At 43.3% G+C, this 57,671-nt stretch carries 46 protein-coding genes and 1 pseudogene (2 of these 47 running past the window's edge); 24 read left to right on the top strand and 23 right to left on the bottom strand.

The window, feature by feature from the left end:
* The 5 genes from OCV11_RS24855 to OCV11_RS24835 all read left to right on the top strand — a co-directional run.
* Positions 1–700, top strand: the 3' end of a protein-coding gene (locus OCV11_RS24855) for a LysM peptidoglycan-binding domain-containing protein (protein ID WP_261897128.1). The gene continues 3,221 nt to the left of window position 1, outside the view; only the last 700 of its 3,921 coding nucleotides appear in the window; its start codon lies off the left edge, out of view; its stop codon occupies positions 698–700.
* Complete coding sequence (locus OCV11_RS24850; protein WP_261897127.1) at positions 688–1,797, top strand: SEL1-like repeat protein; 1,110 nt, start codon at positions 688–690, stop codon at positions 1,795–1,797. The genes OCV11_RS24855 and OCV11_RS24850 overlap by 13 nt, the downstream gene beginning before the upstream one ends.
* Before the next feature lie 507 nt (positions 1,798–2,304).
* On the top strand, positions 2,305–3,387 hold the full coding sequence (locus OCV11_RS24845) for a hypothetical protein (RefSeq protein WP_261897126.1): 1,083 nt from the start codon (positions 2,305–2,307) through the stop codon (positions 3,385–3,387).
* A gap of 288 nt (positions 3,388–3,675) precedes the next feature.
* The gene (nhaC, locus tag OCV11_RS24840) at positions 3,676–5,190 is read left to right on the top strand and encodes a Na+/H+ antiporter NhaC (RefSeq protein WP_261897125.1); all 1,515 of its coding nucleotides are present in this window, start codon (positions 3,676–3,678) and stop codon (positions 5,188–5,190) included.
* Between the two features lie 270 nt (positions 5,191–5,460).
* Entirely contained in the window at positions 5,461–7,473 is a 2,013-nt protein-coding gene (locus OCV11_RS24835; protein WP_261897124.1) for a PAS domain-containing protein, read from the top strand.
* 50 nt (positions 7,474–7,523) lie between these two features.
* Here the strand turns inward: OCV11_RS24835 and OCV11_RS24830 are convergent, their stop codons facing one another.
* Together OCV11_RS24830 and OCV11_RS24825 are read right to left on the bottom strand one after the other, a co-directional pair.
* Positions 7,524–8,906, bottom strand: a complete 1,383-nt coding sequence (locus tag OCV11_RS24830) for an amino acid permease (RefSeq protein WP_261897123.1) — start codon at positions 8,904–8,906, stop codon at positions 7,524–7,526.
* Between the two features lie 454 nt (positions 8,907–9,360).
* The gene (locus OCV11_RS24825) at positions 9,361–10,317 is read right to left on the bottom strand and encodes an AEC family transporter (protein WP_261897122.1); all 957 of its coding nucleotides are present in this window, start codon (positions 10,315–10,317) and stop codon (positions 9,361–9,363) included.
* Between the two features lie 545 nt (positions 10,318–10,862).
* On the opposite strand from OCV11_RS24825, the gene OCV11_RS24820 reads away from it, so the two are divergent.
* Positions 10,863–12,248 carry an SLC13 family permease gene (locus tag OCV11_RS24820; protein ID WP_261897121.1) on the top strand — a complete coding sequence of 462 codons (1,386 nt, stop codon included), beginning with the start codon at positions 10,863–10,865 and terminating at the stop codon, positions 12,246–12,248.
* A 71-nt stretch (positions 12,249–12,319) separates the two neighbouring features.
* Here OCV11_RS24820 and OCV11_RS24815 read toward each other — a convergent pair whose 3' ends face one another.
* Complete coding sequence (locus OCV11_RS24815) at positions 12,320–12,964, bottom strand: DUF2057 family protein (protein WP_261897120.1); 645 nt, start codon at positions 12,962–12,964, stop codon at positions 12,320–12,322.
* 345 nt (positions 12,965–13,309) lie between these two features.
* Here OCV11_RS24815 and OCV11_RS24810 point away from each other — a divergent pair, with 345 nt between their 5' ends.
* The 4 genes from OCV11_RS24810 (at position 13,310) to OCV11_RS24795 (ending at position 18,144) form a co-directional block, all read left to right on the top strand.
* A complete protein-coding gene (locus tag OCV11_RS24810; RefSeq protein WP_261897119.1) occupies positions 13,310–14,131 on the top strand; it encodes a hypothetical protein in 822 nt (273 codons plus the stop codon).
* A gap of 256 nt (positions 14,132–14,387) precedes the next feature.
* Entirely contained in the window at positions 14,388–16,274 is a 1,887-nt protein-coding gene (locus tag OCV11_RS24805; RefSeq protein WP_261897118.1) for a methyl-accepting chemotaxis protein, read from the top strand.
* A 277-nt stretch (positions 16,275–16,551) separates the two neighbouring features.
* Positions 16,552–17,286, top strand: coding sequence for an IclR family transcriptional regulator (locus tag OCV11_RS24800; RefSeq protein WP_261897117.1), 735 nt, complete (start codon positions 16,552–16,554; stop codon positions 17,284–17,286).
* 21 nt (positions 17,287–17,307) lie between these two features.
* Positions 17,308–18,144 (top strand): arginase, encoded by an 837-nt coding sequence (locus tag OCV11_RS24795; protein WP_261897116.1) that lies wholly within the window; start codon positions 17,308–17,310, stop codon positions 18,142–18,144.
* A gap of 120 nt (positions 18,145–18,264) precedes the next feature.
* Here OCV11_RS24795 and OCV11_RS24790 read toward each other — a convergent pair whose 3' ends face one another.
* The gene (locus OCV11_RS24790) at positions 18,265–19,095 is read right to left on the bottom strand and encodes an HDOD domain-containing protein (RefSeq protein ID WP_261897115.1); all 831 of its coding nucleotides are present in this window, start codon (positions 19,093–19,095) and stop codon (positions 18,265–18,267) included.
* A 435-nt stretch (positions 19,096–19,530) separates the two neighbouring features.
* Here OCV11_RS24790 and OCV11_RS24785 point away from each other — a divergent pair, with 435 nt between their 5' ends.
* Entirely contained in the window at positions 19,531–20,151 is a 621-nt protein-coding gene (locus tag OCV11_RS24785; RefSeq protein WP_261897114.1) for a phosphatase PAP2 family protein, read from the top strand.
* 145 nt (positions 20,152–20,296) lie between these two features.
* Here OCV11_RS24785 and OCV11_RS24780 read toward each other — a convergent pair whose 3' ends face one another.
* Positions 20,297–20,998, bottom strand: a complete 702-nt coding sequence (locus OCV11_RS24780) for a DUF445 domain-containing protein (RefSeq protein WP_261897113.1) — start codon at positions 20,996–20,998, stop codon at positions 20,297–20,299.
* A 240-nt stretch (positions 20,999–21,238) separates the two neighbouring features.
* Positions 21,239–22,024, bottom strand: a complete 786-nt coding sequence (locus OCV11_RS24775) for a DUF5718 family protein (protein WP_261897112.1) — start codon at positions 22,022–22,024, stop codon at positions 21,239–21,241.
* 924 nt (positions 22,025–22,948) lie between these two features.
* Between OCV11_RS24775 and OCV11_RS24770 the strand changes: the two genes are divergently transcribed.
* From OCV11_RS24770 to OCV11_RS24760, 3 genes are all read left to right on the top strand, one after another.
* The gene (locus OCV11_RS24770; protein ID WP_261897111.1) at positions 22,949–24,580 is read left to right on the top strand and encodes a sodium/sugar symporter; all 1,632 of its coding nucleotides are present in this window, start codon (positions 22,949–22,951) and stop codon (positions 24,578–24,580) included.
* A gap of 75 nt (positions 24,581–24,655) precedes the next feature.
* On the top strand, positions 24,656–26,512 hold the full coding sequence (locus OCV11_RS24765; RefSeq protein WP_261897110.1) for a putative nucleotidyltransferase substrate binding domain-containing protein: 1,857 nt from the start codon (positions 24,656–24,658) through the stop codon (positions 26,510–26,512).
* Positions 26,513–26,517: 5 nt separating this feature from the next.
* Positions 26,518–27,219 (top strand): 3'-5' exonuclease, encoded by a 702-nt coding sequence (locus tag OCV11_RS24760; RefSeq protein ID WP_261897109.1) that lies wholly within the window; start codon positions 26,518–26,520, stop codon positions 27,217–27,219.
* 77 nt (positions 27,220–27,296) lie between these two features.
* On the opposite strand, the gene OCV11_RS24755 is transcribed toward OCV11_RS24760, so the two are convergent.
* From OCV11_RS24755 to glgX, 4 genes and pseudogenes are all read right to left on the bottom strand, one after another.
* Entirely contained in the window at positions 27,297–28,652 is a 1,356-nt protein-coding gene (locus tag OCV11_RS24755) for a GtrA family protein (protein WP_261897108.1), read from the bottom strand.
* A 54-nt stretch (positions 28,653–28,706) separates the two neighbouring features.
* Positions 28,707–29,030: pseudogene (locus OCV11_RS25110) on the bottom strand (GtrA family protein); the annotation flags it as partial.
* A gap of 31 nt (positions 29,031–29,061) precedes the next feature.
* Positions 29,062–30,024 (bottom strand): glycosyltransferase family 2 protein, encoded by a 963-nt coding sequence (locus OCV11_RS24750; protein WP_261897107.1) that lies wholly within the window; start codon positions 30,022–30,024, stop codon positions 29,062–29,064.
* A 448-nt stretch (positions 30,025–30,472) separates the two neighbouring features.
* Positions 30,473–32,467 carry a glycogen debranching protein GlgX gene (gene glgX / locus OCV11_RS24745; RefSeq protein ID WP_261897106.1) on the bottom strand — a complete coding sequence of 665 codons (1,995 nt, stop codon included), beginning with the start codon at positions 32,465–32,467 and terminating at the stop codon, positions 30,473–30,475.
* 703 nt (positions 32,468–33,170) lie between these two features.
* Between glgX and OCV11_RS24740 the strand changes: the two genes are divergently transcribed.
* Complete coding sequence (locus OCV11_RS24740; protein WP_315972757.1) at positions 33,171–34,376, top strand: tetratricopeptide repeat protein; 1,206 nt, start codon at positions 33,171–33,173, stop codon at positions 34,374–34,376.
* A gap of 76 nt (positions 34,377–34,452) precedes the next feature.
* Here the strand turns inward: OCV11_RS24740 and sstT are convergent, their stop codons facing one another.
* The 4 genes from sstT to OCV11_RS24720 form a co-directional block, all read right to left on the bottom strand.
* On the bottom strand, positions 34,453–35,685 hold the full coding sequence (gene sstT / locus OCV11_RS24735) for a serine/threonine transporter SstT (RefSeq protein ID WP_261897105.1): 1,233 nt from the start codon (positions 35,683–35,685) through the stop codon (positions 34,453–34,455).
* A 284-nt stretch (positions 35,686–35,969) separates the two neighbouring features.
* Complete coding sequence (locus tag OCV11_RS24730; protein ID WP_261897104.1) at positions 35,970–36,437, bottom strand: copper chaperone PCu(A)C; 468 nt, start codon at positions 36,435–36,437, stop codon at positions 35,970–35,972.
* A 125-nt stretch (positions 36,438–36,562) separates the two neighbouring features.
* Positions 36,563–37,483, bottom strand: coding sequence for a DUF368 domain-containing protein (locus OCV11_RS24725; protein ID WP_261897103.1), 921 nt, complete (start codon positions 37,481–37,483; stop codon positions 36,563–36,565).
* Between the two features lie 376 nt (positions 37,484–37,859).
* Entirely contained in the window at positions 37,860–38,585 is a 726-nt protein-coding gene (locus OCV11_RS24720; protein WP_261897102.1) for a flagellar brake protein, read from the bottom strand.
* 171 nt (positions 38,586–38,756) lie between these two features.
* Here OCV11_RS24720 and OCV11_RS24715 point away from each other — a divergent pair, with 171 nt between their 5' ends.
* Positions 38,757–39,035 (top strand): GNAT family N-acetyltransferase, encoded by a 279-nt coding sequence (locus OCV11_RS24715; RefSeq protein WP_261897101.1) that lies wholly within the window; start codon positions 38,757–38,759, stop codon positions 39,033–39,035.
* Here OCV11_RS24715 and OCV11_RS24710 read toward each other — a convergent pair.
* The 7 genes from OCV11_RS24710 to OCV11_RS24680 form a co-directional block, all read right to left on the bottom strand.
* Entirely contained in the window at positions 39,024–39,203 is a 180-nt protein-coding gene (locus OCV11_RS24710; RefSeq protein ID WP_261897100.1) for a hypothetical protein, read from the bottom strand. The two genes, OCV11_RS24715 and OCV11_RS24710, sit on opposite strands and share 12 nt — an antisense overlap.
* A 131-nt stretch (positions 39,204–39,334) precedes the next feature.
* Positions 39,335–40,309: an endonuclease/exonuclease/phosphatase family protein gene (locus OCV11_RS24705; RefSeq protein ID WP_261897099.1), complete on the bottom strand. Its 975-nt coding sequence runs from the start codon at positions 40,307–40,309 to the stop codon at positions 39,335–39,337.
* A 119-nt stretch (positions 40,310–40,428) separates the two neighbouring features.
* Positions 40,429–41,274 (bottom strand): energy-coupling factor transporter transmembrane component T family protein, encoded by an 846-nt coding sequence (locus OCV11_RS24700; RefSeq protein WP_261897098.1) that lies wholly within the window; start codon positions 41,272–41,274, stop codon positions 40,429–40,431.
* Positions 41,271–42,965, bottom strand: a complete 1,695-nt coding sequence (locus tag OCV11_RS24695) for an ABC transporter ATP-binding protein (RefSeq protein WP_261897097.1) — start codon at positions 42,963–42,965, stop codon at positions 41,271–41,273. The genes OCV11_RS24700 and OCV11_RS24695 overlap by 4 nt, the downstream gene beginning before the upstream one ends.
* Before the next feature lie 6 nt (positions 42,966–42,971).
* On the bottom strand, positions 42,972–43,520 hold the full coding sequence (locus tag OCV11_RS24690; RefSeq protein WP_261897096.1) for an ECF-type riboflavin transporter substrate-binding protein: 549 nt from the start codon (positions 43,518–43,520) through the stop codon (positions 42,972–42,974).
* Positions 43,521–43,773: 253 nt separating this feature from the next.
* Complete coding sequence (locus tag OCV11_RS24685) at positions 43,774–45,366, bottom strand: GGDEF domain-containing protein (RefSeq protein WP_261897095.1); 1,593 nt, start codon at positions 45,364–45,366, stop codon at positions 43,774–43,776.
* Positions 45,366–46,844: a tetratricopeptide repeat protein gene (locus tag OCV11_RS24680; RefSeq protein ID WP_261897094.1), complete on the bottom strand. Its 1,479-nt coding sequence runs from the start codon at positions 46,842–46,844 to the stop codon at positions 45,366–45,368. The genes OCV11_RS24685 and OCV11_RS24680 overlap by 1 nt, the downstream gene beginning before the upstream one ends.
* 482 nt (positions 46,845–47,326) lie before the next feature.
* Between OCV11_RS24680 and OCV11_RS24675 the strand changes: the two genes are divergently transcribed.
* The 4 genes from OCV11_RS24675 (at position 47,327) to OCV11_RS24660 (ending at position 51,462) form a co-directional block, all read left to right on the top strand.
* A complete protein-coding gene (locus tag OCV11_RS24675; RefSeq protein WP_261897093.1) occupies positions 47,327–48,280 on the top strand; it encodes a YbgA family protein in 954 nt (317 codons plus the stop codon).
* Positions 48,270–49,070, top strand: a complete 801-nt coding sequence (locus OCV11_RS24670; RefSeq protein ID WP_261897092.1) for a MerR family transcriptional regulator — start codon at positions 48,270–48,272, stop codon at positions 49,068–49,070. Before OCV11_RS24675 ends, OCV11_RS24670 begins: the two co-directional genes overlap by 11 nt.
* A 3-nt stretch (positions 49,071–49,073) precedes the next feature.
* The gene (gene phrB, locus OCV11_RS24665) at positions 49,074–50,489 is read left to right on the top strand and encodes a deoxyribodipyrimidine photo-lyase (protein WP_261897091.1); all 1,416 of its coding nucleotides are present in this window, start codon (positions 49,074–49,076) and stop codon (positions 50,487–50,489) included.
* 61 nt (positions 50,490–50,550) lie between these two features.
* The gene (locus OCV11_RS24660; RefSeq protein ID WP_261897090.1) at positions 50,551–51,462 is read left to right on the top strand and encodes a L,D-transpeptidase family protein; all 912 of its coding nucleotides are present in this window, start codon (positions 50,551–50,553) and stop codon (positions 51,460–51,462) included.
* Positions 51,463–51,537: 75 nt separating this feature from the next.
* Here OCV11_RS24660 and OCV11_RS24655 read toward each other — a convergent pair whose 3' ends face one another.
* A complete protein-coding gene (locus OCV11_RS24655; protein WP_261897089.1) occupies positions 51,538–51,807 on the bottom strand; it encodes an Lpp/OprI family alanine-zipper lipoprotein in 270 nt (89 codons plus the stop codon).
* A gap of 341 nt (positions 51,808–52,148) precedes the next feature.
* Between OCV11_RS24655 and OCV11_RS24650 the strand changes: the two genes are divergently transcribed.
* Positions 52,149–53,477, top strand: coding sequence for a DEAD/DEAH box helicase (locus OCV11_RS24650; protein ID WP_261897088.1), 1,329 nt, complete (start codon positions 52,149–52,151; stop codon positions 53,475–53,477).
* 104 nt (positions 53,478–53,581) lie between these two features.
* On the opposite strand, the gene OCV11_RS24645 is transcribed toward OCV11_RS24650, so the two are convergent.
* Positions 53,582–55,222, bottom strand: a complete 1,641-nt coding sequence (locus OCV11_RS24645) for a methyl-accepting chemotaxis protein (protein WP_261897087.1) — start codon at positions 55,220–55,222, stop codon at positions 53,582–53,584.
* Positions 55,223–55,615: 393 nt separating this feature from the next.
* Here OCV11_RS24645 and OCV11_RS24640 point away from each other — a divergent pair, with 393 nt between their 5' ends.
* The 3 genes from OCV11_RS24640 to pstA all read left to right on the top strand — a co-directional run.
* Positions 55,616–56,437: a phosphate ABC transporter substrate-binding protein gene (locus OCV11_RS24640; RefSeq protein WP_261897086.1), complete on the top strand. Its 822-nt coding sequence runs from the start codon at positions 55,616–55,618 to the stop codon at positions 56,435–56,437.
* Between the two features lie 79 nt (positions 56,438–56,516).
* Entirely contained in the window at positions 56,517–57,449 is a 933-nt protein-coding gene (pstC, locus tag OCV11_RS24635) for a phosphate ABC transporter permease subunit PstC (RefSeq protein WP_261897085.1), read from the top strand.
* Between the two features lie 5 nt (positions 57,450–57,454).
* On the top strand, positions 57,455–57,671 hold the beginning of the coding sequence (gene pstA / locus OCV11_RS24630) for a phosphate ABC transporter permease PstA (RefSeq protein WP_261897996.1). 647 nt of this gene lie beyond the right edge of the window; 217 of the gene's 864 nt are visible here — the first part of the coding sequence; its start codon is at positions 57,455–57,457; its stop codon lies off the right edge, out of view.

The following is a 57,671-nucleotide window of genomic DNA, read 5'->3' as shown; positions in this document are numbered from 1 at the left end:
CATCGATAAAGAGAATCAAAAAAGTACGCAAATGTGGGTGCAGCAGCTATCACCAGAGGTGTTAGCTAAGTTATTGGATTGTTTGTCTGATGTGGATGGTCTTTCTGCATTAACCATTGAAAATGCGAAACGATTAGTTGAGAAGCTCGACGCAATAGTGAAAGTATTAGGATGGATCAAAGATAAATCAGGACAAGATGAAATAAACACCTATCAGCAGTATGAAATCACGATGAGTCTGATTGGTGGGGATGGTAACCTTAGTAATATTACTTATGTAAGATGGTATAATATATACAAAGGCTGGATAAAAATATCTAGAGTTGTAGCTATGTTAAATAAAATTGAAAAATATGCCATTGATTATCTGAAATCTTCCATTATTATTAATCCTGCTTTAAAGAAAAACATGTTGGATATTCGAGATTATCTTGCAGGTGATCTTAGAGATTTGCGTTTAAAATATAATACAGTATGTGGTACTCTTTCTAAAAATATAGACTTATATTATAAAGGCGATTGTAATTTTATTGATTTCATTTTTAGTGGATATAACCTAGAGAGTAAAATAAATTACAATGAAGTGATAGTAATTGGCAAGGAATCTTCTAGAGATACTGATGAAGACAAGTTATCTAGGTGTGAACTATTAGATAAAATTAAAAATGAAAAATGGATAAATAAAAAATGGCTTATTTAAATAGAAAAAAAAGATGGTTCGTTCTCATCATAACAATAACATGTACCATGATATCTTTGGCTGGTTGTAAAAGTGAAAAGAAAAAAGAACCTTTTAAAAGTGACGAAAGCGTAATACTTAATTTTATCGATAATAATAAAAACAAGACAGTCGATTATTATGCTTCTAGTTCCTATAAGCCAAGTGATGTTTTGTATGAGCCAGTTTTAGCGATACAGAGAAAGCGTTGGGATATCGCAATCCCATTATTAGAGAAATTAGTGAAAGAAAAAAATCCGGATGCTATGTATTGGTTGGCTTCTATTTCTGGCGGAAGTGTATTTTCAGGATCTAAAATGGCGAAGCTGTTTAAAGAATCGGCTCTCCTTGGGAATCCTTATGCTGCTCTTAGATTAGATGTTAGTTCACAGGATTGTGACTCATATCTTCATGGCTATTGTAACGAAAAATGGGGTAAGTACGCGCGGACTATTTTGGAAAAAAGAGCTAAGGAGGGGGATGTTAAAGCCGAGTATCATCTAGCCATATTAAATGGGGCTCGTTATATAGATACATTAGACTTGGCATTGAGAAATGCAGATGATAGTTATTTCTACCCTTTATATAAATATATTTCCTATAATACAAGTTTGACGTTAGATATACGAAAATCATTGTATGATCTTATGATAAGAAATTATTATCCTCCAGTGGCTAGATTAATGAATGCTAATCTTGAGTTTGACATGTTAGATTATTCTTTCTATCGTTCTAGTTTAGAGTATTTAAATGTATCTGGTGGTGTTTGGATATCTATGCTTAGTATAAATGATAAGTTGTATGAAAATAATCAAGAAAGAAAGTACATTAAGAATATTATTTTATCTGACTGTGTTCGTGAAATTATTAAAAATTCCAAATCACTTCAAGGACCATTTTATGTGACTGATATTGGCGATATCGATGATTCCGTTGATTATTATAATTCAATGTTAGAAGGAAATAGTTTAGCTAAGATATCAAGTGAGGAAGAGTCTAGTATAAAGAATGAAGCAGTAAAGCTAGCTAACGAAATGAAACCAATAATTTATATTGATGAGTTTTATTATGAGCCATAATTAAAAATATAGATAAGAGTTTATTAAATAGTTATCAGGTTAGCAGGAAATTAAGGGGGTATTCCTGCACTTTTCCTGTCTACTAATTATGGGCTATTTGCATCTCAAGCACAGAAATTGGCGTAGGTAGGGAAAAACTAGTCGATCATTGAAAATAGATTATGCTGTGCCTTGTATAACGTCATCTATATAGGCAATGCCCGTGATTTATATGAAGTAGTTCTCGGGCGTTTAGCTCATTCATTCCTAATATGCCGAAATTAAAACGTTTTATCTAATAGAAAACCTCGGATAACAATCTAACAAAAAGAATACACGGCTACTTAATATTAATAGATTTTATACTCTTAAATGTAATCTAAGGCATGAGAAGCGTATCATTAGTTTGTGCGTGACGGTGTGGAAAAATGCTATTTATAAGTTAGATAAAGATGATAAACAATCAGTTGACTTACGAATAATGAGAAACTTTTTAAACGAGTTAATTATTGGTAATAAGGATTAAAAATGACTAACACATTGTTTTTCGCAGGACAGAAAAAGAACAAATATGTTAAGGGTAGCCTATTTTTAAGTCCTATACCTGTAAAAACTAATGTCCCACTTTATAGTAATGAAGATGTTATTTTGAATAAGGATGATGTTACTCTTGAGATTGGAGGAACATCAGGTATTATATTCCATACTCAATTGAATTATTTTCTTTTTATTTTTGCCGCTCTTGTTTGCTGTTTACTCCCTCTTTACTTAATCGGCGGATTGTCGGGTATGATTGATTCCTCAATGCATACTGAATTTATTAATGGGGATTATGAGAGAAAATTTAGTCTATACGACTTTATTGGGGCTATTCTAATCTGTTTTGGCCCATTTACAGTCTTTACATCAATCAGCCTCTACAACATATTTAGTTTTCACATCATGTCTAGAAGGATCTTACCAATTCGTTTTAATCGACAACGTCGAGAAGTGATATTTAGCATTTGGAATAAAGAGACTAAGTCGACGGAGTATCGTTTTTTCCCTTGGGAGCGGGTGTGTGCATTAGTGGGCGGGCAGACTTTTCTATCGACAGCAGGCGTGGCGACATCATCTGGCCTCTTAATTGGTGTAAGTGATGAGGAAAACGAAGAGCAAATGTGGTCGGGGATGAGCTTTAGTGCGATTAGTGAGCTTCATGCTGCGGGTATGTGGGAAATGATCCGTTGCTTTATGGAAGAACCTAACGGTTATAAAAAAATCGGTAATCCAAGGCCTTATACTCTCGATGGTTTGATTGAGGAATATTGTCAAAGCAAAAACATTGATAAAAAGGACTTTCCTCTCAGTACCAAGGTATGGTGGATTCTAAACGGCACTTATCTCGGCGTGCTTCGCATCAAGTGGGAACAAAAATCCATGATGAATCGAGCGGTCAAATATCCCGAAATTGCCGAATGGAGCAAACCTCTCCCCGAAAGTGAATGGGCCAAACCCAGCGAAGAGTTGTGCTACTACAACCGCATGCTTGAGCAAAATGATTACGCGATGGGAGATACCATCTTCAATGTCGGCGACATTCGTGAAAAATACCGTTACAAACCAAAGTAGACACTGTTTCTGATTCTTCGATGAACATATTCTCTTTTAAACCCGATCAATTATGGTGATTGATCGGGTTTTTTATTGCTAGCGCATTTAGATGATGGATCTTTTCTCTCGAATCATCTTGTCGTCATGAGGACATTACATAGCGTTTTGAGAAACAAGATGCTTTCCCGCGAGGCGTAGGCTAACTCTGATGACGTTGCATAGTGATGACGTAAGTCATGACCGATAAATTCCTGTGGCGGGATTTGGGCAGCGTTGCGTATCAGATGCTTAATGCAAGGAGGCTGCATGTCTGCACACGTTCAAGGTCAAATAGCTAGGCCAAGATTATTCTTAGCTATATTGCCGATCGCATTAACGATCGGAATGCTTAGTATACAACTCTTTTATTTTGATGACTTTACGCCGCACACACCACTAGCCATCGGTATTGTGGTGACTTGTGTTATCGCTTGGTGTCGAGGTTATCGCTGGAAATCGATGGAAAAAGGTTTATTCCATGTGATTCAAGTGGCGACATCGGCCATCCTTATCATGTTAATTATAGGCATGATCATCGGCAGTTGGATTGCCAGTGGCACCGTTCCTATGATGATTTATTATGGATTTCAGATACTCACACCACAAACCTTCCTCGCGGCGGCAATGCTGCTGTGCTCGATCATTTCCGTCTCTTTAGGGACATCATGGACCACAACGGCAACTGTAGGGTTGGCATTGATGGGCGTGGGGGACGGTTTTGGTATTCCGATGTACTGGACTGCTGGAGCGGTTGTCTCTGGCGCTTTTTTCGGTGATAAAATGTCACCCCTTTCGGATACGACCAATCTTGCTCCCGCGGTCACAGGGACACATCTTTTCGCGCATATTCGCAATATGTTGCCCACGACCGTTCCTGCACTATTTATTGCCTTTTTAGTTTATGTTTTTGTCGGTTTTACCATGATCGACGCGACACAAGTGGATCCGATTAAAATTCAAGCCATGAGCGATGCGCTGCAGCAACACTTTACGTTCAACTGGGTTGTCTTGATGCCTGCTGTTGTGGTGTTTGCGTTAGCAATACTCAAGATGCCAGCTATTCCTAGTTTGATGGTCAGCGTGTTGTGTAGTTCTGCTATTGCCATGTACGTTCAAGGTGTCTCGATTCATGAGGCGCTTGGTTACTTACAAAGTGGATTTAGTATTGAAACAGGCAATAGTAACGCGGATGCCTTGCTTAATCGTGGCGGCATTCAATCTATGGCGTGGATCTTAACTTTGGTGCTGATTGCTCTCGCGCTCGGAGGTGTACTTGAGCAAACACGCTGCTTAGAAACGATCGTACTGAGTATTATGAGCCGAGTCCGCACTATTTTTGGTTTGCAAGTCGCTTCGACGTTAACCGCTGCTGGTACGAATTTGGTGGCGGGCGATCCCTACTTGTCGATTGCGTTGCCGGGCAGAATGTACAGCCAAGCATATCGAGGCATGGGGTATTCCACCTTGTGCTTATCTCGCTCTGTAGAAGAGGGGGGAACATTGTTATCGCCGCTTATTCCTTGGAACGCAGGTGGTGCCTTAGTGATTCAGTCTTTAGGTCTGGGGATCGCACAGGGACATACTGAGAACCTACTTTATATTGTTTGTGCGATTGCCTGTTGGATGTCGCCACTACTGGGCATTATCTATGCGTATTTTGGTAAGTTTTGCCCTAAAGCGACAGAAGAGGAGAAGTTACAGTGGCATACGAATAACGAACTGATAATGACGCTCCCACAGAGCCAAACCTCTCACTTGGCTAACTCTATCAGTCATGCATGATGATGTGTTGGACGTAATGCATTTTATATCGGTGATGTGCGTGAAACATATCGACTTGCCATCGCGTAAATAGTGTTCTTGAACACATCAACCTTTCTAGCCCCGCTCTAAGTTTTAGAGCGGGGCTGCATTTTTATTAAGCCGTAACTTCTCGTTGTTCTGGCACTTTCCTGCGCATTTGCTAGTTTTGGTAATAGGGAATGTTACCCCTTATGCCATTTATCCCTTAACTATGACGTCGAAAACATCATGTAAATAGGTCCTAGCAGCATGAATGATATGTTTGCCCATGAGAATGGTTTTGAAACGGTTTTTAGAGATTCAAAAGATGGTCTTGCGATTCTTAAAGATGATATGTTCGTCGACTGTAATCAGTCGATGCTCGATATTGTTGGAGCATCGACGCGAGAGCAGTTCGTCGGTTTTACCCCATTCGATTTTTCTCCAGAGTTACAGCCTGATGGTAGACGATCTGATGAAAAAGGGATGGAAATGATCAAACAGTGCCTAGATACAGGCAGTGTACGGTTTGAGTGGGTGCATAAAAAACTGAACGGTAATGAGTTTTGGGCTGAAGTGATTATCACGAAAATGGTGCTTAACAATGAAGTGGTTTTACACACTAATTGGCGAGATATCACCGAGAAGAAAACGCTTGAACTGGAAACTCAAGTGCAAAAAGAGACATTTGAAACGTTATTTAATGAATCAGAAGATGGTTTATGTTTGCTGACCACTGAGCGCTATTTTGACTGTAATAAAGCGTTTGTTAGCCTGTTTGGAGCGAGTCGTAAAACAGAGATTGTTGGTATCACTCCTATTGATTTATCGCCCAAATATCAGCCTGACGGACGCCTCTCGGCTGAAAAAGCCGTTGAGATCATCAATACAGCTTTTACCCAAGGGACGATTCGTTTTGAATGGGTACATAAAAAGTTCGATGGCACTGAGTTTTGGTGTGAGATCATCTTGTTCAAAATCACGATTAAAGACACGGAAGTGTTGTATGCCATTACCCGAGATATTTCCGAGAAAAAAGCATTACAGCTTGAAATCGCTGAGCAAAAATCGACTCTTGAAACCCTATTTAACAAGTCAAAAGATGGCTTAAGTATCATTGCTGATGGTGTTTTTTCTGATTGTAATGACTCTTTTTTAACGCTGTTTGGCTTTTCGAAAAAAGAAGAGGTGATTGGTCTAAACCCTTTAGAAGTGTCATCTGAGTTTCAAGGTGAGGGGGGGGAGCCTTCTGTGACGGCGGCGGAAAAGCGCATGTCAGACGCTTTTATCCAAGGCTCAACACGATTTGAATGGCTACATCGGAGGCAAGATGGTACGGATTTTTGGGGAGAAGTGATTCTTACTAAAGTGACGATCAAAGATTCTGATGTGCTCTATGGAATAACACGAGACATCTCTGAGAAGCGCAAATTGGAAATTGAGGTTTTTGAAAGGAATATTGAGTTGAAAGCCTCTAACGACAACTTGGAAAAAAGCATTGATAATTTAAAAGAGACACAGGCAAAGTTAGTCGAGTCGGAGAAAATGGCGAGTCTTGGTTCTTTGGTCGCAGGGGTTGCACATGAGATTAACACCCCCGTGGGAATTGGTTTGACAGGCGTCACTCAATGGATCGATCAGTGCAATGTTCTCAATAAACGTTATCAAGATGGCAGTTTAACGGAAGCCGATTTTGAAGAGTTTATTAACGATGCGCGAGAAATCTCGAATATTGTTCATAAGAACTTAGAGCGTACCGCGCATCTTGTGAGAAGCTTTAAGCAAGTGGCTGTGGACCAAACCAGTGAAGAAGATCGCCAAGTGAATCTCAAACATTATTTCGAGGAAGTGGTGTTTAGCCTTGCGTCGGTCCTGCGTAAATCCAATGCGCAAGTCACGATTGAATGCCCTGACGATTTTATTATCTTGACGAACCCGGGTCTGTTGTCTCAAGTGTTGACAAATTTAATCGTCAATTCTGTTACTCATGGATTTTCTGACCGTCAATCTGGTCAGATTAAGATGGTGATTACAGAGGTAACTAAGACAGAGTTTCGTATTGATTATCAGGATGATGGAAAGGGAATTAGTAAAGAACATGTGCCTAAGATCTTTGATCCCTTCTTTACGACCAAACGGGGAACGGGCGGTACGGGATTAGGTTTGAACATTGTTTACAATATTATTACTAATGTGCTCGGTGGCTCCATTGTTTGCCACAGTACTGAGGGGCAAGGCGCTCAATTCATCATTCAATTTAGTGTTTCTGACCGGATCAATTAAACATGGGCCAAGTGATTGGCCCATTTGCAGTTGGTTGTTTAGTGATAGGGTTACAGCTGCTCTGCTAATACCGCCTCAGCTTCTTTCTGACGTTTGGTTTTCGCAGTGTAAGCGATTGCCATTGCACATACCCAAACTGGCAGCAGATACACTGATAGGCGCATGCCTGGGATCATAAACATGATTACTAGGATGCCAGCTAGGAAGAACAAACAAATCCAGTTAGTGATTGGGTAGCCCCATGATGGATATTGTGTTTTCTCACGAGCTTTGATTTTGGCTAGTTTGAACTTCATGTGAGTAATGGTGATCACAATCCAGTTAAGAACCAGAGCGGATACTACCAGCGCCATTAGGAAGCCAAAGGCTTCACCCGGCATAAAGTAGTTAATCAATACGCAGAAGCCAGTAGAAATGGCGGATACTAACAGCGCTGCCAGCGGCACACCGCGACGGTTCACTTTTAGCATGGCTTTGGGGGCGTTACCTTGTTTCGCAAGGCCATACATCATGCGGCTGTTACTATATACACAGCTGTTGTATACCGATAGCGCTGCGGTCAGGATGATCACGTTCAGCACGTTAGCCACCCAATCGCTGTTTAGCGCGTGGAAAATCATCACGAATGGGCTGCCACCTTCTGCCACTTTTTGCCAAGGGTAAAGAGACAAAAGCACGACCAATGAACCGATATAAAACAGCAGAATACGGTAAATCACTTGATTGGTTGCTCGAGGAATACTTTTCTCTGGGTGCTCTGCTTCTGCAGCGGTAATACCAATTAGCTCCAGACCACCAAATGAGAACATGATGGCCGCCATCGCCATCGTCAAACCGCTCACTCCGTGAGGGAAGAAGCCGCCGTTTTGCCATAGGTTCGCGATGGTTGATGTATCGCTATCGGCAAACACAAGAATGTATGCGCCGTAGGCAATCATGCCAACAATGGCGAGCACTTTAATGATGGAAAACCAGAATTCAAGCTCGCCAAACATTTTTACGTTGGTGAGGTTGATAGCGTTAATCACGACAAAAAACACCAATGCCGAAACCCAAGTTGGAATGTCTGGCCACCAGTATTGAACGTAAATACCGATTGCTGTGAGCTCGGCCATACCGACAAGAATATAAAGTACCCAGTAGTTCCAGCCAGATAGGAAACCTGCGAAATCATGCCAATATTTGCCCGCAAAATGGCTAAAAGTGCCTGCAACAGGCTCTTCAACGACCATTTCGCCGAGCTGACGCATGATAAAGAAAGCAATTAAACCAGCGACGGCGTATCCAAGAAGTACAGAAGGGCCAGCTGATTGAATGGTTTGGGCTATACCCAAAAATAAGCCAGTACCAATTGCACCGCCTAGGGCGATCAATTGGATATGACGGTTTTTTAAGCCCCGTTTTAGTGGAGCATGAGAGTCACTTCCCTGCATTTCTACGATCCTGTTAAAAAGTGAATTCCCCTCAATATTGTTATTGGGTTTCTTGAGGGAGCAATATAACGAACAATCTCTATGCGAATCATTCTGTTATCAAAATGGGTTAGCAAGTCATATGCCATCGTGCTCACTTGCTCTATTTTTGATGAAAATTCGGCAATTTTGCAGAGTTTGGCGACTAACCAGAAGGGATTATGCGAAATATCTTAGATGGAGGGAAGAATGAAAAAACAACATTCTGCACTAAAATGGTGTTATCTTGGATCTATTTGGTGCGTAAATTGCTCTAATGATACATTGCTAATGTATATTAAGAGTAATGCATGCATATTGTGGTTGGGATATTGGAGTTTGGTGCGAAATGTATGCTTGAGGATTATTTGATGACGAGTAGGTTTAAATGCTGAAAATATCGCCATTACTGGCGTATATTTTCAGCGCACGCGCATTAGAACAGATTTAGACTCGAAAGTACAAAGATACCTATCGTACATGTCAGCAAGGAAAATACTGTGGTCACCGCAATAATATTGGCGGCGAGGGTATAGTTACCACCCATAGCTCGCGCCATCACATAGCTGGCAGCGGCTGCAGGAGCGGAACTCATCAAGAAGATGATTCCCAACTCTTGTCCTTTGAATCCGCAAAGAACGCCACCAAGAGTAATAAAGATCGGTGCAAAGATAAGCTTATTCATGCTTGAGAACCAAGTAGGGCCTTTATCTTTGTTCATTGCTTTAAGATCCAGTGACCCCCCAGTACAAAGCAGTGCCAATGGCAGTGTCATATTGGCGAAATAATGCCCGGCATCAGAGATGACTTTGGGGATTGGGATAGAAAGAGCATAAAAGATAAGCCCTGCCACAATGGAAATGATCAGTGGGTTCTTGCGTAGCGTATTAAGCATGACTTTAAATAGTTGAGAGCCACTGTTGTTCCCTTTAGGAGTTAAAGTGATAACGGCTTGAATGTTATACAGCATCGTTGTTGCAGCGACATAAATCGCAGCAAGAGCAACTCCTGAATTACCGTAAGCATTGGCAACATACGCTAAGCCAACAATCGCGGAATTTGAACGAAATCCCCCTTGAATGATGACCCCTTGATCTGCTGCGTTTTTGAAAAACTTCTTGGTGGTAAATGTCGAAAAGAGAAAGAAAATAATGTTAGCGACAACACCAAAAATAACAAAAGACATGCTGTTCGAAAAGTCGTGATTGGCTTGCACAATGCTCAAGAAAAGTAGAGCGGGTAAGGTTACTTGAAACACGACTTTTGACGCGACATCAATGAAGTTTTCATTGATGAGTTCTATACGCTTAAAAAAGACGCCTAGTGCAAGCATAAGGCAGGTTGGACCGGTGATCGAGACTGAAAAAGCCAATTGGTCTAAAAACGATGGCATGGAGAATCCTTTCAACAAAGACGAACAAGCCCAGTGACGTGATTAAATGGTGTTGTAACAAACAGAAAACGTTACTGGGATAAGAGCTAACAAGATGATGCGTCAATTTTTGCATAGAAGCGAAATCTTTAACATAGCTAAATTGCTATCTCGATGATCAAATCAGTAACAAAAGGAAGAAAATGTCGTTGATACCGTCTGTAGCACGAAAATGGCGATAAATCACATAAATATTGCATTTGAAAATATAATTAATTGAAATGAAATAGATAAAACTAATGGACGTCAAGTGTGTTTATAAATTAAGCAGCTGAAAAATGGACAAGTATGCTTATAAAAGGTTTATAAAAGGTTAATAAAAGGTAAATTAAATTACTGTTATCCATATTTGAGCTGTTTTCATTGGTTACTTTGGTTATTGTGATGTTAAATAAATGCTATTATCTTGATAAACTTAACAAACTTAAGGTCATTTTTATTCTATAAATAGTGCGGTCTGTGAACTTATAAAGGCAATAAAGCCATCTTCACAAGGAAGCATAATAATGAATAGAAACGACAGTGTCCCTCTACCTACGAACACGCGGGAATGGCTGATTAACCGCAATAGCTTAATTGTTATTGCCGATATGGTGCTGTTTGCCGTGCTTTACTTCACTTTACCCTTTGAACCTAAGGTTGTCTTAGGGCTAAGTATCTTGGCCTTCATAGCAGTTTTATGGCTAACCGAGGCGTTACACGTCACGATTACTGCCATTTTGGTCCCTGTTATCGCCGTTTTATTTGGTGTGTTTGATACACAATCGGCACTGAATAATTTCTCTAATTCAACCATTTACCTATTCCTTGGTGGTTTTGCATTAGCGGCAGCGATGCACAAACAAGGGTTGGATCAAGTCATTGCTGATAAGGTGCTTATCTTAGCCAGAGGGAAACTTAAATCTGCAGTATTTATGTTGTTTGGCGTGACTGCATTGCTCTCTATGTGGATCAGTAATACGGCCACGGCTGCGATGATGCTACCTTTGGTTCTAGGTGTTTTAGCCAAAGTGGATGGCAAGCAAGGACACAGTACTTATGTATTTGTGCTGCTAGGGATTGCCTATAGCGCGAGTATTGGCGGTATTGCAACATTGGTTGGTAGCCCACCGAATGCTATTGCTGCTGCGGAAGTCGGATTAACATTCACAGAGTGGATGAAATTTGGCTTGCCTGTCGCTGTCATTATGTTGCCAGTCGCGATGGCTATTTTGTATTGGGTGACCAAGCCAGATCTGAGCGGCAGCTTTGAACTAAACCATAAACCAGTTGAGTGGGATAAAGGTAAGGTGGTGACGCTATCTATCTTCTGCTTGATCGTGTTTATGTGGATTTTTAGTTCACCTATCAACAAGATGCTCGGTGGTTTTAAAGCATTTGATACGATCATTGCGCTTGTAGCCATTATTCTGGTGAGTTTTGCGCGAGTTGTGCATTGGAAAGACATAGAGAAGACCGCAGACTGGGGCGTATTGCTCCTGTTTGGGGGCGGCATCTGTTTGAGTAACGTGCTAAAGCAGACTGGCACCAGTGTTTTCTTAGCGCATGAATTGAGTAATTTAATCTCCAACTTAGGCGTATTCTGGATCGTTCTTATCATTGCTGCGTTTGTGGTATTCCTTACTGAATTCGCAAGTAATACTGCGAGTGCTGCCTTATTGATTCCTGTTTTTGCTACCGTAGCGCAAGCATTTGGCGTTTCTCCAGTATTGCTGTCAGTGCTGATTGCGGTTGCGGCTTCGTGTGCCTTCATGTTGCCAGTAGCGACTCCGCCTAACGCAATTGTGTTTGGTACGGGTCATATCCAGCAAAAAGAGATGATGAGAGTCGGGCTGTATCTTAACTTCGCGTGTATTGCACTATTAACGATAGTAGCCATGTTGTGGTGGTAATTACTGCTAAGCAATAAGATCAAAAAAGCGGAACTGGTGTTCCGCTTTTTTATTAGAGGTGAGAAAGAACCTTAGTTCTTGCTCAAATAAGCTTTGAAACGAGCACGAGTTTGCGCATCTGCTTTGTTGTACCAGAAATGCAGCATCTCTTCGGCAGTGCTATCACCAGGTTGAGCGGCTGGAGCAGGCGCTGGTGCTCCAGAATAATTAATCGCTGGTTGAACTACGCCAACGGAAGCAATGCGACCACTGCGGTTATATTCATCGATTTCATCACGGAAGTTACGGCCGATCTGCATGCCTTCTTTAATCAGTTTATCTTGTTTAACACTGACGGCTTGACCAGATTTATCCGTCAGAGACCATTGCATGCTTTTAATGTTTTTCTCTGCATCTTTGATATCACGATACTCAGGCAACTGGAATGACAGCGCTTGGTTTGTCGCAGAGAAGGTTGCCACAATAGGATCGCTTTCGGTTGAATAGCGTTCTTGGCCTTCAGAAAATACTGGTTGGTAGCGGAAAAGGATTTGATGTTGACCGTCTTCGAGCTCAATTGTTTTCGTTGCAGATAGAAAGCTACCTGATTCGTGAGGTTTTGCACCATCCACGACTAGAACATTCACGTTACTTGGAACTTCAATTGATACTTTTGCTTGTGCAGAAGCGGCGAATACCATAGCCAAAATACATGGTAACGTCTTGATTGTATTCATTAGTTTTATCCTTTTTATCGCATACGCGTATAGGGACAAAAGAGTGCCGATCATTGATGATAAAAGCAAGCCTTGCGATGTTAAGTTAGCGCCAAATTCATCAAAACTTCATCTTCATTCACACTCTGTCACGTTTTATTGTTAATACGATTAGGTGTGAATTGGTCGATGGGCAGTTTTGTTGCATGGCTGAGTGAACAAACTTGGCATTTATGACTCCAACCCAAGAGAGCGACTCCATAGTGATAATAAACCAATGACTTTTAGCAAAGTGGTGAGCTTAATTGGCATTTACACTGTAAAATCTTACGGTTACTGATGAGATATAGAGAAGGTTGTTAAGGTATGAAATCGATGTTGCCGTTGCTTTATCGTGAATGTATTAAGCAAAAGTGGTTATTGAGTCTATCGCTTTGGCTTTGTGTGGCGGTAGGCATTATGGTTTACCTTGTAATGACTCAGAGTCAGTTAGCGACCAATTTTTCATTGACGATGAATTATTCCGGTGATTTCAATATGGAGAGTTTAGGCAAAGGCTTATCGCCTGAAAGTCTTGCCATCTCTGCGATTGGTATGTGGTCACTTTCCCTCAGTTTTTTGTATTTGGCGAAGACGCTGCGCCTTACGAAATCATATTACGGCGGGTATAAAAGACCCATAGAGTTGCATTTAGTAAAGCTGCTGTTCGCTTTCGTTATTATTCCATTTTCTTGCATACCACTGCTTTGGGTCATGCATTATCTGCTGTGGCAATTGGCGGATCTATTGGGAAATTGGCAGGCTATCTCTGTTTTTCATCAAACAGCGTACCTGTCAGCGCACTATGTGGAACGCATACTCCTTGCTGGCTTGGTGACGGTTCCTGCCGGGCTGCTGGTTTTATGTGTCTCGCAACGTTCCACCGCACCGCTTCTTCTACTGTTGATTTTGGCTTATGCGATTAAATGGTTATCTCCCATGTTAGTTGGCACCTCATGGTTTAGCCAATATGTGGAAGTGGTACTTGATGCGCCTTCCAATGTGCTCGATGGTGCGAGTATTGGGCACGAGTTGACTCAATTTGGTTTTGCTTATGGGGTTATTTATCTGGGCATGGGCATTATTGCTGCGTACGTTAGTGTGCAGCGATTACGAAATGTCACCCGCCCTGAGATTTCATGTAAATAGCGTGGATAGGGGAGAGGCTATCTTCAATGTTGGCAAGTAAGACAGTGATAGATATTTATCATGTTTTGCTAATATTATTGATTTCTATGATAAAGATGGCCATTTTTCGTTAGTCGAGTCGCATTATTTCACGGTCAGAAAAATATAATGGCAGTAGATACCTAACTGATATTGTACGGTTATCTCTGCCATACGAGCTAAACGTTGATTGTTTGGGTATTCACATAATAACAAAGAGACCCAAATAGGAACGTAGATGTTAAAAGCCATTTCTTTAAGAACAAAGCTCGCGGTGGCTGCGGGGTTTGCCATCATCTTAGGTGGAGTGATTGTTGAGTCACTCTCTTTTCGCGCATCGTTACAACGTTTGAATGAGCAGGTAGACCAAAACGTACAAAGCACGATCGCCTCATATAACCAATATGTCACTGATTGGTTGAAATCAAAGGAACGTTCACTGACCTCTTTAGCGAGTGATGTTCAAGCCGATCAGATGGTTAATCAGCTTATCCAAGTCAAAAAAGCGGCAGATTTCGATAACGTATTTCTTGCTTACCCAGACGGTTCGCAAGTCAATGCTAACCATGTTTCCCTGCCACCTGATAACAATGACCCACGTCGCTGGGGCTGGTATATCAATGGGAAAGCCAATCCAAATCGTGTCTATATGGATAACCCGAGCGTGGCTGCCGCTACTGGGGCAAATGTGGTTTCCATGGGGAGAGCGATGACCATTGGTGGTCAGCAAGTGGTTCTCGGCGCGGATATGGAAATTACCGATATCCTCAACACCATGAAGCAAGTCATTTTGCCTGGTGTTGGCGATATGTTTATCGTCAACAGCAAGGGCAATGTCTTTACTCATCGTGATACCAAATTACTCAATCAAAGTGTCAGTCAGCTAGGGATTCGCTTTGAGGATATCCAAAATAGTGTGGCTAAAAAGGATGATGAGTTCGTTGATATTCAAGGTAAGTCCACGTTGTTGTATGCGAGCAAAATTGCCAATACCGATTTAACCAGTGTGGTGGTTATTGATCGTGATTCCTTGGTCGCGCCTTTGTTTGATGCGCTTTGGGGCCAAATAGCGGCGACATTGGTCGTGGTGGTGCTGTGTGCAGTGTTATTCAATATGCTGTGTAATGTCTTGCTCCGCCCATTGAAAAATGTGTCAGCTGCGCTACAAGCGATCGCCAATGGTAATGGGGATCTAACCGTGCGTATTCCCGTTGAACATCAAGATGAAATCGGTCACTTAGCAGAGAACTTTAACCAGTTTATGTCCAGTTTACAGGAGCTTGTTCAACACATTAGACAGCAAGCCGATGAACTGACAGGTCAAGCTAACGAGGGCTCTCGCAATGCCAATCGCTCGGTTGACGAATTGGGGTTACAGCAGCAAGAGGTGACTTTAGTCGCGACGGCTGTGACCGAAATGGCATCAGCAACGCAAGAAATTGCGGCTCACGCGGAGCAAACTGCTCAAGCGGCTCAAGCGTCAACCAATAGCTCTGTTGAAGGTTATCAGTTGGTGGGAAATTCTCGTCAGTCGATAAATCAATTGGCGAATGAAGTGCAGCACGCAAGTAATGTGATCTCTGAACTCAATCAACATTCCCAAGAAATTTCTGCTGTTCTGACCTCTATTCAAGAAATTGCTGCTCAAACCAACCTGTTAGCTCTGAATGCGGCGATTGAAGCGGCTCGAGCTGGTGAGCAAGGACGAGGTTTTGCCGTTGTAGCAGATGAGGTTCGTATTTTATCTCAGCGGACGCAAAACTCGACCGATGTGATTAAATCAACCATTACTACGTTACAAGACAGCACTTTAGAAGCGGTGCAGATCATGGAAAACAGTGAAGCTTTAGCTCAAAACGCGGTAGCCGATGCGGATAAAGCCACATCGTCTCTTGAGCAAATTAAAGCGTCAGTGAGTGAGATTAGTGACATGGCAACGCAGATTGCGACCGCGGCTGAAGAGCAGACTCATGTCACTGGTGAAATTACCCAAAACATTACTGCCATCAAGGATGTAACGGATCAATTGGTGTCTGGAGCGCAAGACAGTTTAGGTCAATCTAAAGCGCTACATCATCAAGCTGAGCAACTGCAAGAGAAAGTGGGCATGTTCAAATTGGCTTAATTGCATTAGTCCGAATAACAGTCCGAACAAATTCTCTTTTGAGTGGGCCTTCAGCATTGATGTAAAAATGCTGGAGGCCTTTATTTTTGCTGGTGATTAAATGATCATCTTTTGTGGTTAGGCTTTCTAACCAGTGAACTTGTATGAATATTGCCATCTGAGAGAATATTGTTCTAATTCTCGCTATGTGATAATGAAATCCTTTAATTCAAATTAAATTCTCGTTATGTAAGAATAGCGGTTTGAGGTGGTGAACAATAAAGGCTAAAAAGGACACATGAAAGAATCTAAATCTGCTGCTAATCCAGTAAATGAAAAAGCACTGCAGTTGCTGATGCAAGTTGCAGTTAATGATGAGCCAGTGCCGGCAAAAGTGCTGAGTGAACAACTTCAAGTGCCACTAAGCAGCCTTTACCGACATCTGAAATTGCTTAAAGAGTGGAACTTAATCGAAGAAAGTTCGCACGATAAAACGTTAATTATTGGCCCTGCTGCTCTGTTGCTGATGAGAAGTTATGAAACCAGTCAGCACAGTCTAGACGAAGTTGATGCTGTATTGACGCGTCTACAGAAACAGACGGGTGAGATGGCGGCGTACATGGTGCCAGTAGGTTATCGGGCGCTGTGTGTGAGCCAAAAAGAAAGTATGCAGGCGCTTCGTTGCAGCTTCGTCCAGGGGCAAAGTCAACCATTGCTTCGTGGCGCCTCTTCTAAAGTGATGTTGGCGTATATGCCCGCTCAGCGTTGTGAAAAAATTCTTCGTTATTTTGGCGAAGATAGCCATATGGAGAAGTGGCAAACTGAGTTAGACAAGATACGTCGTCACGGTTATGCCGTGAGTACATCTGAAATCGACCCCGGCGTGTCTGGTATCAGCGCTCCGGTAATGAAAGGGAGTAAGTTGATCGGTGCGATTTCCGTGATGGCTCCAGCCCATCGCGTTGAAACACATAAGCAACGGATCATTTTACATGTGTTGCAGGCCGCGCGAGCGTTGCCACCAGAAAGGTAATTCAGTAAGGGTAATGTCATCATGTTAAGTTTGTTCAAACGCTACCGCTTGAATCGTCATCCAGTTTCTCACGTCTCACCATTTACGTTTTTAACCGTATGTGAACGTATTAAACCTATGTCGCTGGTGGAGTTTGAAATTGCGCAGCAGAGCTTAGAGTTTGCGTCGGATTGGTTGTATCAACAACAAGCCAACCCACAATATTCAGATGCTGGTCATATCATTCTTCGTGATGATGCGGATTACCGTTACCAAGAAATCTTATCTCGACACATGGCGATGAGTTCGGTGCCTGTTGTACTGGCCAACTGTCATGAATTGTTATTGGAGGCTATGCCTGTGCTCTCTGCGGAAGAGGGAACTTTAGGATTTATCCATATAGGCAATAGCTTTCAATTGAAACAGACATTAGATCCGCAGTTAGGTTCAGCCTACCATTTCGTATTATCTCGTTATTCAAATACCCAATTGTTTTGTATCGGAATAGATTCAGAACACGAGCCGAGCCATAGTTTTGAATATGCGGAAGATTTGGGGTGCGACTGGTTAACTGCCGATGAAAGTGGTTTTGGATATCGTAGCCAACTTAAAAGCCAATTAAGTAATTATCTTGACCATTGTAACCAAGTCGTTCTGACTGTGGATCTAGCCTCTTTAGTTCCAAGTAATGGCATTAGCGAGAATAAAACCTTAGATAACCAGATGGTGATTCGTACCATTATTCAAGCGGTTAACTCAGGTAAACTGAAAATGATTCAATTGGTGGGGGCGAAAGATAAGTTGATCTATTCTCGCCAAACCAAAGAGATCATTGATGAATTAGGTCATTTGTCCGCTGAAGTGATGCACGTTGCATAAGCCATGTTTGTGGCTGAGTGGGCGGAAACCGTTAAGTAGTTTGTATTGTTAAACGGGGCAATGCAAAAATAAACTCCCTCAATTTGAGGGAGTTTTTTCTTTCTAGTAAGCAACAAACGATTATGCAGCAACCATCTGTTGGGCAAGAACTTTTCCGCTACCTCTGATCGCATCAACTTTCTCTTGAAACGCTGCTGATAGTTTCAGAATTTTGCTGTCAGGATGGTCAGCGATAAAGATGACTCTTTGTTTCTCATCACTCATTTCATCCCAGTAGCGATGAATATCGCGTGAAAGATGTAAGGCGTAAGCGAGCTTAGGCGCTATTTTTGCTTGGATCGGGTCATCAAAATGACCGATGGCATCCACCATCTCCTCAGGGAATTTCCAACTCTTTGCCAGCATGGCTCCAAGGCGTGGTGAGGATACGCCTAACACCTGCTCTTGCACCAGCAATGGATTTTCTCCCGCTTTGACCCGTTCAGAAATGACTTTAGCTTGTTCGGGCAGTAAAGAGTGGATCATGAGTTCACCGATGTCATGCAGCACGCCAGTCGTAAAGGCTTCACTGGAATCTAACCCAATTTGATCGGCGATTTTTTTGGTGATGAGGGCGGTTTCGAAAGTATTTGTCCAATATTCATCCAGATCCAATGTCTCAATATCTGAGAAGGTATTTGACAGTACCGAGGCAACCACTAGCGTTCGTACCGATTCCATACCGACTCGGATCAATGCATCAGAAACGGTGTGCACATCTCGTTGTCCACCGAAATAGGCAGAGTTGGCCATCCGCAGAAGACGAGCACTCAATATTTGTTCTAATTCCATCTTTTGCGAAAGATGTTTGAAATTAATATCTTCTTTGTTGACTAAATCAAGCAGGTCTTGAAGTACCTTCGATAATCTTGGTAACTCGTTTAAACGAGAAAGCAATTGAGTTTGGATCATGAGTGGTCTCCCTCATTTATTGGCTTATTTAATATAGGTCAATAAATCAACAACTGACAAAATAGAAAAGATAATCAGGTGATAATTCGCTGATCTTGATTGCTAAATACCCATAAATGGTCAAAGACCACCATTTACATTGATGACGAATTGCAAGGACTAACTAAAAGGGATTAGTGACTATTGGTGATGTATAGAGGATTTGCTGAATATGACAGGGATTTTACACATAGTTGATAAAAAACCATTGGCAGGCGTTTTACAATGCTGCCCTTGTCTATGGGGAGAAGTCTTATGTCACTACACTGGCGAGGAAAAAGAAGCAATTACGGTTTTTTAATACTTGGCTTTTTTGCAGCCTTGCTAGCCCCGATCTCGTATTTTTTGTTTCCGATTAACTTAATGGGATCTGTACCCGATTGGCTTGGGGCGACAATGACCTATGTTTCGCATACGGCCGCGGGTGTGGGTGGTATAGGAACATTAATCGTATTTCTCATCTGGTCATTTTGGCGTTCGCGCTATACCCCGTTAGAACGCATCAATTTTATGCTGCAATTGGGCGTCCTGTTACTTTTGGCCTTGGTGTTAAAAACGGGCATTAAACAACTGACGCACAGCCCGCGGCCATTCACTTACGCCATGACACAAGCGTTGGTGCTCCCAGAGCCTAGTCACTTTTATAAACTTGATGAGGCGCAAAAAGAACTGGCGCTTGAGCGAATGGAAAAGAAAGTCTCATCTTGGCGTATCATGAATTGGCAAGGGGAAATGAACTATTCATTTCCGTCGGGTCACACTGTGTTTGTTGCCATCTGTTTGGTCTTTTTTGGCTCCTTATTACTTGAGCAAAAGCGTTATGTGAGTGCGGACCTGCTTTTGATCTGGGGATTGCTTGTTGCGTATTCCCGATTATGGCTGGGGATGCACCGCCCGGAAGACCTCTTTGGCGCAATTGCCTTAGTTGCCTTTATCTATTGGTGTGTTCCCAAACATTACCCCGTTGAACATCCCAAATTGCAGCCGATTTGGCGCATGCTGCGCATTCAGTCATAGGACTGAATAAACATAAATATCCTAATTAGATAAAACAGAAGGGAGCGATAAACGCTCCCTTCTGCTTTGGTATTTTTACTTTGGTATTGCTAAGTCGCTTTGATGTTCTGATGAATAGCATACAGGCTTCTTGATTGGCATCAACTTAAGCAATTAAGCTCGATACCACACCGATTAAGCCACCAAATACACCGCCCCAAACAACGAGCCAACCTAAGTGTTCGCGAATCATTTTTTGCACCATCTCTTTAACCAATTGAGGGGTTAATTCGTTAAGGCGCTGTTCAATAATACTTTCAATATTCTCTTGAATTGAATCTTGCATTGATGAAGAACTGAGTTGCTCTTTTAACGCGTTTTTAACGGATTCGCTTTGGCTAATGTCACGCATTGACGCTTGCATTTTTTCCACAAAAGGCTGCTTTAACGGTTGTAAAGCATCAGTGCCACCAAACATAGCTAACATGCCACCAAATGAAGATTGACTGATCACATCAACTAGAGAATCAAAGGTTGGGTTAAAGTCGACACTGGTGATAATCGGTTCCAAATCCAATTTCTTATCTGCACCTTCCTTATTCAGGAAGCGTTGAATATTTTCAACAGTGAAGAACTGTTCCATCATCAAGGTCTTGATTGCTGCTTTAAACGCTTCAAAACGTGCTGGTATAACACCTGAACCATAAAGGCCAGGTACTTTCTCAAACAGCATGTGAATCGCTAGCCAGTTGGTAATTGCGCCAGAAAAGGCGAACAGACCCGCGTAAAGACATAACGAATTATGGGTGTAATAGCCAGCACCCAGTAGCACTAGTGAAATCACATTGGTCATTAAACTTTTGTTCATTGTCGATTCTTTTGAGGATGAATAAATTAATGCTTTGGATTTTATGAAAAAATGACCGTTGGGAAAAGGGATTCTCAATATGGTTTTCTCTCTAAGAGCAATGAGTGTTGTTATGATGTGGTGATGAAACTCATGATAAGAAAAAGCCGCGAATGAACGCGGCTTTGATTAGGAACGATCGATGAGTTTGGCACAGGACGACGAAGGCCAAAGCATCATCGATCGTATTGGATGTTCTGCTTAGTAAACTAACTCTGGCTCAACCATTTTTTGAGTTAGACAAAGAACGTTATCCAGACCTTTCAACTTATTCTCTTTGAATAGCAGATCGATTTGCTCATCATTAAAGTTGTCAGTCTTATAACCGATGATGTGCATTACATCACCTGGTTGTAGAAAGTTCTCTTGACCCCAATCGGTGTAGTTTGGCGCGCCAGTGTAAAGAATCAACTCTTCTGGATAGCCGTGTTTAGCAAGTACCGGTAGGATTTGGTCAAACATACCGTGTTCTTGTTGACCATTGATCGCTTCTACCATCCACGTTGATAGGGCATCACCAAACAGTTTCATTTGGTCAATTTTCAATGGTTGAGTCGCCATGTGTTGCTTACCATCACGCTCGATGTAAGACACTAGGCTTAGCGTATTTAGGCTTTCTAGCTCATCCAGTTCCCACCATGTTGGGTGAATACCTTTAGAGTTTTCGCCCCAAGACTTACGAGTACTGATTTTGGTTGCGCCTTCAAGGCTACGAATCGTTACATCGTTACCTACAGTGATACGATGAGGAATCACTTTAACAACTTGGTTATCTTGGTACTGAATGGTGTACTGAATAACGAACTCAGGCTCGATATCAACTTTGCTACCTTGGGCTGGGTAGAAAGTGTTGCTACCGTTAGTTAATGAGCTTTTGTTGTGATCGATAACGAAGATACCGCTTGGTACTTCAGATTCGTGAACATTTTCCGCACTGGAAAGGTGGCCAAAGTAATTACCAATGACTCCAATTGTAATAGAACTCAAAATAACTCCTAAAACTAGATCTTAATAACAACAAAATTCTCTGCGTTCGAGGATTATTTTTATCCGCGATATAGGCATGATTTTGTCTTGGTTTTAATAAATTTAAACTAACATAATTTGTTTAAGTTTTTATTGTAGTGACAATAAAATAAGTGCGTACATTATCACATTATGACGTGGTTAAAACGTGCTTTATGAATTTTATGGATTTTATTCTATTTTGGAGAGAGATTAGGCTAAAAACACTGGTTTAAAGTGCAGCTAGAGGACGGAGTTAGAAGATTACACTATTGTTCTACTATAAAAACATAGATAGATCGCACTTTTATCTTGTTCTGACTAACTTGTATCGAATTCCTGAATAATACCGAAATATATCGTTGTTTATTCGGCTGTATAAATATTATTCAGCTCCTGTAACTTTTCGCTATTTTACTTCTATTTTCATTATTTGAGAATATGGTATTGACACTGAATTTATGAAAATAGAAATCAGGTATCAATAAACATTAATCACGCACTCGTTTTGGGAGTGATGAATCAATATTGTTTATTTAAATGAGTCGAACTTTAATTGTTGCTCTTTAATATGCAATTGATTGTTTTTATCAATAAGGGTGTTTGATGTGCTGTAGCATTATGTAAAAATAAACCTGTGTAAGCGTTTACAATGATTTTGTCATAGCTGAAGAATAGCTTGGGTTACAGATAAGTTACTAAAGTGACTTATGTCACTTTTTTCGGAATTGGAAATTTATGGTTTTTAATTAAAATTAATATAAAACAATAAGTTAATTTAGATGTTGTGTGGTGAAATAGCCTTTTCATTGTTGTGACTGATGTTACATTTTGTTGGTTTGGAAACGTTTACAATCCCTGCCGTTACCTCATGACTATTACACTAATAACAATAGGACCAAAATAATGTCGAACATAGAACATGGTTTGGGATTTATCGACATCTTGGTATTCGCCATTTATGTCGCAATCATTATCGGGGTTGGCCTCTGGGTTTCTCGCGATAAAAAAGGCTCTCAAAAAAGTACTGAAGATTATTTCCTTGCGGGCAAATCACTGCCTTGGTGGGCAGTCGGTGCCTCGCTAATTGCTGCTAACATCTCTGCTGAACAGTTTATCGGTATGTCCGGTTCCGGTTTCTCAATCGGACTGGCTATCGCCTCTTATGAATGGATGTCGGCGCTTACCTTAGTTATCGTGGGTAAATACTTTTTACCAGTGTTTATCGACAAAGGCATTTACACCATTCCTGAGTTCGTAGAAAAACGTTTCAACAAACAGCTAAAGACCATCTTAGCCGTGTTCTGGATCGCTTTGTACGTATTCGTTAACTTAACGTCTGTTCTGTATCTAGGTGGCTTAGCGCTAGAAACCATTTTGGGTATTCCTTTGATGTACTCCATCATTGGTTTGGCTCTATTTGCGCTGATTTACTCTATTTATGGCGGCCTATCAGCTGTGGTTTGGACCGACGTTATTCAAGTCTTCTTCTTGGTACTTGGCGGGCTATTAACCACTTACATGGCGGTGAACTTCATTGGTGGTACCGACGGTTGGTTCGCAGGTTTAGATAAGATGATTGAAGCGGCTCCTGGTCACTTTGAAATGATCTTGGATCAAAGCAACCCGCAATTTGCTAACTTACCTGGTATCGCGGTTCTTATCGGTGGTCTTTGGGTCGCTAACTTGTATTACTGGGGCTTTAACCAATACATCATTCAACGTACGTTGGCGGCTAAGTCGGTTCCTGAAGCACAAAAAGGGATTATGTTTGCGGCGTATCTAAAATTGATCGTGCCATTCTTGGTTGTGTTGCCTGGTATCGCTGCATTCGTGATTACCTCTGATCCTGCTCTTATGGCTTCTCTTGGTGATGCAGCACTGCAAAACATGCCAAGCCTTGCTCATGCAGATAAAGCCTATCCTTGGTTAACTCAATTCCTACCTGTTGGTGTGAAAGGGGTGGTATTCGCGGCATTGGCAGCGGCTATTGTTTCATCTTTGGCTTCTATGCTGAACTCTACTGCGACCATCTTTACCATGGACATCTACAAAGAGTTTATTGCTCCGAAAGCGGGTGACCACAAACTGGTTAACGTCGGTCGTGTAACGGCTATTGTTGCTCTTGTTATCGCCTGTTTAGTTGCGCCACTGCTAGGCAACATCGGTCAAGCATTCCAATACATTCAAGAGTATACCGGTCTAGTTAGCCCTGGTATCTTGGCGGTATTCATGTTGGGTCTATTCTGGAAGAAAACCACCAGTAAAGGCGCCATCATCGGTGTTATCGCATCCATTCCATTTGCGCTGTTCTTGAAATTGATGCCACTGCACATGCCGTTTATGGACCAAATGTTGTACACCTTGCTTATGACTATGGTTGTGATTGCATTTACTAGCCTAAGTACATCTGAAAACGATGATGATGCTAAAGCAATTTCGCTTACATCGAAGATGTTCCATACCGAACGCAGCTTTAACCTAGCGTCGTATGTCATCATGATCATCCTAGCTGTGCTGTATACCTTATTCTGGTAATCGTTCACTATCTTCTCGACCAAGCCCCAATATACACTATTGGGGCTTTTCTATTTTTAGCGGAGGAACTGCGGGATGGAATCCACGTTGTTACCCAATATTGTAGTGTTTCTACAAAACTTATCGCCTTTTCAACAGCTTTCCCATGAGATCCTGGAAAACATCGCCAGCGATATCGATATTCTCTATTTAGGTAAAGGAGATAAGTTACCCAACGACGATTCACATCAACGTCACTTATACATTGTTCGAACCGGTTCTGTGGAACAGCGATTCCCCGATGGTGGATTGCGTTCTCGCCTTGGTGAAAATGACCTGTTTGGTTTTAGCTTAAACACGGAAGATGAGACGCCGGCTTACCAAACCATAGCGCTGCAAAACACCCTCTTGTACCGTTTGGACTATGCCTCTTTGCTCAAGGATGTCGCCGAGTATCCAGAAGTTACGGAACAGCTCGCTTTAAATGCCAATATGCGTATGCAGTCGAGCTTACATGTGCAATGGAATCAAACAGATAAAGGGCTATTTTTTGAACCGATTGCAAAAGTTGCTAGCTCGAAAATTGCGATAGCCACACCGCAAATGACGATTCAGCAAGTCGCTCATTTAATGCGTCATCAACTCAATTGTACTTGTGCAGTGATTGTCGAGGACGATCAGTTACTCGGCATGATCACCGACAAAGACATGACCAAACGCGTTGTCGCGGAAGCGGTGGACGTCTCGCTCCCGATTACTAAGGTGATGACCCATCAACCGTGGACAGTGCGTCAAGATGAGCTGGTCCTGACTGCGGTGGGGATCATGATGCAAAACAACATCCAAAACCTACCGGTGGTGAATGAGAAGCATCAAGTCGTTGGTCTAATTACCCCGCAACAATTGGTATTGCAGCACAGCGTTCAAGCGATCTTTTTAATTGAGAAGATCAGTCGAGCGGAATCCGTGGACGAATTGGTGCCTTTGGCGCTTGAGCGTCAAGCAGTGTTTGAAGCGATGGCTCATGCCAATCTACCGGCAAAATTGATTGGGCGAGTACTTAGCATGATTTATGACGCGTTTACCCGTCAGATCATTCATTTTGCTGAGCAAGCATTGGGTAAAGCACCGTGTGAGTATGTGTGGCTTGCCGCTGGCTCTCATGCTCGTGAAGAGGTTCATTTAGGGTCTGACCAAGATAACGCGCTATTACTGGATGACAGTGCCAGTGAGAGTGATCGAGTCTATTTCAGCCATTTTGCGATGTACGTTTGTAAAGCCTTAGATGAATGTGGTTATGCTATTTGTTCCGGTCGTTTTATGGCGGCAACACCGAAATGGTGTCAAACGCAACATGTATGGCAACAGTACTATCGTAAATGGGCTTCGAACCCTGAATACGATTTGCTGCTTAATTTGACGGTATTTTTGGATATTCGCCGTGTCTCAGGCAGCGAAAAGCTGTTTCGTCAGCTAGATGATTTTCGCTTAGAGCAGGTTAACGGCAACGTGAAACTGATGGCAGCGTTAGTTCGTAACACATTACGTACTCGTCCACCTTTGGGGATTTTCAATAATTTGGTCCTTGAAAAAGATGGTAAAAATGAAAAGCGGCTCAATATCAAAAAAGCAGCGGTGAATTGCTTAGTTGATTTGGCACGCATTTATGCGTTGCACGAAGGTGCTGCTAGCCTTAATACCGAGGAGCGTTTTCACGATGCTTGGGAAAAAGGAGTCGTCAACGAACACTCCTATCAGGATCTTATTGGTACTTATCACTTTGTTAACCAACTGCGTTATCGACATCACTTGGAATGTCTACGTAAAGGGGAGGCCATTAGTAACTATCTGATGCCTGACCATTTTAGTAGTTTTGATCGCCAACATCTTAAAGATGCATTTCGTATTATTTCAGGGTTTCAAGACGCAATAAAAATGAAGTTTGGGAGCTAGAACTCATGTGGCATTGGTTTAAACCGGATGAATATCGCCAACTCGAAATGTTACGGTCACAGACGGTAACCGATCCGTTATTGACGCCTTTTTTTGATTTGCCATTGCCAGAACGAGACCAAGATATTCGCCTCTGTGACACCTTGGTTCTCGATTTTGAAACCTCAGGATTTGATAGTCAGGTCGATCAAGTTCTCAGTATGGGCTGGGTGGCGATTCGCCATGGTCAGGTGCAGCTTAAAACTGCGCAGCACCTGTTGATTGCCAATCATCATAAGGTCAATCCTGAAGCAGCCAAGGTACACCATTTATTGCCAGAAAGACTTAGTCAGCAAGGTGTTGATATGGCTTTGGCTTTTAGTGAACTGCTCCTAGCGATGCAAGGCAAGGTGGTGGTGGCTCATGGATGTGTCATAGAGAAGTCCTTTATCCAGCACTATTTACTCCGCCATTATGGGATAGAGCGTTTGCCTATACTCTGGGTAGATACGTTAAAGATTGAGCAGAAGCGGCAAGCTCTGCGTAAAGACCGTCCCGATTTTCGTTTAGCGGCGGTCAGAAAGCGTTACGGATTGCCCGAATACATGGCTCACCATGCATTGGTGGATGCGGTTGGAACTGCGGAGCTTTATCTTGCTCAATTACATGGGCTTTTTGCACAAGAAAAAGCGCCAGTAGAGGCGGTGTTAAAGTTTTCTCAGCCTTAATTCTGGGTGTAGTGAATGGATAGACAATAAAAAAGAGCATTGATATCAATGCTCTTTTTTCGTTACGTTGGGGGCGATTAGTTAAAGTCGAGATATAAGGTTCGATCTTTAATCGTCACATCCGTTTTACCTTCAATCGGTGTTTCCTGCTGTTTGTAGTTCACCGTAATGGCTGAATCAGGCCAGCCTAACTTGTAGAAGTATGGACGGATCATGTGATATTCCAAATTCGCCAAGTTATCGAAAGTTTTTGAGCCGGTTTTTTTGTACAGCCAGTCACTCATTTTCTTCTTATCGACGGTTGCCACAATGTGGTCGTATTGGCCTTTCGCATCGATATAGTCATGAGCATCATTGCCCGCAATCACCTCTGCCATAAAGGTGCGTGTTGCGTTGTATTTGGTGTTGTAACTGTGGGTTTGGAATGCCAGTGGAATCATCAGTAGGATGATATTCACATAGCGTAGCCACGGTGTTTTCACCAAATAGATCACCATCATGATACCCAGTGGGAGCGTAATGCCAGAGCGCAACGGAACGTGTACACCCAAGACCACCACACTGGCATAGATAGAGATAATAACGGCAAGGAGCACTAGGTAATATTTAATGTTTTCTTTGAATGTGATTAGCGCAATACCTAATGCTGGTAGGTAGAACCACGCACTAAGTTCAGCAATATAGTTGGCGTTACGCGTAAAATCGCCAGCGCTTTTATCAATGTTTGCCCACAGTGAAGCCACATCATGTAATGGGCTCTCTTTACGCCATGTTGCCATTTGCATAAAGTGCGCATTGCCTTCAATCAGCCAAGTGTAGAGATACACCAAACCATTACCGACGGCATAACCTAATACGTAGCCTGCAGCCCACCAAAGCATGAAGACCAATAGCTCTTTGTAGGTGCCTTTACGTATATCTGCTAGGTAAATCAGTGGCATAACAAAGTAGAATGCTGGGTAAGTGGCGAAAAGTAATACGCCAGAAAGCAACAGCATTTTAGGAATAGAAATGCGTTCACGGTAGTAACTGAACACTGCCAGCATGAAACAGCCTGGTAGCAACGTCATTGGCCATTTGAACAGCATAGTGAAGTAAGGAACGTTCATCACGGTCATCGCAAAGAACAGTGCCAGCCACTTATCCTTTTTCAGTGCCATAGACACGTTGTAGCCAAACATACCGATGAATAGGTAACACAAGGTGTTGGCAAGCTGTGCGTTTAGATCACGACTGAATTCAAATAACGCAAAGTTAATCCAGCGACCTTCAGAGGTGAATTTACCGGTGTAACTCGCCATATAAGGCAAGGCGTCATGAGCAATGTTAACTAAAACAGAGATATACATATTATGTGCTGTGACTGCGATGCAAAGGAGCATCACCACCGCACGTAACACACTAAAAGCGTTGATCGAACGGTTTTCATCCATTGCTAAGCCAAATAGACTGCTTAGGTTGAAACCCTTTTTGAATATTCGTTGATAGCCTAGATAATTCATAATCATTGACACAAATATGCTGAAGAATTGTCCAATATAAGCGTTCAAATGTAGCCCTGTCACCAATAAGTATAAGGTGAGAGTACTTGCGCCTAGTGAAGACAAATTCACCAATAAAAACGGTAAAAATTGTCCCGACTTACGCTTGCTATTAAAGACGAATCCTCGGTTGAGTAAGAAACTGCATAAAACGCCGATGCAGTATGCCAAGACAGATGCGAGAAGATAATTATGCAACTGTTGATATATTGCAACAAAAGAGAGGTAAGAGACGGCGGTATTAAAACCGCCGACAATAAGAAATCTCATTTTTTCTTGCAAGTTGGTACAGATGAATTGATTAACTTGAGCGAGACGTTTCATCATCGTTTTTCTGCCCTAAGTTTTTCTTCACAATATACAGTGGACGGTTTTTCGACTCATTGTAAATTCGGGCTATGTACTCTCCCAAAATACCGATTGAAATTAACTGCACGCCACCAATAAAGAGCATTGCCACCAGCATAGATGCCCAACCAGATTGCCAATGGTCTGTGGCTAAACGCACGTAGACGGTATAAAGCAACATCAACAGAGCAATACCAGAAGAGATAAATCCCATAATGATCGAGAGCTTCAATGGCTTAACTGAGAACGAGAGAATTCCGTCTAAGCCAAATTTCAGCATTTTACGCAGAGGGTATTTGGTTTCACCTGCGAAACGAGCATTACGCTGATAACGGATTGACGTTTGATTGAAACCAATCCAGCTCACCATGCCGCGAATAAAGCGGTTTTTCTCTGGCATCGCATTAAGTTGGTTGACCACTTGGCGGTCCATTAAACGGAAGTCGCCAGTATCGAGAGGAATCGAAACCTCTGATAAATAGTTCAGGATACGGTAGAACCATTTTGCTGATGCCAGTTTAAAGCGCGATTCGCCTTCACGGTTCTCACGAGTACCATAAACAACGTCGTAGCCTTTTTCCCACAGTTCAATCATGTCTTTGATTAAGTGGGGTGGATCTTGTAGGTCGGCATCGATAAGCACTACGGCATCACCGGTGGCTGCTTCAATACCCGCACTGACGGCTGGCTGGTGACCGAAATTTCGGGAAAATGAAATTAAGCGCACAATTTCATGTTGTTTGCTGTAGTTAAGAAGCTTTGCTTCTGTATCATCCGCGCTGCCATCGTTCACGAAAATCAGCTCGAACTGATATCCTTCGATACTGTTAGTGACATTAAGGAGTTCTTCTACTGTGTAGTCAATCACTTCACTTTCGTTGTAGCAAGGGATGACGACTGAAACCGTTTTTTGCATATTCGTTACCTACATCATTTCCCAATCGGGATGCTAAATAATAACTTGCTAAACAAGCTTTTGAACAGTAAAAACAAAGAGTTATACCTGTTATTTTTCACTTTCTGGTTGACGATTGTCTATTTGTTGTCAAAGCTTGTTGCGAATTATTTATACAAACAATAAAGAAATATTTATTCATTCAGCCAGAAACTACCAGCCTATTTGAGCAATTTAATATCAGGGGAAAAACAGCGTTATGTAAATAATCTGCCACAACTTAGCTGTCGGTTTGTTTTTTATGTAACTTGTTGATTATTGAATTGAGATAATCAGAAATGAATAGATAGGTAGGGTAACCAGGTCACTTTTTCGGCCTGTTATGGTGCGTGTTATTTCATCCATAACAGCGACTTAGCTTGAATTTCCGAGTTTGTGCTAAGTCGCCATATAAATGGTGTTTTACTCTCTATGCTTTGTGTGAACCGTCTTTCGTTTCAGCTTTAGGGTTAAAATAGAGAATTGACATAGAAACGGGTAATTGCATCCGCTCTTTTTCAATATCTTTACTCAGATGATTATGCATATCGTTGGTATCGCACAGCAGCTGCCAACGTTGATTGCGATCGCTTGGCAAGCTAAACCGAGCTGGTGCACGGGTTTGGTTAATGAGATAAAGCAGTTCCTCACCATGTTCACCAATACCTAAATGCAGTGCCACACTTGAGAGTCGGTTCCAGTCCTCTTGTTGCATCATCTCGCCATCAACTCGGCGCCAAAAAACGCGGTTGTGGTTACGTCTTTCGCCACTGAATGCGCGAATAAAAGGCACCATGTAGGTTTGTCTGGCTTGAATGAGTTTACTTAACCAACGTCGAAACGCATTTTTAGCTAGGGTCTCTTCCCAGTTGATCCAACTGATATCGTTATCTTGGCAGTAGGCGTTGTTATTCCCTTGCTGCGAGTGTGACAAAATGTCAGCAAACAGGACATGCGGAATCCCGAATGAAAAGAGCAGAGTGGCTAACAGGTTGCGTTTTTGTCGTTCACGCTTGCTCTTGATCGTGACGTTAAAGGTTTCTCCCTCTTCACCGTAGTTCTCCGAGCGGTTATCGCCATGACCGTCACGGTTCTGCTCACCATTAGCTTCGTTATGTTTGTGCTTATAAGACACCAAGTCTTGCAACGTGAAACCGTCATGATAAGTGATGTAGTTGACGGTTAATTTAAATGGCCAATTCGCGGCGCTATAGAGATCGCGAGATCCCATCAGACGTGTTGCCAGCTCTTTCAAATAACCACTGTCTCCACGCCAAAAGCTACGGGCAATATCGCGCAATTTATCGTTGGTTTCATTCCAGCCAAACGGAAAATTCCCAACCTGATAACCGTTAGGACCAATATCCCAAGGTTCGGCAATGAGTTTAACCTGTTTTAAAATAGGATCTTGAGCGACCGCTTTAAAGAAAGCGGCATCGCGACTGAAGTTATCCCCATTACGACCTAAGGTTGCCGCTAGGTCAAAACGAAAACCATCAATGTGATAGGCTTGTACCCAGTAACGTAGGGTATCCATAACCAAGTTGAGTGATGACTGCGATGACAGGTTGACAGTATTACCGCAACCCGTGAAGTTGGCAAAGTGAGTCCCATGAATCAGGTAGTAATTGGGGTCTAACGCTTTGAGATTGAAAATTGGACCATTTTCTCCCCCTTCTGCCGTGTGGTTATAAACCACATCCAGAATTACCTCGATACCCGCTCGATGTAACTCGCGAATCACGGTTTTTAACTCGTTAACCGCATCATGATGAGCGTATCGGGGATCGGGAGCCATAAATACATATGGGTTATAACCCCAATAATTCACTTTGTTCATTTCTAGCAAATGAGGTTCGTGCATGCAGGCGGCGATTGGTAGCAATTGCAAGGTATTGATCTGCTCATCTTTATAGAAGGTGAGCATTGCCTCGCTAATCAGTCCCAGATAGGTGCCTTGATCTTTTGGGGCAACATCAGGGTGCAGTTTGGTCGCGCCTTTGACATGGGTTTCAAACAACACCATTTCATCAAGTGGACGATAAGGCTTTTGAACGCCTTCCCAATCAAATTCTTGTTCATCAATCACCACACATTTGGGGAGTGAGAAGCTTTGCTTTGAATCAAAAGGGGGATGGTAACTCAATGGGCCTGATAGCGATTTTGCATAGGGATCAGCGATGTAGTGCGACTCTTCATTATGCTTGATCAGGTAGCCGTAACGTTGGCCCGCACGAATTTCAGGGACAAAAGTATGTACGACCCCAGCATAATGATGCTTGAGTTCAACGGTGCGGTAACTGTCATCTTCATTAAATAACACCAACTGAATCTTGGGGTTCGCTGGAGCGTAAATCGAAAAGTTGCACCCGGTTTTAGAGAGAGTCGCACCCAGAGGGTAAGGACGAGAAACCATATCATTCATACGCTTATTCGATGTTGTTATTCCGTGTTTGTCACTAACGCCAACTGTCACTTCTAGTAAAAGGCTTTGTTTTTAATAGGTCAAGCTCGTTGTCTAAAAAATGACATGCGAGCAATAGATTGTTTGGCCTAGCACAATGGCAGTTTTATCGTAATGAAGCGGCTATAAATCTCATTATTGATGATGCGAGCCAATGACGAATGCACAGTGAGTTCTATAATAAATATGAAACTAATATAGCCTAATCACAGAGAGATTTTGTCTATCCTCGTTTATCCATCTTTTTAGCATGGGACACGAATAAATAGCCGAAGGTGTTTCTACCGATCAAATTGATGTTTTCTCAACAATGAAACATCGATAACATAGTGTCCGTAATGATTAAGGTGAATTTTACCTTAGATGCTTGGTTTACTAGGCTGGAATAGTGGAGCGACCGTTTATGAATGCGATGGACCCAATTCATTTGCAATCTATTGATACTTAAAATGGTAAAAGTGAATCGGAGAGTGACAAAAAATAGTTTGTTACGGATTTTTTTTACCATAACCAGCAAAACCAAGAGTGAAACCTAAATTGATAACCATTCGCTTCTGCCACTTTAATCAATACTAAGGTAGTATAGAGCGGGCCGATAAATACACAGTCAGTGAGAACGTTGTAAGCAAATGGTTCTTATTGAATAGAGAAAGAATACAAGCAGATGAATACCATTGGGATCGCCATCGGGGTACTTGGTCTTTCGCTTATTTTAATTTTTGTTTGGATGATTACGCTATCAATGCGTCGCCGCCGGATGGAAGATGAAAAAATAGCGAAAGAAGAAGCCTATCGCCGGGCACTACAGCGAATGCGGGATCAAGAACGTAAAGAGCGGCTGTTTAAAGCTGAGTCTGGTCACATTCCTACCATGCTTTATCTAGCCAAAGAGGCTGAGCGCACCAACTACAAAGAAGCTTTTTTCTGGTACGAAAAAGCCGCCCAAATGGATAATTTAAATGGGATGTATGGAGTGGTAAGAATTTGTCGGCGCATGAAAGACGACTTGATCTTAAAAGAAAAACTCCATTTCTGGGAAACGTATATTCGTGCCATTGAAGGTGATTTACACGCTAAGTTAGATGCAGGTAAAGCATTAATCTATGGTCGTGGTACCGACGTCAATGTGGTGAAAGGCTTATCACTGATTCATGAAGCGGCCGACCACAATATGATGGAAGCGATCATCTTTATGGGCGATTGGAGTGTATCGAAAGACAATATTTCTCAATCACCAACCGACTCTACCTACTGGTATTACAAAGCTGCGAAAATGGATGATAAGGTCGGCATGATGAAGCTGGGCCTCAACTATTTGAAAGGCGTTGGTGTCTCTATCGACCATCGTAAAGCGTGTTATTGGCTTGAGCGTGCTTCTGAGCGAGGCAATGCTGAAGCGATGTATTACGCTGGTGATGCTTGGATGGATTACGGTGTAAACGGTAATGCGATTTCATACATTTGGCTCTTTTTATCGGCATACTTTGGTTTCGAACCGGCTAAATTGATGCGTGATAACGTCGGGACCAAAATTGGGGTAGATTCTGTGGTGGGCTTGCAATCCTTAGCCAAACCACTCCAAAAGAAAATTGCCTCAGGTGCGGTACACCCCCATTCGATCATTCGCGCACTTAACAAGCTTTATAAAAGGCCTATCCCGATTCCGCATAAAGGGGAAGAGGTGGATGATGGTGAAATTGTGGAAAGCCCCTCTAAGGATATCTTTGAATCGTTAGATGAAGATATGGAAGCGTATAAACAAGAGAGTGAACAAGGCAATATCAACGAGGTGGCTTCTTTGGAAAAAGATCACTATGAAGAGAGTTTTCAACCACAAAAATCGGTTACTTTTGATTACACGCCACGCTAATCATTTCCTCAATACGCAAAAAACCCGAGTCGAGCTCGGGTTTTTTTGTCTGTCCTAGAACCAAATTCAGCCGTGATTAGTCTTCCGCTAACTCATACTCTTTTTTTTGCTGACTTTGGCATACCGCTGCAGTGAATACTACGTCGGTTGAACTGTTAAGCGCAGTTTCCGCTGAGTCTTGAATGACACCAATGATGAAGCCTACTGCGACGACTTGCATTGCGATGTCGTTAGAAATACCAAACAGACCACAAGCAAGAGGAATCAGTAGCAGTGAACCACCGGCAACACCGGATGCACCACATGCTGAAATCGCAGCCACTAGGCTTAGCAGTAATGCGGTCATCAGATCCACATGAATGCCTAAGGTGTTGACTGCAGCTAACGTTAGAACTGTAATCGTAATAGCTGCACCACCCATGTTAATGGTTGCGCCTAAAGGAATAGAAACAGAGTAAGTATCTTCATCCAAGTTCAATTTACGGCATAGGTTCATATTCACTGGAATGTTTGCTGCGCTTGAGCGAGTGAAGAACGCAGTAACGCCACTTTCACGCAAACATTGGAATACCAATGGATAAGGGTTTGAACCGGTTTTAACGTAAACAATCAGAGGATTGACGATCAGAGCAATGATACCCATCGCACCCAATAGCACAGCGAGTAGGTGTAGATAGCCTGAGAGAGCTTCGAAACCAGTGCTAGCAAAGGTCGAAGAGACCAAACCGAAAATACCAAACGGTGCTAGACGAATGATGAAGCGAACGATCTGAGATACGCCGTGGCTTAAGTCTTCAAACAAGCCTTTGGTGCTCTCTGATGCATGGTTCAGAGCCAAACCAAGACCGACTGCCCACGCAAGAATGCCGATGTAGTTTGCATTCATTAGTGCACTTACTGGGTTATCAACCAGTTTGAACAGCAGTGTTTGGATAACTTCCAAAATACCTTGTGGCGGCGTTGTGCCTTCAGCACCTGATACCAGCGTTAGCTCTGTTGGGAATAGGAAACTTAGCGCGACTGCAGTTACCGCTGCAGCGAAAGTGCCCAAAAGATACAAAACGACGATAGGTCGCATATAGGTGCTTTTGTTTTTATTTTGATTTGCGATAGATGCTGCGACCAGAATAAAAACGAGGATTGGAGCTACGGCTTTTAACGCTCCGACGAATAGACTACCAAGTAAGCCTACGCTTTTCGCAAAGTCCGGTGCTACGTTCGCAGCGAGGATACCAAGAATGATACCTGCCAGAATCTGAAGCACGAGATTACCTTGCGCAAAACGACTTAGTATATTGTTGCTTTGCATAGTTATCCCTGTATTGAATCAATTGTCTGTCTTTCTTTTTAGTGCCTGCCACTAAAAGTGGTCAATATTAACGTTACCAGACATTGTGTCTAGGTTTTATTGCTCCACAGCAAAAAAAATTGCCTATATAGATTGGCGAAACATCTTTTTAGTGAAATGTTAATGAAATGTGGTTGGAACGCTGGTGTGGCAAAAGTAAGAATGACGCTAAGTTATGCGTTCGTGAGCGAACGATAATGAGGGTAAATAGTGAAGTGTCACAGAAGAGAGAGATGAATAAAAAGTCACTCAGCGCTTTTGGCTTTCATGTGCATAAAGTCGGTAACTAAGGTAGTTACAGGGACGCGAACAGCGACTTGCTCACCATTTTTAAATAGCAAAGTGACATTGATATGGGTATTGGTTTCTAACGGTTTGATAAGCCCAAGCAGGACAATTTGATCGCCACTGGGTGAAAGTTCTAATGTGCTTTGTGGTGCGATCCTAAAAAAAGGAGCATTACGCATTTCATTCGCTTGACCACGGTTGACCGCGGTACGTAATTCCACTTTAGAGGCCGCATCAGTTTGAGCGGCAACGAGATAGCGCTCTTCTTGGGTATTGTTGATCAACTGTGCGTAGACCGATGCGCTCAAATCGTTCGCTCTGGTAGCATTCACATAAGGTTGGATAACCTTAATTTCTGCAGCAAATGTTGATGTGCAAAAGAGTACGGTCATTAGTACCAAGGTTCGATTAAGGCGTAACAGCATAGTCGGTATCCACCACAGGACGGTAAGAGTCTAAAACGCCAAAAGCATAGCATGAGCGAGCAGACATTTGTGTGAGAGAGCGTACAGCAAAAGGCAGGGAATTTCCCTGCCTTAATTGTTACGCATTATTTGGAAGATTTTGCAGCAAACTTCTCTAAGCCAAGCACTAGGCCAATGGCACACAGCATCAAAATGATGGCAATGAACAACTGTGATGGTTGGGAAGTGATGGATTCAAATTCAAACGGAGACAAGTTGTGTTGTAGTAGTGGAACTTGTTCACCGTGTGAATTGGTGCGCCAGCTAATGGTTTCTTTCCATGGCCAGATTTTTGGCAAGGTGCCAAGCATTAATCCAGTCAGAAACATTAAGGTGGTGTCGCGATGACGTTTGAGTAGCCATGATAGCAAATGAGAGAAGCTTAACAGTCCAAGCACACATCCGCTCGCAAAGAGCGCCAAGGTGCTTACTTGCATCGCTTTGACGGCACCAAGAATCGGTGCGTACATGCCTAATAATAGGAGAATGAAACTGCCTGAGATACCAGGAAGAATCATGGCACAAATAGCCACTGCACCGCAGATAAGAATATTAATGCTGGTGGGTTCCATCGAAATAGGTTTTAGCACAGTGATGCTGTAAGCCAAAGCAACACCGATAAACAAAAAGCCCCATTGAGCCCACTGTTTGTGTTCTACCTGCTTGAGCATATGGTACACAGAGACCACTATCAGGCCGAAGAAGAAGGACCAAATTGGAATCGGGTGGGTGACCAGCAGCCAAGAAATGAGTTTAGCCAGGGTGAGAATACTGGTCAGGATGCCTGCAAACAGTGATAACAAGAAAAAGAGATTGATGTGGGAGCAAACTGCTTTAAACCCTTGTTGTTTCCAAAGGCGAATCAAACTTGGGTTAATCCGACGAATGCTTTCTAGCAGCGTGTCATAAACCCCAGTAATAAAAGCGATAGTGCCACCAGACACGCCTGGGACAACATCGGCTGCTCCCATTGCGATGCCTTTTAGGTAAGTACTTAAGTAATTCATTGAATACCTTAAACATGCCAAACTGAGAGCAGCAGTATAGCGAACTTTTCCTGCAGTGACTGCTTTGTCATGACGGCTTTGCAAAGAATTTGCGAAACAGCAAAGCGAGTTATTGCAAAATGCAAATTTTGCTTTTGCGTTTTGCAATAATAAAGGAAGTATTAAGATTGAATTGCGCTTTTGTGAACAAAAAATAATCTAAAAGAGGTATTAAAAAGTTGGCACGCATACTGCATATATAAATATGACCCTTATTAAAGCCGAGGGTCACCTAGCCAACTGACGTTGTTAGTGAATAGCATTGTTCACAAAATATCTAAGCCAATCGTGCATTATTTACGATTGGCATTTTTTTATCTGAAATTTGGGTTTTAGGTTAGCCGAAAGAGAGTTTGCTACCATTAAACTTGAGTTTTTTCAGTAACATCTGAACGCTTTTACGTCCTTCCTCATTAAAGCGCAGCCCATAGAGTAGGTTGCGACCAGAGTGTCCTATATTACAAATCAATCCATCAAGAGGCGGTAAATCGAATTTGCTTGCAGCAGCATCACTCACTTGCAGAGTTAACGGTTCGCCAAGATAAAATTGATGGCCGAGTTTAGGAGTGGAAAATTGGCAGCCATTTTTCGACAGGTTACGAATTTCGCATTCGCGCTGGGTCGCTGAACTGATGATCCGTGCGGCGATTTTGACGTCATAGCGCGGTTCTTTGCGCAGTTGACGTACCTTCATTGATTGAGGAATGGATAAGGCGACGAGAGGAAAAGGCTCACGTTGAATAAACTTAATTTGGCTTCGAAAATGAATTATGGCGCCAAAACCTCTTTGACCAATGGCTTTCGCGTTGAGCCAAAATCCTTCTTGAAAATAATCATGCCAGTCGTCATAAGAGATTTGCGGTGGTTCGATGAAAATCACAGAAGATGAGTGTGGTCCGATAAACTGTGCATGACAGTAAAATTTTCGACCCACAGGCGTAGTAATATTGAGCGTAATGTCACTACTATGTTCAATAAGCTCAAGAGCTTCGCTACTGTGTAAAGTCGCTTCTTCGGTTGGAGAGTGTGTGCTATCAGCCAAATCAGTCAGCTGGGAATCCATTGATTCATTTTCCTTGGTTTAATGCAGTGCTACTTGAGTCGAATGCCAAATAAAATGCAACCACAAAACTCGTCGTGATGGAAAGTACCAGTGGTGAGATGACGTTGTTGTTGGTTACGGTCACTGAATATATATCATAACGTTCTGATTAATTTATGAAAGGAAAAATTCATGTCACATAATTGGGTACATGATCAAGAATTGCAGCGTTTTCGCGTTGCGCTAGAGCCTGGCTATGAGGCGATTGTGCAATATCAGTTGGTCGACGGGGTCGCTTATGTAACCTCGACTCGCGTGCCTGATGAGTTGCAAGGTAAGGGCTATGGCAAGGTAATGATGGAAGCGGTGTTGCCAGAATTTGACCGATTAAAGTGGAAGATAGTGCCTAAGTGCAGTTACGTTAAGCACTACCTTGACCGACATGCAGAGTGGCAACACTTAGTGTTCTAGTGACTCAGGTTGTCCAGACCGATTCATGTCCTGAGGTGGTTTATGTTGTTCAAGCACCTCAGGATGGCGGTGAATTTTTTCGATCAAATCCCTATCTCTTTGCGAAAAATAGATGTTTTCAGCAGCTTGGCCACGTAGTTTCATTGTTTCAACAAAATCCTTCATCATGGTCACCCTAACTTATTTTGTTCGCTAACTCCCATCTCTGGGTTTGGCTTCCCACCGCATAGGATAGGATTACACTCAGTATAGTTACAAAATTGTTAGTTCAAAGTGCTATTTTGTTAATGAATGTGTGCTTAACGGCAGGTCTTTAAGGTCAGGCTTACGACAGCATGGTCACTGGCTTGGGCATCTTCTTCGAAACTTGGGTTGATGAGATGCTTGTCCAGTACTTGATAGTGGAAAAGTTCAGCGCGAGGAAAGTCCGATAAGTTATTCAATTCCCAGGAAAGTAAGATGTAATCTAAGACACTGCCTTTAGCGCCATAATAGTGAGTTGCTGGACGCGACCAAGGCTCTTCATGATACCAAGTCGAACCTGCATCAATCAGTTGGTAAGGGGCGATTTGGCGTGGTTCATCAGTTTTAGGATGAGCATGAATATTCAACGCGGCCAATTCACTGTTGGCTAAGTGTTGATTGAAATCTCCCATGAGCACAATAGGATGGGCGGTCTGTTTCTTACGCTCAACGATGGCATGATGCAATAGGTGGCATTCCCAACCTCGCTGGATAGTCGATAACCAGTTGCCCAAACAGTCTTGTTGCCAAAGGTCTAGTGGGCTGTTGGTTTCCTTCTCATCAAGATCTAAAGCGTTATCGATGGGACGTTGGGATTTGAAATGAACGACATACACATCAATTGTGCCCAGCTCTGGCAGTGTGACGGTGGCGCGTAACGGCTGACGGCGATAATCGGGTTGCTCTTGTGTGAGTCTTTGGGGATAGTCAACGGCGCTGATTTCGTCGAAAGGAAAACGGCTGGCTAGCGCGACAACTGGTGCGGTATAGAGATAACCCTCTTCAACGGTCGGAGCGGCTATCGTGGCAAAATGGGGAAAGCCCAATTCCAACATTTGTTGCTCAAGCTCTTCACGACTAAACACTTCTTGGAAGGCAATCACGTCCGGTTGTAACTGTTCAATTTGTTTGGCAATCCATTGCTGCTTCTTAAGCCATTGGTGCTCTTCATAGATGTTGTGAAACTCATAGCACGCATTAGGTGGTGCAACGTAGTTGAGCAAATTCAGCGTTGCAAAAGTGAAGTTCATGAATAAATCCTATGGAGAGAAACGTGTGACAATCAAGAGCGGCGAAAGAGCTTTCTTACTCAGAAGTGTAGCCATTAATCCATCAATAATGAAAAAAGGTCGCAATGCGACCTTTTTTCTTAAGATGCGAAAGGATACCAAAACAGCTCGGTTTGCAAAACCCGTTTGGTGATCGCAAATACTACAACCAAAGCCAATAAGATTAACCAGATATAATCGGTTTGGGTCATTGGCTTGAGGCTATACCACGTACGACTTTTCTGACGACCAAATCCACGCAAAGTCATTGCATTGGAGATATCTTCTGCGCGATCAAGGCTAGAAAAAATCAGCGGACCAAGTACCTTAGAGACATTTTTCATCCGGGTGAAAAAGGGGGTATTGGCTGAGAGATCCACGCCACGTGCTTGCTGCGCATGCATGATATTGACGAAATCTTTCTTCACTTCCGGCAGATAACGTAGGGTTAAGCTTACCGCATAAGCAATTTTGTACGGGATACCTAATCGATTGAGGCTGGCTGCAAATTCTGTTGGGTGAGTGGTAAAGACAAACACCAACGCAATAGGAAACATCGAAAAGTATTTGAGCGTCACCGTAATCAAATAAAACAGTGTCTCTTGCGTTAGGCTGTACTGACCAGGAAGCGTGAGCAGAACATGTGCACCTTTTAGATACACCGAGCCTTGCTGTGGTGCTAACAAAAACATAAAGAGGGCGTTCATTAACAGCACCGTGCCAGTACCAAGCAGTAAAGGGCGATAAACCGACATTGGCACTTTGGTCACTTTAAGTAAAATGAGTCCTACTGCCAGTAATGAGCCAATTAAGCGCAGATCAAATGTGGTCAACACCACGGTAATCCAAGCCATAAACAGCACGAATTTTGTGATGCCATTGAGGGCATGCAGTGGCGAACCGGTATCGATATAGCTGATACCGAACTTCATCTTATCGCTTTTCATAGTGCCGCTTTCTCATATTGAATGAAGTGAGTCATAAAGTTCAGAGGGTCGGTGTTACCTAATCGACAAGAGAGCTCGTAAAGACTGGTGGTGCTGAGATTGGCTTTAGCCAACAATGACGGTTGAGTAAAGACTTCCACCATGGCTTGATCTGCCAACAAACGGCTGTCTGCAATCACGACTGAACGAGTGGTGTACTCCAATACTAAATGCATGTCATGAGAAATGATCATTACGGTGATACCCAGCTCTTTATTGAGTTTTTCAATAAAGGTCAGCATCGCGGTGTAATTGCGATAGTCTTGCCCAGCGGTGGGTTCATCCAAGATGAGCAGTTGAGGCTCCATTACCAATATAGAGGCGATAGTAACGCGCTTTTTCTGTCCGTAACTTAATGCTTCGATTGGCCAATGGCGATATTTGCTCAAACCACACAGAGCAAGCATCTGCTCGACTTTTTGTTCAATACTTGCTTCATCATCGCCGCGATTACGCAGGCCAAACGCCACTTCATCAAAAATCATATGATGGGAGATCATATGATTGGGGTTTTGCATTACGACGCCAATCTTCTGGCTACGCTCAAAAATAGAGAGGGTCGATAAATCAACACCATTCAATACCATACTGCCCGCATCGGGTTCGATAACCCCCATAAGCAATTTGGTGATAGTGGATTTGCCCGAGCCATTTTTGCCCAATACTGAGAGAAACTCGCCGTGGAAAACATCAAAGGAGAGATCATCCAACGCTTGGCGTTGTCCATCGTAGGAGTAACTTAAACCACGCACCGATAACAGGGGCGATTTAGGCTCTGATACCTGTTGCTTCAAAGGCTGTTGTGCCCATTGGGTCAACGCTGATTGATAAGGCTCAAGTACCAATTTAGCCAAAGATTCAGGATGATGTTCTGCTCGGATCTCACAGCCTGCCGCTTTTAACGCAGATAAATAAAGTGGCTCGCGAATACCATGTTTGGCTAACAGATCGGAAGTGAGTAGCTGAGCAGGGGTCATATCAGCAATGATTTCACCTTGATCCATCAAGATAATGCGGTCGACTAAACGATGCAGTACATCTTCAAGACGATGCTCGATAATGATGATCGTTTTGCCAGATTTTTGATGCAGTTCATCAATGATTTCAATCGTGCGTTTACCGGATACGGGATCAAGTGAGGCGAGCGGTTCATCAAACAGCAGCGTTTCAACATCATCCACTAGAATACCGGCTAGCGAAACGCGTTGCTTTTGGCCACCAGACAAATCATCCGGAGCTTGATGCAGCAGTTGTTCAAGGTCGACCAGCTGCGCAGTTGCTTTTACCAGCGGGTACATTTGAGCTGGGCTCAAATTCTGGTTTTCTAGCGCGAAGGCAATGTCTTCACCCACCGTAAGACCCACAAACTGGTTGTCGGTGTCTTGTAATACTGTACCCACTTGCTCAGTAAACTGATCCATGGAAAAGTCGGTAGTGGCTTGACCATTAAAGGTGAGACACCCTTGTATCTCACCTTTAATGCTGTGTGGAATTAACCCGTTTAAACATTGACCTAGTGTCGATTTACCACTGCCACTAGGTCCAATGATCACGATTTTCTCGCCTTGCTCTATCCTTAGATTGATGTTTTTCAGCGTCGGTTTATCCAGTGACGCGTAACGAAAAGAGAAGTTAGAAAACTCGATGGTCATGCCCGATTATGCCTCGGTCAAATTGCGGCTTTGTTTGTTGCGTTTTGCTAGGGCTTTCAGAATGAAATAACCCACAATAGCAATAAGCACGGTGTTGCCTACAGAGACGATCGCCATTTGTGTGTACACTTTGGCATCAGGTTCGCCGTAGAGAATGCTATCAAGGAAGGCTGAACAGCCGTAACCGATCACATTGCCAGCAAGCGCAAGACCTACGAACAAAATGAAATCGCGAATCGGGAATAGACCTTTTTCCAAGTTACGTTGCGTGATCGATGGGAACATTCCCATGACGAAACCAACGATACCTGAGCCTAATACCCAAGTGAGCCATACGCCCCATCCAGCAAAAAGATCCGTTACCCAGTGGCCAATAAATCCGACTAGGAAACCAACGAGTGGACCAAACATAACCGAAAATAGAGCCAGCACAGCCATCGCTGGTTTGAGTGTGGTATTAGCAAAAACAGGAATACCAAACATCGGCAGTCCACCAATACCATAAAGAGCGGCACCAATCGCAATCACTACAACAGTTTTCGCGGAGAGATTCATAACGGATCCTTTGTTTAAAGAACGATTATTACAATCGATATATTTGCTGACTGTAAAATTAGGGGGCGCATTATATACTCAACTTTGCTCAAGATGCTATTTGTTCACGGGATTTCCTGTATGAAATTTCCCCACTTAACGGCAACTTTGCGGCTCTAACTGTGCAAACGAGAAAGGTTAACCTTATTTAAAGCAATCCGTTGCGTATTAAGTCACTGTGGTGTGGGCTAATCGTAACGACTCTAGGTCAAACCTATTCCGAACACACTTGGTTGCGCCCGTTTGCTTTGGCTCGGTATAGCGCTTTATCAGCGCGATAAAAAGTGCGTTGAGTGTTCTCACCTAAGCGATGCAGTGTTACCCCAATACTGACGGTTAAGCGTCTTGAGCCGAGCACCTCTCGCCAATCAAATTGCTCAATGTTGTTACGCAGCTCTTCTGCCTGACTCAGTGCTTGGTCTAGATCGACTTTTTCAATGATCACCAAGAATTCTTCGCCACCAAAACGCACGCAATGATGAGTGGCTTGGTTGAATAACTGCAAAATTTGTGCGGAGACATTCACAATCGCTTTATCCCCTGCAAGGTGGCTTAACTCATCGTTAATCGATTTAAAGTGGTCAATGTCGACAACCAAGAACGCGAATTCTGTCTCATGAATCAAGAGGTCTTTTAAGCAGCTTTCCATCCATCGACGGTTTTTCAATTTGGTCAACGGGTCGGTAAACACGTCCTGCTGCAGTTGTGCCACCGCGTGTTTCTGGCTTTCTGTGGTCTCTTTGAGCTCTCGGTTTTCCATTTCAGAGAGAATGAGTTTTAACTGCAGATCAAATCGAGCTAAACGACGCAGTTGGTTCGCTCCCAGTTCCGCAATAGGAATTTGGGAGATTAAGTTTGATTCGGTTTCAAAGCCCAATTTTTCGTAAAACAGTGACTCTTTAAATAAGCCTTGTTCTGCATAGATTTCGCTGTAAGCGCGATAAAGCTGAATTTTTAGCTCAGGCTTACTGTGGTGTTGTAAACGGCGTTTGGCATTATCGAGTAAATAATTGGCTAATGCCGGGCGATCAGGAATCAAGCAGCGGGCTTGTTCAATCCGACTTTTACACGCAAACCAGTTAGAACGGATGTTACCGACGGCATAGGGAATGTTAGCCAAAATACGCAGGGCGTCAGTCTGACGACCTTGCTGTCGATACAACTGAGATTGATACAACATGATTTGCCCAGTGAGCAATTTGTCGCTCACCAAAATCGACAGTTCTTCACACTCTTTTAGTATCTCGCGCGCTGCTGTCAATTTGTTCAGTGCAACGTAACAGCTCAATTTGTGCAATTTGTAATGCAAACGTAAGCTGCGACTCGATAGCGCGTGATCAACATGATCGATTTTTTGGTAGTAACGCAGCGCTCGATTGGCATCACCAAAACTTTCGCACAGTTTGCCCATACCCAAAATGGCACTGGCGTAAGTATCAATGTCGCCATGTTCGATAGCATATTGGGTGATGCTAATAAATTCTTGCAGTGCACGACTGTAGTCACCGCTCGTCAAATAACGCTCGCTGAGAGTGCTTTTCGTCATCAGCACCAGGTCAGAACGTTCGGCATGATTGGGTCCTGCGTTAGTTAATAGACGTAGCGCTTGGTTGAGCTCTGTAATACTTTGCGAAAGTCTGTGTAGGCTTAACTGATGTTCTGAACTGATGACATAACACAACGCCTGTTCATGCGGTTCGGTTGCTACCTTAACGCGAATCTCACTCCACATCTCAATCGCGTCATCACCTGCGACCGTTGTAATGTCGTATCCCGCTTCTTGCACTTTGTTTAACAGCGCTTCCATTAGCGATCTCCCATTATGTCATCTTCCAGCTCAAGCTGTTCAAGGGTAAAAGGGAAGGTCAACAGATCTTGAATCATGATTGTTGGTAAGTGAGGTGCCAACCCTTTGCGCTGCCACGGATAAATGGTGGTCATTTGACTTAACGTACGATAAAGCTGCTCGGCAGCTTCCCCTTGCTCGGCGACTAACCAGCCAATACGATCACTGCTGATGCGGGCCAAATAATCATTTTTTGTGCAGAGAGTATGGGCAATTTCTGCACACACATCGATGTATTCTGGGGTCGGGTGGCGCACGGTGATAATCGAATAATTGGCTTTTTGTAGCTGTGTTTTCAATTGCACCAACTGTTCCCACCAAAGGGTTTCTGAAATAATTCGATTGAAGTGTTTACCTGATTCGTGGGCATGTTGGGCTCGAATCCGGTTAATTAGCTTACGCGCTTTCTTTTCTAACTGATGTTTAGACAAGCGGGCTTTGTCTGAGCCTAGTTGAAGAGTTCGGGCACGAATGTGTTCAATGGAGTGGTGGCGATAAAGTTTAAATGCTTGCAGCGCTAACTCTAATTGACCGCTGCTTTCATGGGCGAGTGACTGTTTGAAATAAATTCGAGCCAGCAAATGCGCATAATTGGCATTGCAAGCTTTGGCAGAGATTTCCGCTTCCTGTAAATACGCGATGGCACATTGTGGTTGTTCACGTAATAACTCAATACGAGCTTTACTCATCAGAGCCAGTGTTTTCATCCAGATATGCTGATGTTTATCGGCTAACACATAGGCTTTGTCCGCGGCGTATTCCGCTTCTTCAATGTGTTTTAAGCCGAGTAACGCCACCGCCCTAAAATCCCATAGTTGCGCTTCTTGGGTATCACTGGGCGAGTGTTTCAGTAAATCTTCGGCGCCTTGGAGCACGGTCAACATCTCGGCAAACGATTCGAGCAAATAGAGATCCCAAGAGAGCAAAATACGCGCTTGAATTTCCTGATCGGCATCGCGAGTGGCGTTGGCCACTCTTACCGCAAGTTCATGGGCAATTTTTGCCAAACCATACTCTTCAGTTTCACGCCAAACATTTCCAAGGCCGATAAGAGATTCAATTTGAATATTGGCGCCCTCAGCCCACGCTGATTGTTCGAGGGATAGAATCCAAAAATGCTGTGCTGAGTAATATTGTGCCTGTTGCCAGTAAATTAAGGCATGAATATGCAGGATTTCCGCAAGGTTTTCGTCATTATCTAACGTTTGTTGAAATTTAAGTGCGGCTTTAATGTGTTTAAAGCTGAGCTTGAGATCGTCAAGCAGCAGCGCTGCGCGAGCGGCAAGAATGAGGCACTGCAACACCATGTTTGGCGCATGCTGTTCTTTAGCCGTGAGTAAGCAGCTTTGAACATTTGCTAACACAGTTGCAGGTTCTGTAGCCAACTGATCATTCAGCTGTTGGATTTGTTGCTCTAGCGAGAGACTGCAATTACTCAAACTTCAACATCCTATGGTGTAGTTGTTTATGCGTTCCATGCATACACTAGGGATTCGCAGGCCCGCTTGATGGCGTTTAGTTTGGGCTCTGTCGTTCTATCGATTGCTATCGACCACATAAAAGCGTTCCTCTTTTATGTTTGTACCCATGGATATTCAGTGTTTAGCACAAAATATGCCAAGCAAAACTAGGCGTTATTCGACAGGAAAAATACTGAATTCTCATAGAGTTGAATCATTATATACTGATTTTTGCCCAATGTGCTGCAGATATTTATGCATCAAATAGAATATTTGTTCGACAAACAGTTGACAGTCTTTATCCCTTTATAGAGCAAGGTATAGCTACTTATTCGTCAAGATACTGGCTTTTAGAACGCGTTGGTGAAGATTAGTTTTATTGTACAAAGAAAAATTTTGTATAACCATTTCAGTCTGTGCTATATGTTATACAAGTTAAGAAATTGTACAATGGTGGTGTCATGGAAGCAGATTCTATTCTTATTGGTGTCAGTGCCTGTGTCGTGGGTGAAAAAGTTCGCTTTGATGGTGGGCACAAAAGTAATCATTTTGTATCTCAAGATCTTGGGCAGTATGTGCGTTACGTTCCTGTCTGTCCTGAAGTTGGCATGGGCATGACCATTCCACGTCCTGCGATACGCCTGATTCACTCAGGCGACAGCATTGCGCTGGTTGAAACCAAAGATGCCAGTAAAGATCATACTGCGGCATTACTGGCTTTTTCACGTGACAAAGTAGCGCAATTGGCCAAACAACCACTGTGTGGGTACGTGGTTTGTGCTAAATCGCCAACGTGTGGGATGGAAAAAGTGAAAGTCTATCGTGAAAACAATGCGGAGAAAGAGGGGGTTGGTCTTTATACGCAAGTGCTTAAAGATCAGATGCCTTGGTTACCGATTGAAGAAGATGGCCGCCTAAATGATCCGGTTTTACGCGAAAATTTTGTGACTCGAGTGTTTTGCTTGCACGATTTCCATCGGTCGATGGGGGCGACTCCAACGGCGGGCAAAATTGTAGACTTTCATAGCCGTTATAAGCTGACGCTCATGGCGCATCATCCTGATTCTTACCGTTCTTTGGGGAAGTTGGTCGCCAATATTAAGCAATATGAAACGCAAGAATTTGTTGAACTCTATCGTTTAGGGTTGATGCAAGCGCTGACCAACAAAGCGACACGTAAAAACAACACCAATGTGTTGATGCACATTCAGGGCTATTTCAAACGTGCGTTGGATAAACAGCAAAAGGCCCAATTTACCCAAGTGATACATGACTACCGCGAAGGGGTGTTGCCGCTATTAGCGCCTATCACCTTAATCAAGCATTATCTTTCTCTTTATCCTGATGCCTATTTGAGCCAACAGAGATATTTAACCCCTTATCCGCAGGAGCTGAAGTTACGTTATGGGCTGTGAATTGAAGTGGTATGCCATTCGTGAAGTGGCTGAGTTAACTGGCGTGAAGCCGGTGACGTTACGAGCGTGGCAACGTCGTTATAACTTGATCAAGCCGCAGCGTACAGAAAAAGGCCATCGTCTTTATTCACAAGAGGATGTGGAATCCATTCGGCAAATTCAAAACTGGTTAGCCAAAGGTGTTGCGATAGGTAAAGTACCGCAGCTCTTGGCTGGCGAACGCATTGATGCGTTGGATGAAGCACCCAAACAGGTACTGGCAGAGTGCGAAACCCTCTTAGCCAGCCTGGCTCAGTTGCAGCGCCAGAAAGTTCAGCAGACGCTCTCTTCGGTATTAAAAGAGTACCCTTTAGATATTGCGGAGAGTCAGTTGGTTGAACCGGTTATGGCTGCTTTAGAGCAGGTGAAAGCACCGCTGAAAACCTTGCAAAAGTCGCTGTTTCAAAGCGTTATGCTAAGTCGCCTCAGTGCGATTTTAGAGTCGGAAAACAAGGCCGCGAAAAAAGGTCGATGCTTGTTGGTCAACTTGGATTCGATAGGCAATCTCTTTGCTTGGTTCAATGCGGTGCGGGTAAGCAGTGAGGGGTGGAATGTCACGTTACTTGATGGTGTCGATGATTTGTCGGCATTGATTGAACATCCAGTGCTGGAAGAGGTGAGTTCATTGGTGCTGTTTGCAAATCGTCCGGTATCCGATGCACAGCTAGGGTACATCGCGCAACTGATGCAACGATTTAATGACCATGGGCACATTTGTGGTGCCTTGCACACCTTTTTTCATGAGGGGTAGAGAATGCAAATTGTTTGGCTACGTCGAGATCTGAGAACCATAGATAACAGTGCACTAAACCGTGCGCTTGCCACTAATGAACCTGTGGTCGCTGTTTATGTTGCAACCCCTGAACAGTGGGCTTCACATGATATGGCTCCGATTCAAGCGGATTTGATTTATCGCCGCCTGTTTGAGCTGCAAAAGGAGCTGCTGCAACTCAATATTCCGCTTTGTTACGGTCAAACATCGGATTTTACTCAAGCGGCACACTGGATTACCGATTTCGCGCATCTGCTTGGCGCGTCGCGAGTGTTGGTCAACAACGAGTATGAGATTAATGAAATTCACCGGGATGAGCTCTGCGCACAATTACTCCAAGCGAAACAGATTGAATGGCTCACTCTGGAAGATAAGTGTGTGTTAGCTCCGGGAAGTGTTCGAAACAAACAAGGTGAGTATTTCAAAGTGTTTACTCCCTTTAAGCGTGCTTGGCTAACGCAGATCACCCACGTGACGATCGAAAAGACGACGGCTGCACCGCTGTGGAGCCAATCGCAGGAGCACCTGCAGTCATATTTATGGTCGACAAGTCAATCTTTTGACTATCCGCGCGTAGATAGTAGTGCATGGTCGGTTGAGTTTGATGATATTCGCCAGCAACTGCGCGATTTTTGCCGAGACCATGCCGTCTCTTATCAGCAGGAGCGCGATTTTCCCGCACTCGAGTCAACCAGTCGGCTTTCTCCCTATTTGGCTTTGGGGTTTCTTTCAGTTAGGCAATGTCTGGCCCGTTTGTATGCTGAAGCGCCACCAACAGGGTTAACCGCAGGAGCAGAAACCTGGCTTAGTGAATTGATTTGGCGTGAGTTTTATCAGCATCTATTACACTTTGAACCCAAACTGTGTCGCCATCGCGATTTCAGTGAATGGGGGAAATATGTAGCTTGGTCAAACGACGAATCGTTATTTCAAGCATGGTGTGAAGGGCGAACTGGCTATCCGATTGTTGATGCGGCTATGCGACAACTTAACTCAACTGGCTGGATGCACAATCGGCTGCGCATGATAGTGGCGAGCTTTTTAACCAAAGATCTGCATATCGACTGGCGCTGGGGGGAAAAGTACTTCATGAGTCAATTAATCGATGGGGATTTTGCCGCTAACAATGGTGGCTGGCAGTGGTGTGCGTCAACTGGATGTGATGGTCAGCCCTATTTTCGGATTTTTAATCCAACTAGTCAGGGGGAGAAGTTTGATGCGGATGGACATTTTATTCGTCACTGGATTCCTGAACTTAATGAGATCGGCTCAAAATGGCTACATCAGCCGTGGCTGGCTCCTAACTTTGCGTTGTGCGGCTATCCTAAACCGATCGTAGATCATAAAGCGGAACGAGAAGTAGCATTAGCCAGTTATAAACACGCGAAGGAGTGTTGATTCAAAGGTCAAAAGCACAGTAACCTAATCTCTGTGTAAAATGCCTAGGATAGAACCATTGATGCGACGTAAATTATTGGTATTGGTCTGTTTACTGCTGTGGAATGACGCCTCATCTTTGTGGGCTGCTACTTTCCATTTGCCGCCCAAAGGCAGTCGGATGGTGGGTGGTTTGCAGTATCATGTGGTTAAGCCACATGAAACCATGGCAGAAATTGCCAAACAGTACGATGTGGGTTTTCTGGCGCTTATGGCCGCTAACAAAGGGGTCGATCCCTTTTTGCCACAAGAGGGTTACGTCTTAACCATTCCTTCGCAGATCATCTTGCCGAATGTTCCCTACGAGGGAATCGTGGTGAACCTTGCCGAGCTGCGTTTGTACTATTTTGTTCCTGATAGCAACATTGTACATATATTCCCAGTCGGGATCGGTCGTATCGGTCGAGATACGCCGGAAATGGAAACCTCAATCAGTCAAAAGCGTCCTCATCCTACTTGGACACCTCCGCAGTCGATTCGAGACGAACATAAAGCGAAAGGGGAAGAACTTCCTGCTGTGGTGCCAGCTGGTCCCGATAACCCATTGGGCGATTACGCTTTGCGGTTGGCGTACGGTAATGGTGAATACCTTATTCATGGGACCAACAAAGATTTTGGCATTGGGTTACGCGTGAGCTCTGGGTGTATTCGAATGGAACCTAAAGACATTGATTGGCTATTTCACCATGTCAATACAGGTTTGAAAGTGAAGATCATCAATGAGCCTGTCAAAGTGACCTTAGAACCTGATCGCAGTGTTTATGTCGAGGCGCATGAGCCACTAACGCGCAGTAATGGGGATAAAAAACCGCTAGAAATGCCAATCGAACTTGGCTGGTGGCTTGATGAGTATGGGCTATCGGATGCGAAAGCAGAAGCGGTGATCAAGGCGCAAAATGGTGTGCCAGTGATGGTTGCGGCGACGGAAAGCTAGGCCGAGTAACCCTACGAAAAACCAATAAAAAAGAGTCAGCATTGCTGACTCTTTTTTATAAAACTAATCTAGACCTTACTTGGTGTAAGACTGAGCGATGTTGTCAATGCGTTCGTTAGCACGAGCAGCTTCTTCTTGGGCTGCGGTTGCAGCATCAGAAGCTTGGTTTGCTTTGGAAGCTAAAGCGGCATGTTCACTTTTCAATGACGCCACTTCATCATTAAGCTGGCTTACTTGAGTACTCAGCTCGTCCAATTTTGCAGTGGTTGCTGAATCTGGACCAGACGCACAACCGGCCAGTAGAAGAACCGATGACGTTGCAGCTGCCAGTAACATCTTGTTCATATTGAACTCCTTGATAGGTGGTTTTTTTCCAAAAGCCCTATATCTTTCTTATCGCAATATAGTGACGAATTAAGTGTAGTGCCTATTTTAAGTGACCCGCTAAGGGATAAGTCAAAATAACCCAAAAATTTTATCAATAAAACAATTAATTGTCGTGCATCACGCGCAAAAAATCTGACATAAGTAATGAATCAAGCTGGTGGAGACATTTCCACCTGCATTGGAATATTTCCGATCTTTTCTATGCTTAAAAAGGCAAATCGCGGTAATATACGCTGTTTTTGATCGTAACCCCTCTCTGCCTTACAAATAATGGCAGAAATACGTAATTGGAGAATCCTTTGCAGTTTAATGAATTAGGCTTAGATAACCGTCTATTGAAGAACTTAGCCCACTACAATTTCAAAGAAGCGACTGATATTCAGCGCCAAGCTGTCCCGTACGCGATTTTGGGTAAAGATTTGTTGGCATCTTCAAAAACGGGGTCAGGTAAAACGCTGGCTTTCTTGTTACCTATGCTGCACAAGTCATTAAAAAATAAGGCGCTATCAGCGAAAGATCCACGCGGCTTGATCTTAGTTCCTACCCGCGAACTGGCGAAGCAAGTGTATGGTGAATTGCGTTCTATGTTGGCTGGTTTTAGCTACAGTGCAGCTTTAATCACCGGTGGTGAAAACTTCAACGACCAAGTGAAAGCGCTGCGTCGTTACCCACGTTTCATCGTTGCGACGCCTGGACGTTTGGCTGATCACCTTGATCATCGTTCCTTATTTTTAGATGGCTTAGAGACTCTAGTCTTGGATGAAGCCGACCGTATGTTGGATTTGGGTTTTGCACCTCAGCTGCGCCGTATTCACAATGCAGCGAAGCACCGTCGTCGTCAAACATTGATGTTCTCTGCAACACTAGACCATAATCAAGTGAATGATATTGCTTCAGAAATGTTAAGTGATCCACGCAGCATCTCTGTGGGTGTATCTAATGAGGTTCACTCGGACATCACCCAACGTTTTTATCTGTGTGACCATTTAGATCACAAAGAAGCGATTTTGGATCGCCTGCTAGAGCAGGAAGAATATCGTCAATTGATCATCTTTACTGCAACTCGTGCAGACACAGAACGTTTAACGAAGAAGTTGAATGAACGTAAACTAAAAGTGGTGGCACTAAGCGGTGACCTAAACCAAACTCAACGTAATACCATCATGAGTCAATTTGAACGTATGGTATTCAAAGTGCTTGTCACTACGGATGTTGCTTCGCGCGGTCTAGACATCTCCAACGTGACTCACGTGATTAACTTCGATATGCCAAAACACACAGAAGAGTACGTTCACCGTGTTGGTCGTACCGGTCGTGCAGGTGCGAAAGGTGATGCGATTTCTCTGGTTGGCCCAAAAGACTGGGACAGCTTTAAACGTGTTGAACGCTACTTACAGCAAGATATGCGTTTTAGCGTGCTGGAAGGATTGGAAGGTAAATTCAAAGGGATACAACCGCGTAAGCCTGTTAATCAACGTTCTAAAGCCAAGCCAAATGCAAAACCTAAAGCTCAAAAATCGGCACCGAAGCAGGTCAAGCGTGATAAGAGCTTTTACCAAAACGTGGCCGTGGGCGATAGCGTCTTTATTCCTAAGAAGAAAGTTGCGCCAAAAGTGGACGACGAGTAAGCATTGTTTTGGTTTGTATCTAGACCAACGCGAAATACAAATCGAAAAGACAAAAAAGGCAGCTAACGCTGCCTTTTCTATTTCTGTTTTCACTTATTAGGTACTTAAACCTTAAAGTAGCTCAGTTCGTGTTTTTGCTGCTCAGCTAGGCTAGATAGCTCTTGGCTTGCTGCTGCAGACTGAGTAATACCAGTCACGTTTTGGCTAACGAGTTCGTACATGTTGCTCAAGTTACGATTAATGTCGCCCGTCACTTGGCTCTGCTCTTCGGCTGCACTTGCCACTTCCGTATTCATTATGCTCAGCGCTTGGATTGACTGATTAATGGAATCCAAAGATTGGCTGAGTTGCGTCGCAAGATCTTGGTTGTCTTGCAATGTGTTCAAGCTCGACATTACGCTCTCATTGGCCGCGCCAGATTGAGACTGCAATTCTTCAATGATGGCTTGAATCTCTTTAGTCGAATCTTGAGTGCGTGCTGCTAACATACGTACTTCATCGGCAACCACCGCAAAACCACGACCCGTTTCACCAGCGCGAGCCGCTTCAATCGCAGCGTTTAGCGCCAGAAGGTTAGTCTGTTCTGAGATACCTTGGATCACTTCAATGACTTGGCCAATCTTTTCTGATTGGACTTTCAAGCTATTGACCACATCCGCAGCGACACTCAACTGCTCAACCATCTTACCGTTCGCACGGTGGCTCTGTTCAAACATAGCAAGACTTTGGACCGTTAGCTGTTTTGCCTGCTGCGCGGCTTGGTCGGCTTGATGCGCATTCTGTGTCACAGTTGTTGCAGCGCCTTCAAGCTGGTTAATCGCAGAAGCAACTTGTTCCACTTCTTGTCGCTCTTGGTCAGAGTTCACTGTCGATTGAGTCATCACTGCCGCCAGCTCAGTAGCAGCCGAAGCCACATCAACACTAATACGTACTAATGACCCCACAGTCGTACGAAGTTGATCAACGGTAGTGTTTACATCACGCGCCAGATCGGCCACTTCGTTATCTCCGTGTACTTCGGCTTTCACCAGCAAATTGCCCGATGCTACGTTTCGCATGGTTTGCTGCAATTGGCGAATTGGCTTAACGATAACTCCGGCCAAAATCCAGCTCGCAATCGCGGCCAACGCTAAAATGACGACTAAGCCAATAATGCTACTTTGCATGACTGCAGAGTGACGTGCACCGTTACGCTCCATGTTGTCGAGAGCAATGTTATTGAGTTTGCTCGATAGCGCATTGATTGCCACCACCATATCTTGCCCCTCTTTACGATAGAGAGCAGATGCTTGCTCATAGCGTTGATCAAAAGCGGCATCGGTGGTGTTTTGATGCTTGTATTGCAATAGAGGAATCATAGTTTCTATGGAATAGGTCACATATTCGCTCATTGCGCTGCGCAGTGCTTTCACTTCTGGAGATAACTCAGAAACCGAATCAAGTGAATTAAGATATTGATTGCTCTGGGTTTGTTTTTCCAATAATGAAGACTTTAACTCGGCAACATCTTGCGGACGAAACAAGCTGTATATCGCTTTGATTCGCATGCCGTAAGTATTGTCTATAATTTTAATGACTTCTTCCTTATGACGAATCAGATCTTGTGTTGATTTTGATACGTCATGAAACGCTTCCTTTAGCGTCGAAGTACTGTATGTAATACCGACTATGAGTAACAACATAGTGATAAATACCGGTACTACGACTTGTAACTTGATAGACAAGTTACTGAGTAACTGGCGCATAAAGTGGTCCTTTTCCCTCTAACATGGAACTGTAATGAAAATGAATCTTAATAGTGAAAATAGCGCTAAATAATAACGGTTCTTAACCGGATTTCAACGCTAATTTACAACTCGTTATAACAATAGATTATATACTCTAACTTGGTTCACAAAATCTCTATTTATCAGGCGATTAAAAAAATAGTTATATTAGCTAATGATGATGTGAGTTGGATTTTATAGGTGATTTTGTTCATATGATGGGGTGCATTTTGTCGCTGTGTGCAGTTGATAAATAAAATTCACATTGTCATATAGGCTTCAATTTTCTGAAACATAACTGTCATATTTCCCACCTAAAGTGAGCTTCGTTGATTAAGACAACGGCGTAGAGCCTCTTAAAGGAAACATGTGATGAAAAAAACGGTATTCGGTGCTATTGCTCTATTGGGCGCACTTGCTTTTAACCCTGCTTCAGCAAACGAAACTATCTCTGCAGTCGGTTCTAGCAGTGTGACTCCTCTGATGGAGTACTTTGCGGAAACGTACATGAAATCTCATCCTAATGTGTTTATTGAAGTACAGGGTCCTGGTTCTTCTGCGGGTATCAAAGCAGCTAAAAATGAAAGTGCTGATATTGGTATGTCATCTCGCGGTCTAAAAGCATCTGAAAAAGAACCTAACCTTGTTGAAGAGACCATCGCTCGTGATGGTATCGCAGTTGTGGTACACCCAAGCAATAAAGTGAAAGGGTTAACTGCGGAACAAATCTCTGAAATCTACAAAGGTAAAATCTCTAACTGGAGCCAAGTGGGCGGTGAAAACAAACCGATCGTGGCTATCACTCGTGATACGGCTTCTGGTACTCGTGGTGCATTCGAAGAAATTCTCGAACTGAAACGTCAAGTTAATGGCATCACAGTGTCTGCTATTTCTCAACGTGCTCAAGTGGCGAATGGTAACGGTGGTCTAAAAACCATGGTGGCGTCTAACCCTTATGCGATTGGCTATATCTCTCTCGGTTCAGTGGACAATTCAGTTCATGCTCTGTCTGTGGATGGCGTAGAAGCTAACGTGGCAAACGTGAAAAATGACTCTTACAAAGTGGCTCGTCCTTTCCTTGTTCTTTACAAGAAAGGCAAACCTTCAGCAGAAGCTCAGAAGTTTCTTGATTGGATGCTAACTCACGACGCACAAGCGATCGTTAAACAGCATGGCTACATCGACATTCACTAATTTAAATTCTCTTTTGCTCAGCCCGTTTTTGGGCTGAGCTTTTTGTTCTCACTATTTTATCTATAGTTGAGTATTGGATATGACCATCGCAAACAATAGTGAAAAGCTTATGAACGGCGAAAAAGCACCTAGTGTTCAATCTGGCCTACGAGCGAAAAAGCGCATTGATTGGAAAGAACGTATTTTCCACGGTTTGTTTCTAACCAGTGCCGTCATCGGTATCGTTTCCCTGGCCGTTATTGCCTACTTTATTATTCGTGAAAGCCTGCCTGCTTTTAAAGAAGCGGGTATCACCGGAATCGTGTTTGGTGAAGAGTGGCTTCCACCTGCCTTATATGGCGTTGCAACCATGATTGTGGCGTCAGTCGTTTCTACCCTTGGTGCGGTTATTTTGGGCGTGCCGATTGGTGTACTGACTGCGGTATTCATTGCTGAAATTGCACCGAAACGAGTGGCTGATATTATCCGTCCAGCGGTTGAACTGCTTGCAGGGATTCCCTCGGTGGTATACGGCTTCTTTGGCTTGGTCATCATTGTGCCTTTGATTCAGCAAGTATTCGATGTGCCTGCAGGTAACACCATTTTGGCGGGTATCATCGTCCTTGGTGTGATGATTTTGCCAACGGTGATTACAGTGTCTGAAACGTCGATTCGAGCCGTTCCTGCAGCGTATCGTGAGGGCTCTCTTGCGTTAGGCGCATCAAAAATCTACACCATTTTCAAATTGCTCGTGCCTGCAGCTCGCTCGGGGATCATGACTGCCGTTATTCTTGGGATTGGTCGTGCTCTCGGAGAAACGATGGCGATCATTATGGTGATGGGCAACGCGCCCGCCATGCCGCAAGGAATTTTAGATTCAGCTCGTACCTTAACCGCCAATATTGCGATTGAAATGTCGTATGCGAGCGGTGTACACGCAAACGCACTTTATGCGACCGGGGTTGTGCTGCTGGTATTTATCATGATGTTGAACGCAGCGCTGTTGTATTTGAACCGTGAGAAGGCGAGGTAATGGCTATGGATCGCGCAAAACTAAAACAAGCTCGTAAGAATAAAGATGCCGTACTCAATGGCCTTATTTGGTTGTCAGCGGCCCTGACGGTCGGTTTTCTGTTCTGGATTATTTGGTACATTCTATCCAATGGTCTGCGCTTTGTAGATTGGCACTTTATTAGCGATAACTATACCCGTACTGGTGATGAACACGGTATTTTCCCGATGATCATTTCAACCA

Source organism: Vibrio porteresiae DSM 19223 (assembly GCF_024347055.1).
Classification (GTDB): Bacteria; Pseudomonadota; Gammaproteobacteria; order Enterobacterales; family Vibrionaceae; genus Vibrio; species Vibrio porteresiae.
Note: the sequence above shows the minus strand (reverse complement) of the source record. Positions and strands in the feature narration are given on the sequence as shown.

Bases quoted from the DNA above. Each gene is read 5' to 3' on its own strand.
- OCV11_RS24850 (WP_261897127.1), top strand. From the start codon at position 688: ATGGCTTATTTAAATAGAAAAAAAAGATGGTTCGTTCTCATCATAACA.
- OCV11_RS24845 (WP_261897126.1), top strand. From the start codon at position 2,305: ATGACTAACACATTGTTTTTCGCAGGACAGAAAAAGAACAAATATGTT.
- nhaC (WP_261897125.1), top strand. From the start codon at position 3,676: ATGTCTGCACACGTTCAAGGTCAAATAGCTAGGCCAAGATTATTCTTA.
- OCV11_RS24835 (WP_261897124.1), top strand. From the start codon at position 5,461: ATGAATGATATGTTTGCCCATGAGAATGGTTTTGAAACGGTTTTTAGA.
- OCV11_RS24830 (WP_261897123.1), bottom strand. From the start codon at position 8,906: ATGCAGGGAAGTGACTCTCATGCTCCACTAAAACGGGGCTTAAAAAAC.
- OCV11_RS24825 (WP_261897122.1), bottom strand. From the start codon at position 10,317: ATGCCATCGTTTTTAGACCAATTGGCTTTTTCAGTCTCGATCACCGGT.
- OCV11_RS24820 (WP_261897121.1), top strand. From the start codon at position 10,863: ATGAATAGAAACGACAGTGTCCCTCTACCTACGAACACGCGGGAATGG.
- OCV11_RS24815 (WP_261897120.1), bottom strand. From the start codon at position 12,964: ATGAATACAATCAAGACGTTACCATGTATTTTGGCTATGGTATTCGCC.
- OCV11_RS24810 (WP_261897119.1), top strand. From the start codon at position 13,310: ATGAAATCGATGTTGCCGTTGCTTTATCGTGAATGTATTAAGCAAAAG.
- OCV11_RS24805 (WP_261897118.1), top strand. From the start codon at position 14,388: ATGTTAAAAGCCATTTCTTTAAGAACAAAGCTCGCGGTGGCTGCGGGG.
- OCV11_RS24800 (WP_261897117.1), top strand. From the start codon at position 16,552: ATGAAAGAATCTAAATCTGCTGCTAATCCAGTAAATGAAAAAGCACTG.
- OCV11_RS24795 (WP_261897116.1), top strand. From the start codon at position 17,308: ATGTTAAGTTTGTTCAAACGCTACCGCTTGAATCGTCATCCAGTTTCT.
- OCV11_RS24790 (WP_261897115.1), bottom strand. From the start codon at position 19,095: ATGATCCAAACTCAATTGCTTTCTCGTTTAAACGAGTTACCAAGATTA.
- OCV11_RS24785 (WP_261897114.1), top strand. From the start codon at position 19,531: ATGACCTATGTTTCGCATACGGCCGCGGGTGTGGGTGGTATAGGAACA.
- OCV11_RS24780 (WP_261897113.1), bottom strand. From the start codon at position 20,998: ATGAACAAAAGTTTAATGACCAATGTGATTTCACTAGTGCTACTGGGT.
- OCV11_RS24770 (WP_261897111.1), top strand. From the start codon at position 22,949: ATGTCGAACATAGAACATGGTTTGGGATTTATCGACATCTTGGTATTC.
- OCV11_RS24765 (WP_261897110.1), top strand. From the start codon at position 24,656: ATGGAATCCACGTTGTTACCCAATATTGTAGTGTTTCTACAAAACTTA.
- OCV11_RS24760 (WP_261897109.1), top strand. From the start codon at position 26,518: ATGTGGCATTGGTTTAAACCGGATGAATATCGCCAACTCGAAATGTTA.
- OCV11_RS24755 (WP_261897108.1), bottom strand. From the start codon at position 28,652: ATGGATGAAAACCGTTCGATCAACGCTTTTAGTGTGTTACGTGCGGTG.
- OCV11_RS24750 (WP_261897107.1), bottom strand. From the start codon at position 30,024: ATGCAAAAAACGGTTTCAGTCGTCATCCCTTGCTACAACGAAAGTGAA.
- glgX (WP_261897106.1), bottom strand. From the start codon at position 32,467: ATGAATGATATGGTTTCTCGTCCTTACCCTCTGGGTGCGACTCTCTCT.
- OCV11_RS24740 (WP_315972757.1), top strand. From the start codon at position 33,171: ATGAATACCATTGGGATCGCCATCGGGGTACTTGGTCTTTCGCTTATT.
- sstT (WP_261897105.1), bottom strand. From the start codon at position 35,685: ATGCAAAGCAACAATATACTAAGTCGTTTTGCGCAAGGTAATCTCGTG.
- OCV11_RS24730 (WP_261897104.1), bottom strand. From the start codon at position 36,437: ATGCTGTTACGCCTTAATCGAACCTTGGTACTAATGACCGTACTCTTT.
- OCV11_RS24725 (WP_261897103.1), bottom strand. From the start codon at position 37,483: ATGAATTACTTAAGTACTTACCTAAAAGGCATCGCAATGGGAGCAGCC.
- OCV11_RS24720 (WP_261897102.1), bottom strand. From the start codon at position 38,585: ATGGATTCCCAGCTGACTGATTTGGCTGATAGCACACACTCTCCAACC.
- OCV11_RS24715 (WP_261897101.1), top strand. From the start codon at position 38,757: ATGTCACATAATTGGGTACATGATCAAGAATTGCAGCGTTTTCGCGTT.
- OCV11_RS24710 (WP_261897100.1), bottom strand. From the start codon at position 39,203: ATGATGAAGGATTTTGTTGAAACAATGAAACTACGTGGCCAAGCTGCT.
- OCV11_RS24705 (WP_261897099.1), bottom strand. From the start codon at position 40,309: ATGAACTTCACTTTTGCAACGCTGAATTTGCTCAACTACGTTGCACCA.
- OCV11_RS24700 (WP_261897098.1), bottom strand. From the start codon at position 41,274: ATGAAAAGCGATAAGATGAAGTTCGGTATCAGCTATATCGATACCGGT.
- OCV11_RS24695 (WP_261897097.1), bottom strand. From the start codon at position 42,965: ATGACCATCGAGTTTTCTAACTTCTCTTTTCGTTACGCGTCACTGGAT.
- OCV11_RS24690 (WP_261897096.1), bottom strand. From the start codon at position 43,520: ATGAATCTCTCCGCGAAAACTGTTGTAGTGATTGCGATTGGTGCCGCT.
- OCV11_RS24685 (WP_261897095.1), bottom strand. From the start codon at position 45,366: ATGGAAGCGCTGTTAAACAAAGTGCAAGAAGCGGGATACGACATTACA.
- OCV11_RS24675 (WP_261897093.1), top strand. From the start codon at position 47,327: ATGGAAGCAGATTCTATTCTTATTGGTGTCAGTGCCTGTGTCGTGGGT.
- OCV11_RS24670 (WP_261897092.1), top strand. From the start codon at position 48,270: ATGGGCTGTGAATTGAAGTGGTATGCCATTCGTGAAGTGGCTGAGTTA.
- phrB (WP_261897091.1), top strand. From the start codon at position 49,074: ATGCAAATTGTTTGGCTACGTCGAGATCTGAGAACCATAGATAACAGT.
- OCV11_RS24660 (WP_261897090.1), top strand. From the start codon at position 50,551: ATGCGACGTAAATTATTGGTATTGGTCTGTTTACTGCTGTGGAATGAC.
- OCV11_RS24655 (WP_261897089.1), bottom strand. From the start codon at position 51,807: ATGAACAAGATGTTACTGGCAGCTGCAACGTCATCGGTTCTTCTACTG.
- OCV11_RS24645 (WP_261897087.1), bottom strand. From the start codon at position 55,222: ATGCGCCAGTTACTCAGTAACTTGTCTATCAAGTTACAAGTCGTAGTA.
- OCV11_RS24640 (WP_261897086.1), top strand. From the start codon at position 55,616: ATGAAAAAAACGGTATTCGGTGCTATTGCTCTATTGGGCGCACTTGCT.
- pstC (WP_261897085.1), top strand. From the start codon at position 56,517: ATGACCATCGCAAACAATAGTGAAAAGCTTATGAACGGCGAAAAAGCA.